At 64.3% G+C, this 54,708-nt stretch carries 62 protein-coding genes (2 of these 62 cut by a window edge); 22 read left to right on the plus strand and 40 right to left on the minus strand.

The features are described 5' to 3' along the window. Positions 1-458 carry the 5' portion of a nuclear transport factor 2 family protein gene (locus tag M2341_RS15995; protein WP_181558389.1) on the minus strand. 22 nt of this gene lie to the left of the window's left edge, so the window shows 458 of its 480 coding nt (coding positions 1-458); its start codon is at positions 456-458; the stop codon falls past the left edge of the window. Positions 459-518: 60 nt separating this feature from the next. Further along, on the minus strand, positions 519-995 hold the full coding sequence (locus M2341_RS16000) for a nuclear transport factor 2 family protein (RefSeq protein WP_264571800.1): 477 nt from the start codon (positions 993-995) through the stop codon (positions 519-521). Positions 996-1,349: 354 nt separating this feature from the next. On the opposite strand from M2341_RS16000, the gene M2341_RS16005 reads away from it, so the two are divergent. The 6 genes from M2341_RS16005 (at position 1,350) to M2341_RS16030 (ending at position 9,907) form a co-directional block, all read left to right on the plus strand. Continuing rightward, positions 1,350-3,011 (plus strand): carboxylesterase/lipase family protein, encoded by a 1,662-nt coding sequence (locus M2341_RS16005; protein ID WP_264585910.1) that lies wholly within the window; start codon positions 1,350-1,352, stop codon positions 3,009-3,011. 16 nt (positions 3,012-3,027) lie between these two features. Next, complete coding sequence (locus tag M2341_RS16010) at positions 3,028-3,516, plus strand: DUF3237 domain-containing protein (RefSeq protein WP_264571798.1); 489 nt, start codon at positions 3,028-3,030, stop codon at positions 3,514-3,516. Further along, positions 3,513-5,090, plus strand: a complete 1,578-nt coding sequence (locus tag M2341_RS16015; protein ID WP_264585911.1) for a tannase/feruloyl esterase family alpha/beta hydrolase — start codon at positions 3,513-3,515, stop codon at positions 5,088-5,090. Before M2341_RS16010 ends, M2341_RS16015 begins: the two co-directional genes overlap by 4 nt. A 244-nt stretch (positions 5,091-5,334) precedes the next feature. Then, a complete protein-coding gene (locus tag M2341_RS16020; protein ID WP_264585912.1) occupies positions 5,335-7,938 on the plus strand; it encodes a TonB-dependent receptor in 2,604 nt (867 codons plus the stop codon). An 88-nt stretch (positions 7,939-8,026) separates the two neighbouring features. Beyond that, the gene (locus tag M2341_RS16025; protein ID WP_264585913.1) at positions 8,027-8,968 is read left to right on the plus strand and encodes a hypothetical protein; all 942 of its coding nucleotides are present in this window, start codon (positions 8,027-8,029) and stop codon (positions 8,966-8,968) included. Positions 8,969-9,106: 138 nt separating this feature from the next. Next, positions 9,107-9,907: an IclR family transcriptional regulator gene (locus M2341_RS16030; RefSeq protein ID WP_181558382.1), complete on the plus strand. Its 801-nt coding sequence runs from the start codon at positions 9,107-9,109 to the stop codon at positions 9,905-9,907. A 178-nt stretch (positions 9,908-10,085) separates the two neighbouring features. Here M2341_RS16030 and rplQ read toward each other — a convergent pair whose 3' ends face one another. The 5 genes from rplQ to rpsM form a co-directional block, all read right to left on the minus strand. Then, positions 10,086-10,511: a 50S ribosomal protein L17 gene (gene rplQ / locus M2341_RS16035; RefSeq protein WP_264571794.1), complete on the minus strand. Its 426-nt coding sequence runs from the start codon at positions 10,509-10,511 to the stop codon at positions 10,086-10,088. Positions 10,512-10,682: 171 nt separating this feature from the next. Further along, entirely contained in the window at positions 10,683-11,825 is a 1,143-nt protein-coding gene (locus M2341_RS16040) for a DUF6161 domain-containing protein (RefSeq protein WP_264585914.1), read from the minus strand. 128 nt (positions 11,826-11,953) lie between these two features. Continuing rightward, entirely contained in the window at positions 11,954-13,018 is a 1,065-nt protein-coding gene (locus M2341_RS16045; protein ID WP_181558380.1) for a DNA-directed RNA polymerase subunit alpha, read from the minus strand. A 128-nt stretch (positions 13,019-13,146) separates the two neighbouring features. After that, entirely contained in the window at positions 13,147-13,536 is a 390-nt protein-coding gene (gene rpsK, locus M2341_RS16050; protein ID WP_014077853.1) for a 30S ribosomal protein S11, read from the minus strand. A 492-nt stretch (positions 13,537-14,028) separates the two neighbouring features. Continuing rightward, on the minus strand, positions 14,029-14,397 hold the full coding sequence (gene rpsM / locus M2341_RS16055; RefSeq protein ID WP_181558379.1) for a 30S ribosomal protein S13: 369 nt from the start codon (positions 14,395-14,397) through the stop codon (positions 14,029-14,031). Between the two features lie 264 nt (positions 14,398-14,661). Here rpsM and M2341_RS16060 point away from each other — a divergent pair, with 264 nt between their 5' ends. After that, positions 14,662-16,188, plus strand: a complete 1,527-nt coding sequence (locus tag M2341_RS16060) for a lipopolysaccharide biosynthesis protein (protein ID WP_264585915.1) — start codon at positions 14,662-14,664, stop codon at positions 16,186-16,188. Positions 16,189-16,197: 9 nt separating this feature from the next. Here M2341_RS16060 and M2341_RS16065 read toward each other — a convergent pair whose 3' ends face one another. The 4 genes from M2341_RS16065 to rplO all read right to left on the minus strand — a co-directional run bounded on the left by M2341_RS16065 (position 16,198) and on the right by rplO (position 20,207). Beyond that, complete coding sequence (locus M2341_RS16065; protein ID WP_264585916.1) at positions 16,198-17,391, minus strand: glycosyltransferase; 1,194 nt, start codon at positions 17,389-17,391, stop codon at positions 16,198-16,200. A 58-nt stretch (positions 17,392-17,449) separates the two neighbouring features. Continuing rightward, entirely contained in the window at positions 17,450-18,097 is a 648-nt protein-coding gene (locus tag M2341_RS16070) for an adenylate kinase (RefSeq protein WP_181558376.1), read from the minus strand. Between the two features lie 58 nt (positions 18,098-18,155). Continuing rightward, the gene (gene secY, locus M2341_RS16075) at positions 18,156-19,523 is read right to left on the minus strand and encodes a preprotein translocase subunit SecY (RefSeq protein ID WP_181558375.1); all 1,368 of its coding nucleotides are present in this window, start codon (positions 19,521-19,523) and stop codon (positions 18,156-18,158) included. Positions 19,524-19,724: 201 nt separating this feature from the next. Then, a complete protein-coding gene (gene rplO, locus M2341_RS16080) occupies positions 19,725-20,207 on the minus strand; it encodes a 50S ribosomal protein L15 (RefSeq protein ID WP_264573848.1) in 483 nt (160 codons plus the stop codon). A 227-nt stretch (positions 20,208-20,434) separates the two neighbouring features. Here rplO and M2341_RS16085 point away from each other — a divergent pair, with 227 nt between their 5' ends. Further along, positions 20,435-21,550 carry an acyltransferase family protein gene (locus M2341_RS16085; protein ID WP_264585917.1) on the plus strand — a complete coding sequence of 372 codons (1,116 nt, stop codon included), beginning with the start codon at positions 20,435-20,437 and terminating at the stop codon, positions 21,548-21,550. Positions 21,551-21,652: 102 nt separating this feature from the next. Here the strand turns inward: M2341_RS16085 and rpmD are convergent, their stop codons facing one another. The 24 genes from rpmD to rpsL form a co-directional block, all read right to left on the minus strand. After that, entirely contained in the window at positions 21,653-21,832 is a 180-nt protein-coding gene (rpmD, locus tag M2341_RS16090; RefSeq protein WP_181561266.1) for a 50S ribosomal protein L30, read from the minus strand. A 5-nt stretch (positions 21,833-21,837) separates the two neighbouring features. Next, on the minus strand, positions 21,838-22,581 hold the full coding sequence (rpsE, locus tag M2341_RS16095; protein WP_264586068.1) for a 30S ribosomal protein S5: 744 nt from the start codon (positions 22,579-22,581) through the stop codon (positions 21,838-21,840). Between the two features lie 2 nt (positions 22,582-22,583). Continuing rightward, on the minus strand, positions 22,584-22,937 hold the full coding sequence (rplR, locus tag M2341_RS16100) for a 50S ribosomal protein L18 (protein ID WP_181561265.1): 354 nt from the start codon (positions 22,935-22,937) through the stop codon (positions 22,584-22,586). 3 nt (positions 22,938-22,940) lie between these two features. Then, positions 22,941-23,474 (minus strand): 50S ribosomal protein L6, encoded by a 534-nt coding sequence (rplF, locus tag M2341_RS16105; RefSeq protein ID WP_181561264.1) that lies wholly within the window; start codon positions 23,472-23,474, stop codon positions 22,941-22,943. Then, positions 23,474-23,869 (minus strand): 30S ribosomal protein S8, encoded by a 396-nt coding sequence (gene rpsH / locus M2341_RS16110; protein ID WP_181561263.1) that lies wholly within the window; start codon positions 23,867-23,869, stop codon positions 23,474-23,476. The genes rplF and rpsH overlap by 1 nt, the downstream gene beginning before the upstream one ends. A gap of 10 nt (positions 23,870-23,879) precedes the next feature. Then, positions 23,880-24,185 (minus strand): 30S ribosomal protein S14, encoded by a 306-nt coding sequence (gene rpsN / locus M2341_RS16115; RefSeq protein WP_181561262.1) that lies wholly within the window; start codon positions 24,183-24,185, stop codon positions 23,880-23,882. Between the two features lie 41 nt (positions 24,186-24,226). Beyond that, complete coding sequence (gene rplE, locus M2341_RS16120) at positions 24,227-24,802, minus strand: 50S ribosomal protein L5 (protein ID WP_181561261.1); 576 nt, start codon at positions 24,800-24,802, stop codon at positions 24,227-24,229. Continuing rightward, entirely contained in the window at positions 24,802-25,110 is a 309-nt protein-coding gene (gene rplX, locus M2341_RS16125) for a 50S ribosomal protein L24 (protein WP_181561260.1), read from the minus strand. Before rplX ends, rplE begins: the two co-directional genes overlap by 1 nt. Continuing rightward, the gene (rplN, locus tag M2341_RS16130; RefSeq protein WP_014077869.1) at positions 25,110-25,478 is read right to left on the minus strand and encodes a 50S ribosomal protein L14; all 369 of its coding nucleotides are present in this window, start codon (positions 25,476-25,478) and stop codon (positions 25,110-25,112) included. The genes rplX and rplN overlap by 1 nt, the downstream gene beginning before the upstream one ends. A gap of 81 nt (positions 25,479-25,559) precedes the next feature. Beyond that, complete coding sequence (gene rpsQ, locus M2341_RS16135) at positions 25,560-25,838, minus strand: 30S ribosomal protein S17 (RefSeq protein WP_181561259.1); 279 nt, start codon at positions 25,836-25,838, stop codon at positions 25,560-25,562. Between the two features lie 15 nt (positions 25,839-25,853). Beyond that, positions 25,854-26,057: a 50S ribosomal protein L29 gene (gene rpmC / locus M2341_RS16140; RefSeq protein WP_181561258.1), complete on the minus strand. Its 204-nt coding sequence runs from the start codon at positions 26,055-26,057 to the stop codon at positions 25,854-25,856. A gap of 5 nt (positions 26,058-26,062) precedes the next feature. After that, on the minus strand, positions 26,063-26,494 hold the full coding sequence (gene rplP, locus M2341_RS16145; RefSeq protein ID WP_181561257.1) for a 50S ribosomal protein L16: 432 nt from the start codon (positions 26,492-26,494) through the stop codon (positions 26,063-26,065). Positions 26,495-26,518: 24 nt separating this feature from the next. After that, complete coding sequence (gene rpsC / locus M2341_RS16150) at positions 26,519-27,214, minus strand: 30S ribosomal protein S3 (protein WP_181561256.1); 696 nt, start codon at positions 27,212-27,214, stop codon at positions 26,519-26,521. 3 nt (positions 27,215-27,217) lie between these two features. Beyond that, positions 27,218-27,601 (minus strand): 50S ribosomal protein L22, encoded by a 384-nt coding sequence (rplV, locus tag M2341_RS16155; protein ID WP_181561255.1) that lies wholly within the window; start codon positions 27,599-27,601, stop codon positions 27,218-27,220. Next, positions 27,601-27,879 (minus strand): 30S ribosomal protein S19, encoded by a 279-nt coding sequence (gene rpsS, locus M2341_RS16160; RefSeq protein ID WP_181561254.1) that lies wholly within the window; start codon positions 27,877-27,879, stop codon positions 27,601-27,603. The genes rplV and rpsS overlap by 1 nt, the downstream gene beginning before the upstream one ends. Before the next feature lie 3 nt (positions 27,880-27,882). Continuing rightward, positions 27,883-28,719: a 50S ribosomal protein L2 gene (rplB, locus tag M2341_RS16165; RefSeq protein ID WP_181561253.1), complete on the minus strand. Its 837-nt coding sequence runs from the start codon at positions 28,717-28,719 to the stop codon at positions 27,883-27,885. A gap of 14 nt (positions 28,720-28,733) precedes the next feature. After that, entirely contained in the window at positions 28,734-29,048 is a 315-nt protein-coding gene (locus M2341_RS16170; protein WP_181561252.1) for a 50S ribosomal protein L23, read from the minus strand. Continuing rightward, positions 29,041-29,667 (minus strand): 50S ribosomal protein L4, encoded by a 627-nt coding sequence (gene rplD, locus M2341_RS16175; RefSeq protein WP_264571787.1) that lies wholly within the window; start codon positions 29,665-29,667, stop codon positions 29,041-29,043. Before rplD ends, M2341_RS16170 begins: the two co-directional genes overlap by 8 nt. A 3-nt stretch (positions 29,668-29,670) precedes the next feature. After that, the gene (rplC, locus tag M2341_RS16180) at positions 29,671-30,429 is read right to left on the minus strand and encodes a 50S ribosomal protein L3 (RefSeq protein ID WP_181561250.1); all 759 of its coding nucleotides are present in this window, start codon (positions 30,427-30,429) and stop codon (positions 29,671-29,673) included. Between the two features lie 236 nt (positions 30,430-30,665). After that, on the minus strand, positions 30,666-30,977 hold the full coding sequence (rpsJ, locus tag M2341_RS16185) for a 30S ribosomal protein S10 (RefSeq protein ID WP_014077880.1): 312 nt from the start codon (positions 30,975-30,977) through the stop codon (positions 30,666-30,668). A gap of 142 nt (positions 30,978-31,119) precedes the next feature. Then, positions 31,120-32,310 carry an elongation factor Tu gene (gene tuf / locus M2341_RS16190; RefSeq protein ID WP_181561249.1) on the minus strand — a complete coding sequence of 397 codons (1,191 nt, stop codon included), beginning with the start codon at positions 32,308-32,310 and terminating at the stop codon, positions 31,120-31,122. Positions 32,311-32,416: 106 nt separating this feature from the next. Then, positions 32,417-34,510 (minus strand): elongation factor G, encoded by a 2,094-nt coding sequence (gene fusA / locus M2341_RS16195; RefSeq protein ID WP_264571786.1) that lies wholly within the window; start codon positions 34,508-34,510, stop codon positions 32,417-32,419. A 183-nt stretch (positions 34,511-34,693) separates the two neighbouring features. After that, positions 34,694-35,164, minus strand: coding sequence for a 30S ribosomal protein S7 (gene rpsG / locus M2341_RS16200; protein WP_181561247.1), 471 nt, complete (start codon positions 35,162-35,164; stop codon positions 34,694-34,696). Positions 35,165-35,182: 18 nt separating this feature from the next. Then, on the minus strand, positions 35,183-35,554 hold the full coding sequence (gene rpsL, locus M2341_RS16205) for a 30S ribosomal protein S12 (protein WP_181561246.1): 372 nt from the start codon (positions 35,552-35,554) through the stop codon (positions 35,183-35,185). Between the two features lie 372 nt (positions 35,555-35,926). On the opposite strand from rpsL, the gene M2341_RS16210 reads away from it, so the two are divergent. The 10 genes from M2341_RS16210 (at position 35,927) to M2341_RS16255 (ending at position 45,210) form a co-directional block, all read left to right on the plus strand. After that, positions 35,927-36,451, plus strand: a complete 525-nt coding sequence (locus M2341_RS16210; RefSeq protein WP_264585918.1) for a DUF1993 family protein — start codon at positions 35,927-35,929, stop codon at positions 36,449-36,451. Positions 36,452-36,540: 89 nt separating this feature from the next. Then, positions 36,541-37,272: a class I SAM-dependent methyltransferase gene (locus tag M2341_RS16215; RefSeq protein ID WP_181561244.1), complete on the plus strand. Its 732-nt coding sequence runs from the start codon at positions 36,541-36,543 to the stop codon at positions 37,270-37,272. A 48-nt stretch (positions 37,273-37,320) separates the two neighbouring features. Next, on the plus strand, positions 37,321-38,859 hold the full coding sequence (gene ubiB / locus M2341_RS16220) for a 2-polyprenylphenol 6-hydroxylase (protein ID WP_264585919.1): 1,539 nt from the start codon (positions 37,321-37,323) through the stop codon (positions 38,857-38,859). A 57-nt stretch (positions 38,860-38,916) separates the two neighbouring features. Next, positions 38,917-40,170 carry a bifunctional phosphopantothenoylcysteine decarboxylase/phosphopantothenate--cysteine ligase CoaBC gene (gene coaBC / locus M2341_RS16225; protein ID WP_264585920.1) on the plus strand — a complete coding sequence of 418 codons (1,254 nt, stop codon included), beginning with the start codon at positions 38,917-38,919 and terminating at the stop codon, positions 40,168-40,170. Then, positions 40,151-40,609 (plus strand): dUTP diphosphatase, encoded by a 459-nt coding sequence (gene dut / locus M2341_RS16230; RefSeq protein WP_181561241.1) that lies wholly within the window; start codon positions 40,151-40,153, stop codon positions 40,607-40,609. The genes coaBC and dut overlap by 20 nt, the downstream gene beginning before the upstream one ends. Positions 40,610-40,624: 15 nt before the next feature. Beyond that, on the plus strand, positions 40,625-41,383 hold the full coding sequence (locus M2341_RS16235; RefSeq protein WP_264585921.1) for a HesA/MoeB/ThiF family protein: 759 nt from the start codon (positions 40,625-40,627) through the stop codon (positions 41,381-41,383). Beyond that, on the plus strand, positions 41,380-41,754 hold the full coding sequence (locus M2341_RS16240) for a DsrE family protein (RefSeq protein WP_264585922.1): 375 nt from the start codon (positions 41,380-41,382) through the stop codon (positions 41,752-41,754). Before M2341_RS16235 ends, M2341_RS16240 begins: the two co-directional genes overlap by 4 nt. A 2-nt stretch (positions 41,755-41,756) precedes the next feature. Further along, entirely contained in the window at positions 41,757-43,007 is a 1,251-nt protein-coding gene (locus tag M2341_RS16245; RefSeq protein WP_264585923.1) for an MgtC/SapB family protein, read from the plus strand. A 114-nt stretch (positions 43,008-43,121) separates the two neighbouring features. Continuing rightward, positions 43,122-44,219, plus strand: coding sequence for a branched-chain amino acid aminotransferase (locus M2341_RS16250; RefSeq protein WP_413715665.1), 1,098 nt, complete (start codon positions 43,122-43,124; stop codon positions 44,217-44,219). 94 nt (positions 44,220-44,313) lie between these two features. Further along, the gene (locus tag M2341_RS16255; protein WP_264585925.1) at positions 44,314-45,210 is read left to right on the plus strand and encodes a pirin family protein; all 897 of its coding nucleotides are present in this window, start codon (positions 44,314-44,316) and stop codon (positions 45,208-45,210) included. A gap of 31 nt (positions 45,211-45,241) precedes the next feature. Here the strand turns inward: M2341_RS16255 and M2341_RS16260 are convergent, their stop codons facing one another. Then, complete coding sequence (locus M2341_RS16260) at positions 45,242-46,792, minus strand: winged helix-turn-helix transcriptional regulator (protein ID WP_264585926.1); 1,551 nt, start codon at positions 46,790-46,792, stop codon at positions 45,242-45,244. A 216-nt stretch (positions 46,793-47,008) separates the two neighbouring features. Between M2341_RS16260 and M2341_RS16265 the strand changes: the two genes are divergently transcribed. From M2341_RS16265 to M2341_RS16280, 4 genes are all read left to right on the plus strand, one after another. Further along, on the plus strand, positions 47,009-47,572 hold the full coding sequence (locus M2341_RS16265; RefSeq protein WP_264585927.1) for a hypothetical protein: 564 nt from the start codon (positions 47,009-47,011) through the stop codon (positions 47,570-47,572). A 219-nt stretch (positions 47,573-47,791) separates the two neighbouring features. After that, entirely contained in the window at positions 47,792-48,727 is a 936-nt protein-coding gene (locus M2341_RS16270) for an SDR family NAD(P)-dependent oxidoreductase (protein ID WP_264585928.1), read from the plus strand. Between the two features lie 33 nt (positions 48,728-48,760). Further along, on the plus strand, positions 48,761-49,747 hold the full coding sequence (locus M2341_RS16275) for a zinc-dependent alcohol dehydrogenase family protein (protein WP_264585929.1): 987 nt from the start codon (positions 48,761-48,763) through the stop codon (positions 49,745-49,747). Positions 49,748-49,781: 34 nt separating this feature from the next. Further along, on the plus strand, positions 49,782-50,777 hold the full coding sequence (locus M2341_RS16280; RefSeq protein ID WP_264585930.1) for an alpha/beta hydrolase: 996 nt from the start codon (positions 49,782-49,784) through the stop codon (positions 50,775-50,777). A gap of 75 nt (positions 50,778-50,852) precedes the next feature. On the opposite strand, the gene M2341_RS16285 is transcribed toward M2341_RS16280, so the two are convergent. From M2341_RS16285 to M2341_RS16300, 4 genes are all read right to left on the minus strand, one after another. Further along, entirely contained in the window at positions 50,853-52,022 is a 1,170-nt protein-coding gene (locus M2341_RS16285; RefSeq protein WP_264571772.1) for an amidohydrolase family protein, read from the minus strand. 168 nt (positions 52,023-52,190) lie between these two features. Next, positions 52,191-53,090 (minus strand): TauD/TfdA dioxygenase family protein, encoded by a 900-nt coding sequence (locus tag M2341_RS16290; protein ID WP_264585931.1) that lies wholly within the window; start codon positions 53,088-53,090, stop codon positions 52,191-52,193. A gap of 88 nt (positions 53,091-53,178) precedes the next feature. Next, positions 53,179-54,405 (minus strand): glycerate kinase, encoded by a 1,227-nt coding sequence (locus tag M2341_RS16295; RefSeq protein WP_264585932.1) that lies wholly within the window; start codon positions 54,403-54,405, stop codon positions 53,179-53,181. After that, positions 54,406-54,708: the end of an NAD(P)-dependent oxidoreductase gene (locus tag M2341_RS16300; protein WP_181561227.1), read on the minus strand. It continues 666 nt past the right edge of the window; only the last 303 of its 969 coding nucleotides appear in the window; its start codon lies off the right edge, out of view — the gene reads right to left on this strand; the stop codon is at positions 54,406-54,408.

Here is a 54,708-nt window from a genome sequence, read left to right on the forward strand (position 1 = left end):
TTCACATATTCGGCAGCGCGGTCCTCCATGCACTCGTTCCAGATCTTGCGGAAGGTGAAGAGCCATTTGCCATCGACGCGGCGCAACTCGTCCTCATAATGGCCATAGCCGCCGACATAGGGCGTGCGCAGGCGGGTATCGTTGTCGATCTCGAACCAGAAGGAGCGGCTCCAGGCCTTGTCGCCTTCCACCTTCACGGTGATGTTGGTGATGAAGTGGCGCAGCCGCGGCGGGCGGGTCGGCTCCTCGCCCTTGCCGCGCCCCGAGAAGTAAGTGCGCATGCCCTTGCATTCCTCGCGGATCGCCTCGCGCCCGCGCACGATGCCACCGGCCCAATCCAGTACGCCTTCCTCGGCGAAGGTGCCGGCGTAGCCATCCGGGTCCTGCCAATCGAGCGCGAACAGATAGCGCGCCTGCAGATCCTCGATTTCCGCGCGGTCGTCAGCGAAACTGGCCATGAACGTTCCTCTCCTCAGGTCTCAAATCTTGTCTTGGGCGCCGGAACTGGGGGTCAGCGCCTAGCGCCGCCAGGGTGTCAGCGCCTTGCGGGTATCGTCCCAATGCTCGACCACCTTGCCATCGGCGATGCGGAACATGTCGAAGGCTTCGCCGGAGTAGGTCTCGCCGGGATTGTGCGGATCGGGCTGCGGCTGGGTCCAGATCACCACCACATAGTCGCCCTGCGCGATGGCCTTCTTCAGCGTCTTCTTGCCGGGCGGGATCATCGCGGGCGGGGGATTGCGGATCAGCGAGATCAGCTCCAGCACCCCCTCGCGGCCCTGCCGCACATTGGGATTATGCTGGATGTAACCCTCATCGATATATTTCATCACCGCATCGGGATCGGCGCGATTGATGACGCCATCCCACATCGCCAGCACCATCTCGATATTGGCCTGCTCACGCCTGCGCTCGTGATTGATCCCGAGCCACCAGCTGATCGCGGCGGTCACGCCCACCAGCAGAAGGGCACCCAGCACTAGCGATATCTTCATCCTCTCACCTCTCCCCGACCCATGATCGTCCGATCCGGTGTCGCCAGCCGTCGCACACGCGCCGGACCGAATCGCACCCTCTCCGCGCGGCCGCCTGGTTCAGACCTCTGGCCCGACTCGGCGATCCGCATTTCCCCGCTCAACCGCTTCGCAACGAAATGGGAAACGGCATTTTTTTCTCATTGAACGGAACCAGCTTGCACTGAATGAACAAATTTGCAAGTTTCATCTCACGATTGCTAGACGATTCAGCAAAGAGTCGCGGCAGGAGCTTGGTTCACAGGAGAGGACAATGCTGCATCCCGGCTGCATCCGCGTGTCTCAGCGCGCCTTCCCATCGCGGAAGGCGATGCGATGAGCGATCCGTTCTCCACCGCACGCACCGGCAGCTTGTCACGGCGGCCACACATGGCCTTCTCGCGGCGCGGCCTACTCGGCGCTGGCGTCGGATTGATCGCCGCGCCCTCGCTCGCCGCCATCGGCGCGGTCGGTGAGCGGCCCATTGTTTCGACCTCGGCCGGCAAGGTGCAGGGCATTACCGAGGGCGCCGTTTATGCGTTCAAGGGCATTCCCTATGGCGAGCCGACGGGCGGCGCCGCACGTTTCCTCCCGCCTGTCCCACGCAAGCCCTGGAGCGATGTGCGCGACGCCTCGCGCTACGGGCCGCGCTGCCCGCAGCATGGCTTTCTCGGCGGTCCCGACACGCCCACGCATTCGGAAGACTGCCTTGTCGCCAATGTCTGGACCGGCTCGCTGACCGGCAGCAAGCCGGTGATGGTCTGGGTCCATGGCGGCGGCTGGGAAGTCGGTGGCTCGGACGATCCCGTCAGCAATGGCGCCTGGCTGGCGCGCAATCATGACGTGGTGATGGTCTCGATCAACCATCGCCTCAACATCCACGGTTATCTCAATCTCTCGGAAGCGGGCGATGAGCGTTATGCGCTCTCCGGCAATGCCGGCGCACTCGACATTGCGCTGGCCCTCGCCTGGGTGCGCGAGAATATCGGCCAGTTCGGCGGCGATCCCGGCCGGGTGATGATCTTCGGCCATTCCGGCGGCGGCCGCAAAATCAATGCGATGATGACGATGCCGGCGGCTTCGGGCCTGTTCCACCGCGCCATCTCGCAGAGCGGCCCCGGCATCCGGCTCGACTCGCGCGAGGTCTCGCTCGACCGCGCCGACCGCCTCCTGCACAAGCTGGGCATCCGCAAGGGCGGGCTGCGCCGGCTGGCGGACGTGCCGACCCGCACGCTCACCGCCACTGGCATCGAGGTGCGCAACGAGACCGGCCAGTTTCGTCCCTTCGTGGACGGGTTGAGCGTGGTCCAGCACCCGTTCCTGCCGCACGCGCCGCTGCTCAGTGCCGACGTGCCGATGATGCTCGGCACGACGATCGAAGAAACCACGATCTTCCTCGGCCATGTGCCGTCCTACGACACGATGAGCGATGCGCGGGTGCTGGAGGAATCGCTGCGCTTCTTCCCACCCGGCGAAGCGCCCAAGGCCATCGAGACCTGGCGCGGCATGTTCCCCGATCATAGCAACACCCGGCTGTTCGCACGGCTGACCACCGACCGATCCTATTTGCTCGATGCGACGATCCAGGCCGAGAGCAAGGCCGCGCTGGGACGGGCGCCGGCCTATCTCTACCTGGTCGACTGGCCGACTGACATTGGCAGTCTGCACGGGGTGTCGCCCCATGGCATTGAGCTGGCCTTCACCTTCGGCAATATCGAGGCGCATTCCGGCGTCGGCACGGTGACGCCGGAAGCCGACGCCCTGCGCGCCGCCATGTCCGGCGCATGGACCGCCTTCGCCCGGACCGGCCGGCCGGACACTCCGCACATGCCGGTGTGGCTGCCCTACGAACCCTCGCTGCGGGCCACGATGCGCTTCGGCAAGACCGTTCGGCTCGAATCCGATCCGCTGGCCGCGCAGCGCAGCTACATGGCGCGCTTCGGCTCCGAGCAGCTCGGCGAACGCGAACCGCGCCCGCCCGGGCCTTGGATACGCTGATGAGGAGGGGCCGCTAATGAGTAGATCGCTAACGCCCGAGCGCCAGCCGCCCGCGCTCGATTTCGCCTTCGAGATCGAGATCGAGCTGACCAAGCGCTATCGCTACGGCCCCACCTTCTGGGGTGCCGAGCGCGGCTTTGTGGGCGTGGAAAGCGGCATCGTACGCGGCCCGCGCCTGAATGGGATCGTCGTCCCGCACAGCGGCGGTGACTGGCCGACCATCCGCACCGACCATACCGTCAAGTTCGAGGCGCGCTATCTGATCCAGGCGGATGACGGCACGATCATCGAGCTCCAGAACCGCGGCGTGCGGCATGGCAACAAGGATGTGCTGGCCCGGCTCCAGAATTACGAGGCCGTCGACCCGGCGGACTATTATGCCGGCGCCAGCCCGGTGTTCGATGCGCCGGAAGGTCCGCATGACTGGCTCTGCCGCACGATGTTCGTCGGCAAGATCGATCGCCGCGCCGACCGCGCGGTCTTCTCCTACTGGGCGGTGCTGTGATCGCGCGGCGATCCCTCACAGCTTGCAAGACCCTCGCTCTGGCGGGCCTGCTCGGCAGCGCCTCCGCTGCGCTCGCCGCCGATGAGGCGCCCGCCTTTGCCGATCGCTGCGCAGCGGCCCGCGCCCTCCTGCCTGCCAACGTGACGCTCACCACACTCGAAACGGTGGCCCCCGCGCCGCACTGGCAGAGCCCCACCTCGCCGACATCGCCAAAAGGCGAAGCGGTGCGTGCCGACTTCTGCCGGTTGGCTGGCAGGATTGATGGGGACATCGGCTTCGAGCTCTGGCTTCCCCGCGACTGGAATCGGCGCTTCCTCGGCACCGGCGTCGGCGGCGAGGCTGGCTATTATAATTATGCCGACATGGCGCGCGGCGTGGAGCAGGGCTTTGCCGCTGCCTCCAGCGATACCGGGCACCGCCAAGGCGAGCGCTGGATCGACGATGCCCGCAAGTCGGAAACCTATGCCCATCTCGCCTATCACCGGCTGACGCAGGTCTCCAAGGCGATCATCGATGGCTTTTACGGCGCGCCGGCCGCGCACGCCTATTTCCTCGGCTGCTCCGGCGGCGGACGGCAAGGTCTGCGGGAACTGCAGCTTTACCCAGGCGATTATGACGGCGCCTTGATCGGTGCGCCGGGTCTGGACGTGCCCCTGCTCGCCGCCCGGCTGCTGCATGTGCATCTGGCCCAGACGCAGGGCGATGGCGTCGCGGTCAGCGCGGCGGACTGGGATCTGGTCTCGCGGCGCGCCATCGCGCGCTGCGATAGGGATGACGGGGCGGTCGATGGCATCATCGACGATCCGCGCAGCTGCGCTTTCCGCGTCGAGGAACTCGCCTGCAAGCCAGGCCAATCCAAAGACTGCCTTGCGCCCGCCGCCGTCAAAACCATCGCGAACATCGTTGCCCCGCTCACCGACAACAGTGGCAAGACCCATGATTTCGGTCTGCTGCCCGGCATCACGGCCCGCCCCGGCGGCCTGCCACCGCTGCCTGTCCAGATGTTCGGCCATGCGCGTCACAGTGCAGGCCGGGGCGACGCCGGCTGGGACCCGGCAAGCTTCGATCTCGCCGCCGATCTCGCGGCCGCCCGCAAAAGCTTTGCAACCATGGATGCCCGCAGCGCCGACATGCGGACCTTCGCGGCGCGCGGGGGCAAGCTGATCCTCTATCATGGCTGGGCCGATGCATCCGTGCAGCCACTCTCCACGCTCGATCTCTTCGCGCGCATGGGCGCAGAGGCGGAGCAGGACCGCGACGCCTTCGCCCGGCTCTACATGGTCCCGGGCATGCAGCACTGCCGGGGCGGGGCCGGCACGGACCGCTTCGGCGGATCGGAAGACCGCAGCGCGACCGGCAAGCCGGAGAGCGATCTGCTCGCGGCGCTGGTGGCATGGGTGGAGCAAGGCACCACGCCCGGCGCGATCTTCGCCCGGCATGCGGACGCGAACGGGACCGTGACGGCGGTCCGCCCGCTCTGCGCATGGCCCGCACAAGCCTCACGGCCCAAGGCCTCCGACGCCGGTCCAGCCGCCGATCTGCGCTGCGACAGCCATGCGCGGGGAGGCACGTAACGACACTCGCGACACCCTATGGATCGTCGCCTGAGCGACTCTGCCGGAGAGTGCGCGCCAGACACTGAAGAAGGAGGGGAAGAAGGGGGAGCAAGGCCCGATCCGGTTCACGCAATCGCGCAAACACAAGCACGAAGCCAGACCGCAGCGACCGGGCCAGGCCAGTTTTCAGACGACGTAAAATGACAAAATTCTGAGTCCAGACAGCCGATTTTTTCAAAATTCGAGTTGAGGGAGAGAGCCAATGATTTCCGAGTTTCTGAAAGGACGCGCGCGTGGCCATGTCCGCCTCGGTGGCATATCACGCATCACCCTGGCCGCCGCATTGTGCGTGCCCGCCAGCCTGTTCGCCACCGCGGCCGCCGCACAGACGGATGCCGCCCCGCAAGAGGGCGGCAAGACGGAAGACATCATCGTCACCGCCCAGTTCCGCTCGCAGAACGTGCAGTCGACGCCGATCGCCATCACCGCGCTGAGCGCGCAGCAGCTTGAGGCACGCGGCCAGACCAGCATCACCGAGATCGCCACCAAAGCGCCGAACGTGAACCTGCGCGAGAGCAATCCGCAGGGCCCGTCGCTGCAGGCCCATATTCGCGGCATCGGCCAGGCCGACTTCAGCCTCGCCTTCGAGCCGGGCGTGGGCGTGTATGTGAATGACGTCTATTATTCGACGCTCACCGGATCGGTGCTCGATCTGCTCGATCTGGAGCGGGTCGAAGTGCTGCGCGGGCCGCAGGGCACACTGGCGGGCATGAACTCCATCGGTGGCGCCATCAAGCTCTACACCAAGAAGCCCGATGGCAATGACGGCGGCTTCGTGGAAGCGACCGTTGGCAGCCTCAATCGCGTGGACGTGCGCGCTGCCGCCAACTTCACCATCGTGCCGGATCGCCTGTTCGCCCGCATCTCGGGCGTGTCGCGCAATCAGGATGGTTATGTGAAGGTCTATGACTTCGCCTGTACCCATCCGCAACTGGACGCGGTCTACAACATTCCCTCGCAAGCCGATGGCCGCAAGTGCCAGCTCGGCACGGAGGGTGGCAAATCTTATGTCGCGGCGCGCGGCTCCCTGCGCTGGGTGCCGACCGAAGATCTGGAAATCAACATCAGTGGCGACATTACCCGCGACGATTCGGAGGCCGCACCGCAGACGCTGATCTTCGTCGGCACGGCCAACGCGACCACCTACACGCCGGGCACGACGGGGCTGAACCTCAGCCGCAACTATCCCATGTATTCCACGGCCCCGACCAACGGCCTCAATCTGTGGAATCCCACGACCGGCACCTCGCCGTTCGTACCCTATTCGCCTTGGGGCGTGGCGGGGGACAGCTTCACCAAGAGCCCCTATGTCAATTACTCCACCTACTGCGATGCGCAGCCCGTGGATGGCTCCGCGCCCTATTGCTTCAAGTCGCAGAGCCGCGTGAATGGCTGGGGCGTCAGCGGCAACATCGATTACAGCTTCTCTGACAATCTCAAGCTGACCTCGATCACCGCCTATCGCAGCTTCACGGCCAACTGGGTGCAGGATTTCGATGCCACACCGCTCAGCAACGCGCTGATCGATTATGAAGCGACCAACTGGCAGTTCAGCCAGGAACTACGCCTTGCCTCCAGCCTGTTCGACAATAAGGTCGATCTGGTCGTGGGCGGCTTCTACATCAACCGCTTCGGCACCTATCGCGGCACGATCAACCAGGGTCTGTTGATCTTCACCGAATATGACGAAATCCCCGCCACCAACTGGGCGGCCTTCGCCAATGCCTCCTGGCGGATCACCGACAAGCTCGAGCTGAACGGCGGCATCCGCTATTCCGAGGAAGAAAAGACGTTCCGCTTCTTCCGGGGCGGTCGTCCCGGCGTGCAGGCCGGTAACCCGGCGCCCTATTTCCCCTGCACGGTCAATGGCGTGAACTATGGCGTCGTCCACGTTGCGTTCTGCGGACTGAATGGCGCTGAGGGCGACTACAAGGGCAACAATGTCGATTGGCGCGCTGTGCTGCAATATCAGTGGACGCCGGACATCATGACCTACGCAAGCGTCGCCACCGGCTTCAAGGGTGGCGGCATCAATCCCCGTCCTTATACACCGGCGCAGGCGGTTCCGTTCGACCCCGAGAACCTCAAGGCGTATGAAATCGGCTTCAAGTCGCGGTTCTTTGATCGGCGCGCGCAGCTGAACGTCTCGGCATTCGTCAACAAATATTCGGACTTCATCGCGAGTGTCTTCTCGCGCGTGACGACCGCCCCGAATGCCGGCTGCCCGATTTCGCCCAACGACCTGACCTGCTCCTATTTCGTCAATGCAGGCAAGGCCACGCTCAAGGGTCTGGAAGCCGAACTGTCGCTCGAGCCGGTCGACAATCTGCTCATCGATGCATCGGCGGCGCTGTTGGACTTCAAGTACGATCAGCTGTCGGGCTGCTCGCCGGCCCTCACGCCGACGACCTGCACGGCACCGTCGGGCGGTCTGGGCGCCGGCCTGCGGTACGGCATGACGCTGCCCTATGCGCCCAAGCGGCAGATCAGCGTCGGCGCGCAATATAAGTTCGATCTCGGTTCCACCGGTTCGATCACGCCGCGCCTCGACTGGAGCTGGCGTTCGCGGCAGCAGACCCTGACGGTGCAGAACAACGTGCTGTCCTATCTGCCGTCCTACGGTCTGCTCAACGGCCGCATCGCCTGGAACTCGGCGGATGATGACTGGCAGCTTGCCCTGCAGGTGACCAACATCACCAACAAGCTGTACTGGACCGGCATCGGCCCCAACAACAACTCGGGCACCGTGGCGGCCAACCCCGGCATGCCGCGCGAGTGGTCGCTGTCGCTCAAGCGCACCTTCTAATGCACCGGCAGGCGGCGGCGGGATGGCCATCATCCCGCCGCCGCCTCGGCCATTTCTCAAATCCCCCGATGAAGCCGGAGAGGCAGCAATGTTGAACAGCAGCAAGGCCCTGATATCCGTCGCGCTCAGCGCGGCGCTCGCCACGGCGGCCCCGGCCACCACCTCCACCAGCAGCGGCTCCGGCCCCTATCGGGTAACGATGACCGACGAGATCGACGGCCTCGATCACCACACCGTCTACCAGCCGGCCAATCTCACCGCGCTCAGGGACAAGAAGCTGCCTATCTTCATCTGGGCGAATGGCGGCTGCGCAGACAAGGGCAATGCCTATCGCTACATGCTCGATCACATTGCCGCGCATGGCTATCTCGTCGTGGCGCTGGGCAAGATCGGTCCCAAGGGCGAGGAGAATAATTTCGGGCGCTGGCCGCGCGAATTCGGCATGCCCGAGACGCCGCCGCCGCTCGATGGCCCCACCGGCACGCTGCCGCACGAGATGAAAGCCGCAATCGACTGGGCAGTGGCGCAGAACAGCAAGGAGGGCAGCCCGCTCAAGGGCCGGCTCGATACCAGCAAGATCGGCGTTTCCGGCCATAGCTGCGGCACGCTGCAGGCGCTGGCGATGTCCTCCACCGATCCGCGCGTCACGACCACGCTGATGCTCAATGGCGGTGTTTGGAACATCGGCACCGGCGGCCTGCCCGGCGCGCCCGAGATCACCAAGAAATCGCTCGAGACGATCCACGGCACGATTGCCTATATTCATGGCGAGAAGGACAGCGCCCTGCCCAATGGCACGGACGACTTCTCGCGCATCAGCGGCATCCCCGCGATGCTCGCGGTGCGCAAGGATGTCGCTCATTCCGGCACCTTCCTGCTCAAAAATGGCGGGGCTTATGGCACGGTGGCGCTGGCCTGGCTGGACTGGCAGCTCAAGGGCGACCCGCGCGCCGCGCGCTGGTTCGTCGGCGCGGACTGCACGCTCTGCACTGATCCGCGCTGGACGGTCCAACGCAAGAACTTCCCCTAAAGCCGCGCCGCAAATTGGCATTGCGCGCGACCGGGGTCCGGTGATTGCGAATTTACCGCCCACTCCCTAAGAGCCTGCGAAGCTGGGCTGCGCGGAGCGGGCGGGAAACGGCCGGCGCGGCAAGAAGGATGCGTGGTGATGGCAAAGGCCAGTGAAGCTCCCGAAATGACCGGCGCGATCGAGCGCGCGCTGCGGGCGCTCAAGTCTGTCGCCGAGCATGGCGAATTCACCCCGCGCGACCTCGCCGAGGATGTCGGCATCCCGACCAGCACCGCCTATCGCCTGCTCCAGTCTCTCGGCGCGATGAACTTCGTCGAGAAATCGAGCCACGGCAGCTATCGCGTCGGCCGCGAGTTGGTGCGCCTCTCCTCCATGGTCGCCGCGCAATTCGATTATGGCGCCATCGCGAGGCCGTTCCTCGCCGACCTGTCGGATGCGTTTCAGGAGACCTGTGCCTTCGCGCTCTATTTGCCGAACGAGCATAGCTGTTCGATCATCGAGACGATCAACGCGCTCCACCCGCTGCAATATGTCGTGGAGACCTACAAGACGCGCGCGCTCGTCTGGGGTGCGCTCGGCCGCGCCATGCTGCCCTGGCTGGACGAGGCCGATGTGCGCATCGCTATCGAACGGCAGGGGCCACCGCTGGAGGCGGGCACGCCGCCAATGACCTACGAGCTGCTGCAGACCGAGAATGAGCGCGTGCGCAAGCAGGGCTGCTTCGTGGCGACCAGCCCCAGCGCGCTCGGTACCAATGGCACGGCGGCGCCGGTGTTCAATGCGCGCGGCCAGATCTTCGGCAGCCTTGGCGTCGCCATTCCCGCCGTGCGTTACGATGCCGAGATGCAGCCCAGCCTCAGCGCGGCCGTGATCAAGGCCGCGCGCGGCATGAGCGCGGCGCTCGGCCATGGCGGAAGCCGACAGCGCAAAAGCCTCTGACAGATAGGGACATGGCGGAGACGCCTCGCCATGGGGCGGGGCTGGGCCCCGCGCGATCAGGGCATCACAGGGCTCGCCGTCACCCCGGCTCCATGCCAGCAGACAGCAAAAAGCCCCGCCGGCCGTGCCAGCGGGGCCTTTTAAATACTTTGTCCGGTCAGGCCGGGCTGTGGAGGCCTCAGGCGGCTTCCAGCTCGTCCTCATCGGCGGTCTGCACCGGGCCGCTGTCCTGGCCCTTGGCGCTCTCGTCGCGGTCGACCAGCTCGATGATCGCCATCTGCACGGCGTCCGACGCGCGGATGTCCGCCTTAATGATGCGGGTATAGCCGCCGGCGCGATCCTTGTAGCGCTCGGCCAGCACGTCGAACAGCTTGGTGAGCTGCGTGTCGTCGAGCAGGCGGGCATGCGCCAGACGACGGTTGGAGAGGCCACCGCGCTTCGCGAGCGTGATCAGCTTCTCGACATAGGGGCGCAGTTCCTTGGCCTTGGGCAGCGTGGTCTTGATCTGCTCGTGCTTGATGAGCGCGGCCGCCATGTTGCGGAACATCGCGGTGCGGTGAGCGGAAGTACGCTGCAGCTTGCGGCCGCCATATCTGTGACGCATGAGTCCAGTCCTTCGTTCGTTATGGGGCCGTGCAAGGCACCCCGTACCAGGCGATGCATAACGGGCACCGCCAAAACCCGGCCTCCTGCAAGAAGGACTTGAAGCGCCGCCCTAAAGCGGGTTGGGGGCGCAGAGTCAAGGGGAAGCGTGGCCGGAGGGAATGAGGAGCGACTAAGAGGAGCGAGGATTGGTGATAGCTGACGCCGCAATTGCTGCCGGCGAAAGAATGGGGAGCCCGTCATCCTTCACCAATCCGTCGGAAACCGGAGCGAACAGAGCAGCAAGAATTATGGTACGGTCTTCTTGAGATGCTGCATCGTCCTTGCTTAAAGCAAGATAGGTATGAGCCATTGCTGCACGCCCAGAAGCATCTGTTGCGAGGTGGCTCTCAGACATCATAGATCGCACGAGCACCCTCAACGTCCAAATGAACATCGTAAATAATATTACCGAGCTGGCTGAATATGTTGCAATTTGCGCTGTCACGTCATCTGGAAACATCCACCGCGCAATTGTAAATCCAATGAATATCCATAAAACCCCGAAAACGAGTCCAAAAATTCCGATATAACGGATTAATTTTGATAAATTATCATGGCGCAAACGATGATCTTTAGACCTATTTTGCCACAATTCAACTGCAGTTTCTGTTTTTAATTGTTCGATAAAATTATTGTATATCTCTACCCACTGAGATTTGGATTTTTGGAACCAACTAGATATTTCTGTTTCCATTTGCTTTGACCGAGTTTCAATATCTTCAGATAATCCGTCAAATTCTTCTCGTTTTTTCATAAGATTTATCTGATCATTCTCTAGGATGTTGCTCAATCTGGCTTCATGGTCATCAACGATAGCGGCCAACGTCTTCTTCGATGATTTTGAACTCACGTATTCTGTTATTGTTGCGGCCATGATTGCTTCGATCGCACCGTTAAAGGCACCCATCGATAAGTTGCCCGTATGGTTATTATCATACGAAGCCTTTAAAGCTCTGAGAGCGCCATCTATCGCTTGCGGTCGCTTTTCCTGCGTACATCGCCGCAGCATGTCAGTCAGTGGGCTTTCGTAATCGAGGCAGGGATTATCCCGCAGACCTTCAGATATTTGGATTTCATTTCCGCCCGATTGCACTGCTAGCGCCTGCGCCCTAGCCCAATGAGTAGAACAGGTTCTGCCCCATTGGCCATAAGCTGAAGGATGGCTCGATGCCATTCCTTCAAATTTTGCTTGTTGTGTCGCCGCGTAATCAATGAACTCTTGGCTAGTGCGGAAAGCGCGCGGCTTTGCGTATCGGTGAAGTGAAACCTTCATTACCTACCCCCCAAGCTCTTCAGAAGGTTAGCCTATCCGCTCTAACAGAAAAAGCCCCCACCGCACGGCAGGGGCCTTTCCGATCATCCGAGTGAACCGGGTCAAAGGTTCACTTTGACCCGAGCTTTTTAGCCCAGCAGTTCCTGCTCGAGCTTCTTGGCGATCTCCTCGATGTTCTCCGGGGGCCAGCCCGGGATGTCCATCCCGAGGCGCAGGCCCATGCTGGAGAGCACTTCCTTGATCTCGTTGAGGCTCTTGCGGCCGAAGTTCGGCGTGCGGAGCATCTCGGCCTCGGTCTTCTGGACGAGGTCGCCGATGTAGATGATGTTATCGTTCTTGAGGCAGTTGGCCGACCGGACCGAAAGCTCCAGCTCGTCCACCTTCTTGAGCAGATAGCGGTTGATCTGGTTTGCATCGCCCTCGCCTTCGTCAGCGGCGGCACCGGCGCCTGCACCCGTGCTCGGGCCGGCGGTCGGCAGCGCATCCTCGAAGTGAACGAAGAGCTGCAGCTGATCCTGCAGGATGCGCGCGGCATAGGCCACGGCATCCTCGGGGCTGACGGTGCCGTCCGTCTCGACCGTCAGGTTGAGCCGGTCATAGTCCAGCTCCTGGCCGATACGGGCGTTCTCGACCTTGTACGCCACCTGGCGCACGGGCGAGTAGAGCGCATCCACCGGGATGAGGCCGATCGGCGCATCGGCCGGGCGGTTGTTCACGGCAGGCACATAGCCCTTTCCGGTGTCGACGGTCAGCTCCATGTTGAAGCTGGCGCCTTCGTCCAGATGGCAGATCACCAGATCGCTGTTCATCACGGCCATGTCGCCGGTCACCACGATGTCACCAGCGGTGACGGTCGTGGGCCCGGTGGCGCTGAGCTGAAGACGGCGGGGGCCTTCGCCCTCCATCTTGAGCGCGATCTGCTTCACGTTGAGCACGATGTCGGTCACGTCTTCGCGCACACCGGCGAGGCTCGAGAATTCGTGAAGCACGTTCTCGATCTTGATCGCGGTGACGGCGGCGCCCTGCAACGAGGAGAGCAACACGCGGCGAAGCGCGTTGCCCAGCGTCAGGCCAAAGCCGCGCTCAAGCGGCTCGGCGACGAAGGTCGCGCGGCGTTTCGGGTCGCCCCCGGCCTTGATCTCGAGGCCATTGGGCTTCTTCAATTCCTGCCAGTTCCGGATGTTGACAGTCATGTATTTCCCCTGGGAGTTGGGCGGAGGACGGTGGAGTGCAGCTGCGATCCGGCCCCGGCCTTAGAAGGAATGGTCGGGCAGGGATGGGGTTTCCGCAAAGAAACCCCCGCCCTGCTCGTCGGGCCGAATCAGACGCGGCGGCGCTTGCTCGGCCGCACGCCATTGTGCGGGATCGGCGTGACGTCACGGATGGACGTGATGGTAAAACCGACGGCCTGCAGCGCGCGCAGAGCCGATTCGCGGCCCGAACCGGGGCCTTTGACTTCCACCTCGAGGGTGCGCACGCCATGCTCGGCAGCCTTGCGGCCGGCGTCTTCGGCGCAGACCTGCGCGGCATAAGGCGTCGACTTGCGGCTGCCCTTGAAGCCCATCATGCCGGCGCTGGACCAGCTGATCGCATTGCCCTGCGCATCGGTGATGGTGATCATGGTGTTGTTGAAGCTGGCGTTCACATGCGCGACGCCTGCCGAGATATTCTTGCGCTCGCGCCTGCGAAGCCGCTGGGGTTCCCGTGCCATCTGACTAACTTTCCTACTCGAAACTGGTTGAACCGGTGCCTGCGCCTGTTTCGCAATTCCTGCGTCGCACACACCCTGCCATGCCTGTCCGCGCCGGGAGCATCGTCCCTTTGCCGGTCCCCATGTCGATCACCCATCCCGCCTCGGGCGCCGAGTGATCGGCAGGCCCGTTGAAAGAGGCGATCCCATGCGGGACCAGGACCTGAGCGCTAGCACGCTGCCGGGGCGGGGAGCGAGGAACCGGATGATCCGGTGGTCGCGCCTTGCCCCTGCACGTCCCTGCCCTTGCGAGCCTTGCCGGGTCTGGCGCGCCTCAACTGGGGCGGGCCTGCTACGGCGGAGGACGTCTGGTCCGGACTGTTCTGGCGGGTGCGGATGCGATGTTTCAGCACATGCGCCCGGCGGAACAGAAGAAGCCGGATCGCTCCGGCGCCGGGCGGCTCGCGATGGCATGGCCGCAGCCATGCCAGCATCGCGCCATCCGGCCTTGCGTTACTTCTTCTTGCCGGCGATCGGCTTGGCCTTGCCCTTGCGGGTGCGCGCATTGGTGTGCGTGCGCTGGCCACGGACCGGCAGGCCCTTGCGATGACGCAGGCCGCGATAGCAGGCCAGATCCATCAGGCGCTTGATGTTCATCGCGGTTTCGCGACGCAGATCGCCCTCGACCGTCAGGTCGGCGTCGATCGTTTCACGGATCTGCAGCACTTCCGCGTCGGTCAGGTCCTGAACCCGGCGGCTGTGATCGATGCCGAGCTTGTCGGCGATGCCCACGGCGGTCCGGGGACCGATGCCATGGATGTAGGTCAGCGCGATGATCACGCGCTTGTTGGTCGGGATGTTGACCCCCGCAATACGTGCCATATATCCTCCTGCTCCACAGGATGCTCTGGCGGGCATCCTATCTCGTAGCGTTGAACCCGGACGCGCAAAGCACGGCGAGCGCTCGCTCGCGCTGCCGTTGACCTCGTCGCATTGGGAACGGTGGTCGTTACTGCAACGCTCGTGCCCTGTCAACGGCAGGCCGGAACGGACCGCCTCTTTAACAGTATCAAAACCCCTGGCGGGTTCTTATGAGCCTTCCAGCCTCCGCCCTGTCGCCCGTTTCCGAATCAGAGCCCCTTTTTCATGTCCCAAAGCGCTCCCACATCCTCGGTGACCACGCGACTCGTGAAGGGGGCCGGCTGGGTGATGACCTCGCAGGTCATCATCAACGCAGTGTCGTTCGCCTCATCGATCGTGCTGGCGCGCCTGCTGATGCCGGAAGATTTCGGCCTGGTCGCCATTGCATTGGGGGTCAGCGCGGTGGTGACGGCCTTGACCTCCATGCCGCTGTCCGAGGCGCTCATCCAGATCAACGATATCGAGGACGATCACTTCCACAGCGCGTTCACGCTGGGCTTCCTCCGTGCGATGATGCTGACGCTGCTGCTGGCCGGGGCAGCCTGGCCGGTCGCGGCCATGTATGACGACAGTCGCCTCGCGCCGATCATGCTTGCGCTTTCGGGGCAGGCTTTCATCAGCGGCTTCTACAGTGCCCGCTGGCCGATGATCCAGAAGCAGCTCTCCTTTGCGCCGGACGCGATCGCCGGGGTCGTAACGCGCGTGGCGGCCGTCACCGCTTCGGTCGTGATCGCCTATCTGTACCAGACCTATTGGGCGATCGTGATCCCGATCGTGCTGATGCAGTTCCTCAGCGTGGTGGTCACGCATCTCTATGCGCCCTATCTGCCGCGCCTCAGGCTCTCGAAGGTGCGCGAGATCTGGTCCTTCTCGATCTGGATGACCTTCAGTTCCGTGCTGACGACCGTCAACGCGCGCATCGACAGTCTCGTGCTGGGCGGTGTTCTGGGGCAGCGCGAAGTCGGATTTTACAGCTATGCCGATGAGAAGGCGCGGATGCCCACGCGCGAGCTCTCAACGCCGCTCATCCGACTGCTATTTCCCGGCCTCACCGCGGTACGGCATGATCCCGCCCGGCTCGCTGCGGCCTATCAGCGCACCCTGACCGTCATTTTCGCCGTCTGCGTGCCGGCCGGCGCCGGCTTCGGCCTGGTTGCCGACATGTTCGTTCATGTGTTGCTCGGCCCGAAATGGATCGAGATTATCCCGATCATGCAGGTGCTGGCCTTTACCTTCGCGTTCGAGAATCTGGTCACCGCCACCGCGCCGCTTGCGATGGCCATGGGCGCGACCCGCGCGCTGTTCGTGCGCGATCTCATGACCTTTGCATTCCGCGTGCCGCTTATCATTACCGGGCTTCTGCTGTTCGGCATTACGGGGCTGCTCGGGGCGCGCGTGCTGTCCACCCTTGCCTCTGTCCTGCTCAACATGCTGCTCGCCAAACAGATCGTGCATGTCAGCATCCGCCGTCAGTTTCTCGGCTGCGCGCGCACCTTTGTCGCCGTGGGCGGCATGTGCGCAGGAGTGATCGCGTTCAAGATGGCCTTGCCCGCCCATGTCGCACACAGCGTGTCCGGCCTGCTGGCGACGATTGCGGTCGGCGGGGTGGCTTATATCGCCTGCCATCTGGGCGTGTGGATCCTGCGCGGACGGCCCGCAGGGCCGGAAACGGATCTGATCGCCATCTTCAGCGGCGTCCTGCGCAAGCTGGGACGGTTCAAAAGGCCCCAGCCAGGACTATCCGAGCAATAAAAGGCAGGCTTAGCCGGCCGAGGCGGCCCCTGCCGTCAATCGCTGCAGTAGCGTTTCGAGCTTGGGGCCATCAAGATGTCTCTTGATCGCAGCGAAGGCACGCTCGGCAATGGCCCGGCATTCGTCGGGCCGCTTGAGCAAGTCCGCAACGACATCCTCCAGGTCCGACAAATCCCAACGCACCGGCACATAGGTTTCCCCGGCCCGGTAGATGTCGCAGAAGGTTTCCAGATGGCTCATGTCGGGCTTCACCAGCACGGCGCCGGTCAGCACCGCCTCCAGATCGCGCCAGCAGATCTCGCCAAAACCGAACGGGCTGAAGCACAGCTGGGACTGGTCCATCTCGCTCATGAACGCAGCCCGATCGACCCGGCCCTGCCACGCCACCTGATGGCGCGCAGCGAGGGCTCGCACGGCCTGCTCGGCCTCGCGGCGCATGATTACATACCAATGGGTGCGCTCACCCGCGTCCACCCGCCCCTCGGCGTGCAACTGCGCAGGTGCGAGCGCGAAGCGCGCATGAACGTCGATGGGGCGGGGACCGCTGGGGATCGCCTGACGCTGTTCGAACGCCTTGAGCAGCACTGGCGCGGTCGCAAAAGCCGGCGCCAGCACGAGCCGGTCGACGATGTCCGGCCGACAGCGCCAGTTTGGCTCGTCCACAATCAGCCCCGCCTTGTTGCCGTAATAAGCCGCGAGATTGGTGTGCGCTGCTTGGGCGACGCGATAATGATCGCGTTCCAGCATCAGTGATTTCTTGGCATAGAGATCGACATAATCCGCGACCCGGTCGGCAAAGCGGACATCGGTCGGCGCGAACCAGTCGAGATAGGTGATGAGCGCGTGCGGATTGGCGCACTTGACCCGCTCCAATACGCGTTCGAGCTCGCCATCCGGCAACACATAAAAGGACTGGATCAGGATGGCGGACGCGTCCTTGATCAGATGCTCCGCATTCTCCGCCGGATAAGGCACGGCGCGGAACGCATAGCCCTGTCGGGCAAAGCGATCCGCGTCATGATAGAAAGGGTAGATTTGCGGCCAGGCGATCTGGTCATCGGCATAGATGAACAGAATCCGCGTCTGGGCCTGGCGAGGGAAGCGGCGCGCGAGATGGGACCGGATGACAGGCTTGACCGGATCGTAGCGGCGCCTTCCATCATCCAGAAGGCTTATCGCCCGCGCTTCGATCCCCATCACCATTATCGCTCCGTCCTATTTGCGCCCAGCGCACCAGCCTCGTTCGCGAACGAGGGGAGGATCAGCGATCGAGAATGGTCACAATCGCGTTCGACACCTCATCGATATCCGCCATGCCGTCAACCCGGCTGACGATGTTGCGTTCCTCATAGATTGGCAGAATCGGCGCTGTTTTCGCGCGATACTCGGCCATGCGGGTGCGCACCGTTTCCTCATTGTCATCGGGCCGCCGCTTGAACTCAGTGCTCCCGCACCGATCGCAAACGCCCTCGACCTTTGGTGTCTTATACCGATCATGATAGCCTTCACCGCAGCTTGCGCAAGTGAAGCGGCCGGTGATCCGGTCGACCAGTGCATCCTCGTCGACCGCCAGTTCAATGACATGATCGAGTTGGCGATTGCGCGCGCCCAGCAGTACGTCCAGGCTCTCCGCCTGCGCCGCCGTGCGCGGATAGCCATCGAAGATCACGCCGACATCCGGTGCGAGCTGGTCCAGCGCTTCGCCGATGATGCCCGAGACGATCTCGTCCGAGACGAGCTCGCCGGCATCCATCACCGCCTTCGCCTTGAGACCTACCGGGGTGCCGGCCTTCACCGCCGCCCGCAGCATGTCGCCGGTCGAGAGCTGAACCATGCCACGCGCAGCGACCAGACGCTGCGCCTGAGTGCCCTTGCCGGCGCCGGGCGGTCCCAGCAGGATGATGTTCATGTCACTCCCCCAAAATTCACAAGAAGGATAAGCCTGCGGCCGGGTTGCCCCGGCCGGCTCAGCGCATCCGGCCCTTCAGACGCGCCTTCTTGATGAGGTCGCGATACTGGTGGGCGATGAGATGGCTCTGGATCTGCGTCACGGTATCCACGGTCACGTTGACGACGATGAGCAGGCTCGTGCCGCCGAGATAGAACGGAATCCCGGCCCGGGCGATGGCGAACTCGGGGATCAGGCAGACCAGCGCCAGATAGATGGCGCCGATCACCGTGATCCGCGTCAGCACATAATCGAGATAGTTCTCGGTGTTCTTGCCGGGACGGATGCCCGGAATGAAACCGCCGTTGCGCTTGAGATTCTCCGCCGTCTCTTCCGGGTTGAAGACCACCGCGGTGTAGAAGAAGCAGAAGAAGATGATGCCTGCGCCGTAGAGCGCCATGTAGAGCGGCGTGCCGTGCGACAGATACTGGTTGATCGACAGCACGAAGTCGCCCCACGCACCGGTCGACGCATTGGCGCCCGCACCGGAGAATTGCGTGATGGTGAGCGGAAGCAGGAGCAGCGACGAGGCGAAGATCGGCGGGATCACACCGGCGGTGTTGATCTTCAGCGGCAGGTGGCTGCGGTCCGCCTGCATCACGCCCTGCTTGGTCTGGCGCTTGGGATACTGGATCAGCACGCGGCGCTGGGCGCGCTCGACGAAGCAGATGCCCGCGATGAGGCCGAGGCCGACGATGATGATGCCGAGGATGACCAGACCTGAAATCGAACCGGTGCGGCCCGATTCGAAAAGATTGGTGAGGGTCACCGGCAACTGCGCGACGATGCCAGCCATGATGATCAGCGAGATGCCGTTGCCGATGCCGCGGCTGGTGATCTGCTCACCCAGCCACAGCAGGAACATCGTGCCGCCGATCAGCGAGATGACCGCGCTGATGCGGAACAACATGCCGGGATCGACCACGGCCTGCAGCCCGGATTGCGCGCCATAGGCCTCGAGCCCGACGGCAATGAAATAGCCCTGGATCGCCGTGAGGCCGACCGTGCCATAGCGGGTATACTGGTTGAGCTTCTTGCGCCCGGCTTCGCCTTCCTTCTTGATCGCGGCCAGCTTGGGCGAGAGCGACGAGCCGAGCTGCACGACGATGGAGGCAGTAATATAGGGCATGATGCCCAGCGCGATGAGGCTCATGCGCTGCAGGCTGCCGCCGGAGAAGGTATTGAAGATGTCGAGAATGCCGCCCTGCGTCTGTTGATAGAGCTGGGCCAGCACGGTCGGATCGACACCGGGGAGCGGGACGAACGAGAAAAAGCGGAAGACGATGAGCGCACCCACCGTAAACCAGATCCGCTTCTTGAGCTCTGTAGCCTGGCCGAAGTTAGCGAGGCTCAGATTGGCTGCCATTTGGTCGGCGCGTGATGCCATGATCGCTTGCAATCCCGAAAAATGATGCTCGCCCAGGATTTGGGGGACGAACAGCCTTATCCCTTAGACGTCTGACCGGCGCCTGTCGAATAGCGGTGCCTGACTATATGACGGCATATGCAAGCGACCCCACCCGCCCATATCGGCGGGAGGGGTCGGCTATGCAAGCTCACAGTCAGGCCTGTCTCCCGATCAAGGAGATTATGCGGCCTCGGCCGGTGCAGCCTTGGCGAGAATCTCGACCTTGCCGCCAGCCTTCTCGACCGCCTCGATGGCAGCGCTGGAGGCGCCGGCCACCGCGAAGTTCGCCTTGGTGGTCAGTTCGCCCTTGGCGAGCAGACGCACGCCATGCTTGCCGCCGCGCGAAATGCCGGCCGCGCGCAGCGCGGCCTGGTCGATGGTCGCGGCCGCATCAAGCTTGCCGGCGTCGATCGCCTTCTGGACCATGCCGAGGTTCACGACCGCATAGTCCTTGCGGAAGATGTTGTTGAAGCCGCGCTTCGGCAGACGCATGTGGAGCGGCATCTGGCCGCCCTCGAAACCGTTAATGGCGACGCCCGAACGTGCCTTGGCACCCTTCTGGCCGCGACCGGCAGTCTTGCCCTTGCCCGAGCCGATACCACGGCCGACGCGCATCCGGCCCTTGCGGGAGCCGGCATTATCCTTGAGTTCATTCAGCTTCATAAGTGCACTCGCTTTCGCTGTTGTCGCGCTGGTGGAAAGTGCGGCCCATAGCCGCCGCACTTTGCTTTGTCACCCCATAGAATCTGTCTCGGCCGATCTCCGTCCTTCGCGTCCTGCACACGGCTCGGCGCTATCGGCGTGACAAGCCTCATGGTTAAGCGGCACCCCGGCATTCACAAATTTTGCAAGTGCGAAGGCTCAAAAAGTCATTCGCTTTAGGGCTTTACATGGTTAACGCTCGTGATCAGTCGCGCCCGAGCGCGCCCGGCTCCATCGACGAGTTGCGCATTATCGCGACCGTTCTCCTCGTCGCCTTTCATGTCGTGGGGCAGACCGACAGCGGCCTGCGAATCGAGGACGGTCATCCCGCGCGGTTCATCGTCGATCTGGGCGCCAGCTTCCGGATGCCGGCCTTCGCCTTCGTCGCCGGTTTCATCTACTGCCTGCGCCCGCCCACGCGAGGCCATATGCGCGACTTTCTGCGCGGCAAGGCGCGGCGGATCGCGCTCCCTGGCCTGATCGCCGCCGTCCTGTTTGGATCGGTTGCCTACATGCAGGGTTCGCGGTTCGGCATCCCGCCCGAAGCCCTGTGGGGGCTGGCCATCTTCCCCTATGCGCACTTCTGGTTTTTGCAGGCGATCCTCGCGCTGTTCATCGTCGTCGGCCTGATCGACATCGCACTCGATCATCGCGGGCAGTGGCCAATGTTCGCCGGCGCCTTGCTGCTTGCTTTGTGGCCCCCGCCCATCCCGACACTTTTCGCACTGCCGCAAGCGATCGTTCTGGCGCCCTTCTTCATCTTCGGCATGTGCGTCTATCGAAGCTGGGCGTGGATTGCGCAGCATGGGCGGCTGATCGTCCCGCTGGCCGCCGTGGCGGCCTTGCTCGCCTTCAGTGGCGCCTTCTATGATTATCTGATGCTCGGCGTCTCTCCGAGCACGAGCATCACCTCATCGCTGCTGCTGGGCATGTCGGTCAGCCTGCTCATTCTGCTGCGCTGGCCGCACCACCCCTATGCACGCAAGGTTGGGCAGTTCAGCTTTACCATCTATCTCTATCATGTGTTCGCGACCGCCGGCGCGCGGATGGCGCTCCACACAGTCGGTATCGAAGCGCTCGCGATTCATCTACCGGTCGGCATTCTCGCGGGGCTGCTCGGCCCGGTCGCACTGCATCTCATTCTGCTCAAGACGCCCGTTGTCGGCCCACTGGCCCTGGGCATCCGGACCAAGGCGCCCGCGCCCCGCAGCGCTCCGGCCCAGCATGTCAAAGCGCGTGCACCTGCATCCGCTCTCGCTCTCCCGGCAACATCATCCCGCCCGGCCGTCCCGCGCGGCCATTAAGCTGCCTTCGACGAGCACACGTTCGGCAGACCCACAAACGAAAACGGAGCGCGTAACCCTCAAGGCTACACGCTCCGCTTTCAATGTCACTCGTAAAAGGCTTCAGCCTTCGACGATTTGCACCATGTGCGGCAGCTTGCGGATCGCGCCGCGCACTTCCGGCGTGTCCTCGAGCTCGACGACACGGTTCATCTTGCCCAGGCCGAGGCCGATCAGGATCTTCTCCTGAGAGGCCGGACGGCGGATCGGGGAACCGATCTGCTTCAGCTTGATCTTCGCCATGTCAGTTACTCCGCAATCGCTTCGGCGTCAGCCGCAGCGACCTCGGCAGAGGCGCCACCGCGACGAAGCAGGTCAGCGACCTTCTTGCCGCGACGCTGAGCGACCGACTTGGGGCTGGTCTGATCGGTGAGAGCCGCGAACGTCGCCCGGATCATGTTGTACGGGTTCGAGGTGCCGACCGACTTGGTCACCACGTCGGCCACGCCGAGGCTCTCGAACACGGCGCGCATCGGACCGCCGGCGATGATGCCGGTGCCTGCCGGTGCAGTACGAACGGTCACCTTGCCGGCGCCGAAGTGCCCGCGACCATCATGGTGCAGCGTGCGGCCTTCCTTGAGCGGAACGCGAACCATTGCCTTCTTGGCAGCGGCGGTCGCCTTGCTGATCGCCTCGGGAACCTCACGAGCCTTGCCATGGCCGAAGCCGGCACGACCCTTGCCGTCACCCACGACCACGAGTGCCGCAAAGCCGAAGCGCTTGCCGCCCTTCACGGTCTTCGAGACGCGGTTGATGTGGACGAGCTTCTCGACGAATTCCTCGCCATTGTCGTCCTCACCGCCACGACCGCGACGGTCGTCACGACGGCCACGGCCGCCACGATCCCGATCGCCACCGCTGCGGCCGCCACGGCCACGGCGCTGTTGCTGCTGCGGCTCGGCGGCCACACCCGTCACGTCCTGGGGCGTGGTCTCGGGCGCGAGAACAGCCTCGGGCTGATTGCCCTCACCGGTGGTGTTTTCGTCTGCCATCATCAGAACTCCAGTCCGCCTTCACGAGCGGCATCGGCCAGCGCTTTCACGCGACCATGAAAGAGGAAGCCACCACGATCGAACACGACCTTGGTAACGCCGGCCTTGGCAGCAGCCTCGGCCACGCGCTTGCCGACATCGGCTGCAGCCGATGAGGTGGCGCCGGTCTTACCACGCACATCCTTGTCCAGGGTCGACGCTGCGGCCAGGGTCTTGCCCTGCGTGTCGTCGATGACCTGCGCATAGATATGCCGGCCGGAACGGTGCACGGACAGACGGGGCTTGCCACCCGCCCGCGCCTTGATCGCGGTACGCACGCGCCGGGCGCGACGATCGAAGAGAGAGAGTTTCGCCATGGCTTACTTCTTCTTGCCTTCTTTGCGGAAGATAAACTCGCCGCGATACTTGATACCCTTGCCCTTATAGGGCTCCGGCTTGCGCCAGCGACGGATTTCCGCCGCGACCTGGCCGACCTGCTGCTTGTCGATCCCGCTGATTTCCACCGTGGTGTTATCGGGGGTCTTGATCTCGATGCCGGCCGGAACCGGGAAATCGACATCATGGCTGTAGCCGAGCTGCAGCTTCAGGTTCTTGCCCTGGGCCGTGGCACGATAGCCGACGCCGGTGATCTCGAGCACCTTGGTGTAACCCTCGGTCACGCCCGTCACGAGGTTCTGGACCAGCGTGCGCTGCATGCCCCAGAATGCCCGAGCCGCCTTGGTAGCGTTGGCCGGCTTGATCGAAATCGCACCGTCTTCCAGCTCATAGCTGATCTCGTCGCGCATCTGGAGCGCCAGCGTGCCCTTGGGGCCCTTCACGGAAAGCTGACCGTTCTCGATGGTGGCCGTCACCCCGCTGGGGATCGTGACCGGCTTTTTGCCGATGCGGCTCATCAGAACACCTCCGCCAGCACTTCGCCGCCGACATTCTGTGCGCGCGCTTCGGCATCCGAGAGCACGCCACGGGGCGTCGAGACGATGGTGATACCGAGGCCATTGCGTACCACCGGAAGCTCCTTGGAGCCCGAATAGACGCGACGGCCAGGCTTGGAAACGCGCGCGACGTGCTTGATCGCCGGCTCGCCTTCAAAATATTTCAGCTCGATGCGCAGGCCATCATGGCCAGCCACCTGCTCTTCGGAATAGCCGCGGATGTAACCCTCGCGCTGAAGCACGTCGAGCACACGCGCACGCAGCTTGGACGCGGGCGAAACCACGCTGTCCTTGCGTGCCCGCTGGCCGTTGCGGATGCGGGTGAGCAGGTCACCCAGGGGATCGGTCAGTGCCATCTCTTAATCCTTACCAGCTCGACTTGGTGACGCCGGGGATCAGGCCCTTGTTGGCCAGATCGCGCAGCTGAACACGGCAAAGCCGGAACTTGCGATAGTAAGCGCGGGGACGACCGGTCAGCTCGCAGCGGTTGCGCACCCGGGTCGGGTTGCCGTTGCGGGGGATCTCGGCCAGCTTGAGACGCGCGATCAGACGCTCGCTGTCATCAAGCGACGTGTCATTCGCCACTGCCTTGAGACGGGCATATTTGCCGGCGTACTTCTTCACCAGCTTCTTGCGCCGTTCGTTCTTGTTGATCGAACTCAGTTTCGCCATGGACTTAAGCTCTCTTCCTTAGAAATTGGATCCGGCCACGCTCACGCAGCCTCTTTTTCCGCCTCGGCGGGGAACGGGAAACCGAAAAGACGCAGCAGTTCGCGCGCTTCTTCGTCCGTGCGGGCCGTGGTGGTCACGATGATGTCCATGCCACGCACCTTGTCGACGCGGTCATAGCTGATCTCGGGGAAGATGATCTGCTCCTTGATGCCGAAGGCATAGTTGCCACGGCCGTCGAAGCTCTTCGGGTTGAGACCACGGAAGTCGCGGATGCGGGGCATCGCGATCGTCACCAGACGATCGAGAAACTCGTACATGCGCTCGCGACGCAGGGTCACCTTCGCACCGATGGGCATGCCTTCACGCAGCTTGAACTGCGCGATCGACTTCTTCGCCTTGGTGATGACCGGCTTCTGGCCGGCGATCAGTTCCATTTCCTCGGCGGCCTGGGTGACCTTCTTCTTGTCCTGGGTCGCCTCGCCCACGCCCATGTTGAGCGTGATCTTCTCGATCCGGGGGATTTCCATGTGGTTCTTGTAACCGAACTTCTCGCTCAGCGCCTTGACGATGGTCTCGTCATACAGCTTGCGCGAGCGCGGGATGTACTTGTCAGCCATCAGATGACCTCCCCGGTCTTGACCGCGACGCGGACCTTCTTGCCGTCACGGTCCTCGAAGCGGACGCGCGTGGCTTTGCCGTCCACAGCGAGCGCGACATTGGAAATGTGCAGCGGCGCCGGCTTGCGATCGATGCCGCCCTGCGGATTTGCCTGGTCGGGCTTGCGGTGGCGGGCGTGGACGTTGATGCCGTCGACCAGCACCTTGTCATCCTTGGGCATCACCTGGAGGACGGAACCGGTACGGCCCTTGTCCTTGCCGGCGAGCACGACGACCGTGTCACCCTTCTTGATACGTGCAGCGCTCATCACAGCACCTCGGGAGCAAGCGAAATGATCTTCATGAAGTTCTTCGCGCGCAGCTCGCGGACCACGGGGCCAAAGATACGCGTGCCGATCGGCTCCGCATTCTTGTTGACCAGCACGGCCGCATTGCCGTCGAAGCGAATGACGCTGCCGTCGGGACGACGAACGTCCTTGGCGGTGCGCACGATCACGGCGCGGTGAACGTCACCCTTCTTCACGCGGCCACGGGGGGCGGCGTCCTTCACGGAGACGACGATGATGTCGCCAACGCTGGCAAAACGACGCTTCGAGCCGCCGAGCACCTTGATGCACTGGACGCGCTTGGCGCCGCTGTTGTCAGCGACATCAAGATTGGATTGCATCTGGATCATCGATCCGGTTCCTTCTCAATTGGCCTGCCGGGACACAGCCTGTGTCTGGCCCGGTGGTTCCGTTAAATCCTTGAGACCTGCTCAGGCTGCTGCGTCTGCAGCGACCTGCTCGGGAGACTTGTGGGTGTCGACCCGCGCGATGACCTTCCAGGTCTTCAGCTTCGAGATCGGCGCCGTCTCCTCGATACGGACGGTCTCACCCTCGTGATACTCGTTGGCATCATCGTGGGCGTGATACTTCTTCGAGCGACGGATGATCTTGCCGTAGAGCGGATGCTTCACCTTGCGCTCCACCTTGACGACGACCGTCTTGTCACCCTTGTCGGAAACCACCGTTCCCGTCAGCACGCGCTTGGGCATGGGCCTGTTTCCTTCTTACTTCGCGGACGAGCGCGAACGCTCGGCCTGGAGGGTTTTGATCCGCGCGATGTCGCGACGCACTTCACGCACGCGGCTCGGCTTCTCAAGCTGGTTGGTCGCAGCCTGAAAGCGCAGGTTGAACTGCTCGCGCTTCAGCTCGCCCAGATCGGTCGAAAGCTGATCGTCGCTCTTCGCCTTGAGGTCAGAAATCTTGGTCATGACCATCATGCTCCCAGATGCGAGGTGTCGCCGAGACGCGCCACCACCTTCGTCTTGATCGGCAGCTTCATCGCTGCGCGGCTGAATGCTTCCGCAGCCAGCGGACCGGGCACGCCGTCCAGCTCGAACAGGATGCGGCCGGGCTTTACGCGCGCCGCCCAATATTCGATCGAACCCTTGCCCTTACCCTGACGGACTTCGGCAGGCTTCTTGGACACCGGCACGTCCGGGAAGACGCGAATCCAGAGACGGCCCTGACGACGGATGTGACGCGTGATCGCGCGGCGAGCCGCTTCGATCTGGCGCGCAGTGACCCGCTCCGGTTCCAGAGCCTTGAGGCCGTAGGATCCGAAATTGAGGTCCGTTCCACCCTTGGCATCGCCCTTGATGCGACCCTTGAAGGTCTTGCGGAACTTGGTTTTCTTCGGCTGTAGCATGATGCTTTACCTTGCTCTCAATTCTCAGCGAGCCGGACGCACACCGGAGGTCTGAGCCTCCAGCATGAGACGGTCGGTCGCCATCGGATCGTGGCCGAGGATCTCGCCCTTGAAGATCCAGACCTTGATGCCGCAAACGCCATAGGCCGTGTGGGCCTCGGCTTCTGCATAATCGACGTTCGCACGCAGCGTGTGCAGCGGAACGCGACCTTCGCGATACCACTCGACACGGGCGATCTCCGCGCCGCCCAGACGGCCGCCGCAGGTGATCTTGATGCCCTCGGCGCCGAGACGCAGCGCGCTCTGCACGGCGCGCTTCATGGCGCGACGGAAAGCGATACGACGCTCGAGCTGATCGGCAACACCCTGGGCGACGAGCTTGGAGTCGATTTCCGGCTTGCGGATCTCGACGATGTTCAGGCTCACGTCGCTGGACGTCATCGCGCTCAGCTTCTTGCGCAGCTTCTCGATGTCCGCGCCCTTCTTGCCGATGATGACACCGGGACGGGCTGCATAGATCGACACGCGGCACAGCTTGGCCGGACGCTCGATGACCACCTTGGAGATCGCGGCCTGGGGCAGCGTCTTCATGACATACTTGCGGATCTTGAGATCCTCAAGCAGCAGGCGACCATAATCCTGGCCTTCCGCGAACCAGCGGCTGTCCCAGGTGCGGTTGATCTGCAGGCGCAGACCGATGGGATTGCTCTTGTGACCCATGGATCAGGCCTCCTCTTCCGCAGCTTCACGCACGACGATGCGCACGCGGCTGAAGGGCTTCAGGATGCGGGTGGACTTGCCGCGACCACGCGCATGGAAGCGCTTCATGGTGAACGACTTGCCGACACTCGCCTCGGCGACGACGAGCGCGTCGACGTCGAGATTGTGGTTGTTCTCCGCATTGGCGACCGCGCTGGCGAGCACCTTGCGAACATCGACCGCCATCGCGCGCTTGGAGAAGGCGAGCACGTTCATCGCGTCCTCGACCTTGCGGCCACGGATGAGCGCGGCGACCAGGTTCAGCTTCTGGGCCGAACCGCGGATCTGCGTGCCGACGGCCAGCGCCTCATTGTCCGAGACGCGGCGGGGAGCTTTTGCCTTGCCCATCAGCGCTTGCCCTTCTTGTCAGCGGCGTGGCCGGGGAAGTAGCGCGTCGGCGCGAATTCACCCAGCTTGTGACCGACCATGTCTTCGTTCACCGAAACGGGAACGTGCTTGCGACCATTGTAGACGTTGAACGTCAGGCCAACGAACTGCGGCAGGATGGTGGAGCGGCGCGACCAGGTCTTGATCGGACCGCCACGGCCGTTGTTCTCCTGCGCGGTTTCTGCCTTCTTGAGCAGATGCAGGTCCACGAAGGGACCCTTCCAGACGGAGCGAGCCATCGCTTACCTCTTCTTCTTGGCGTGACGCGACCGGATGATCATCTTGTCGGTCGACTTGTTGTGACGGGTACGAGCGCCCTTGGTCGGCTTGCCCCACGGGGTAACCGGATGACGGCCGCCAGAGGTCCGGCCTTCACCACCGCCGTGCGGGTGGTCGACCGGGTTCTTGGCGACGCCGCGGGTGAGCGGGCGACGGCCGAGCCAGCGGCTGCGGCCGGCCTTGGCGAGGTTCTGGTTCTGGTTGTCGGGGTTCGACACCGCACCGATGGTCGCCATGCAGTCCGAGCGGATGTAGCGCTGCTCACCCGAGCCGAGACGGACGATGACCATGCCGCGATCGCGGCCGACGAGCTGGGCATAGGTGCCCGCGCTGCGTGCAATCTGAGCGCCCTTGCCCGGCTTCATCTCGATGTTGTGGATGATCGTGCCGACCGGCATCTGACCCAGTTCCATCGCGTTGCCCGGCTTCACGTCGGTCTTCTTGCCTGCGATCACCTTGTCGCCGACAGCCAGACGCTGCGGGGCGATGATGTAGGCCTGCTCGCCATCGGCATAGCTGACCAGCGCAATGAACGCCGTGCGGTTCGGGTCATATTCCAGACGCTCCACCGTGCCTTCAACGTCCCACTTGCGACGCTTGAAGTCGATGATGCGATAGCGCTGCTTGTGACCGCCGGCGATACCGCGCGAGGTCACATGACCCTTGTTGTTGCGGCCACCGGTCTTGCGCTTGCCTTCGGTCAGCGCCTTGACGGGCTTGCCCTTGTGGAGGCCGGACCGGTCGACGAGGATCAGGCCGCGCTGGGCCGGGCTCGTCGGGTTATAATGCTTGAGTGCCATTGTTCAGTCCGCCCTCAAATGCCCGTGGTGATGTCGATCGACTGGCCTTCGGCCAGGGTCACGACAGCCTTCTTCACGTCCGAGCGCGTGTAGGGCTTGCCCTTCCAGCGCTTGGTCTTGCCCTTCTGGACGATCGTGTTGACCGACTTGACGCTGACATTGAACAGCGCCTCGACAGCGGCCTTGATCTCGGGCTTCGAAGCGTCCCGCGCGACCTTGAACACAACCGCGTTGTGCTCGGAGACCAGCGTCGCCTTTTCGGTGATGTGCGGGGCGACAATCACGTCGTAATGACGCGTGGCCACCGCTGCTGCCTGCTTCTTAGCCATTGAAGCGCGCCTCCAGCTGCTCGACCGCGGCACGGGTCAGCACCAGGCTGTCCGCACGCAGGATATCGTAGACATTGGCACCGATGGCGGGGAGCACATTGACACCGACGAGATTGGACGAGGCCTTGGCGAAGGAGAGGTTGGTCGCCTCGCCGTCGATGAACAGCACCTTGCCGAGGTTGAGCTTGGCGAGCTGACCCGCCAGTTCCTTGGTCTTGCCGTCCTTGACGTCCAGATTGTCCAGAACCGTGAGCGAGCCGCCCTTGGCCTTGGCCGAAAGCGCCATCTTCAGGCCCAGCGCACGCACCTTCTTGTTGAGCGAATGCCCAAAAGTGCGGGCGCGCTGACCGTGCGCCTTACCACCACCGATGAAGATCGGGGCGCGGCGATCGCCGTGACGAGCCGTACCGCCGCCCTTCTGGCGACCGAACTTCTTGCCCGTGCGGGCAACGTCAGAACGCTCGCGCGTCGCCGATGCCGGGGCACGGCGCTTTTCAAGCTGCCAGGTGACGACACGGTGCAGAATGTCCGCGCGCGGCTCGAGGCCGAACACATCGTCATTCAGCTCGACATCGCCGGAGGCCTTGCCGCCGTCCAGAGTGAGAACCTTGATCTTCATGACTTAGCCCTCCTGGCCTTCAGTGGCCTCGGGCGCCGCGACGTCCTGCGCAGGCGTATCGGCCGGAGCCTCGGCGTTATTGTTCGCAGCCGACTTGATGCTGGCCGGGTACGGCACATCAGCCGGACGATCGACCTTCACGGCGTCCTTGACGAGAAGCCAGGCGCCCTTCGAGCCGGGCACGCTGCCCTTCACGAACAGCAGGCCGCGCTCGACGTCCGTGCGGACGATCTCGAGGTTCTGCTGGGTGCGCTGACGGTCGCCCATGTGGCCGGCCATCTTCTTGTTCTTGAACACGCGGCCCGGATCCTGACGGTTACCCGTCGAACCATGGGCACGGTGGCTGATCGACACGCCGTGCGTGGCGCGCATACCGCCGAAGCCCCAGCGCTTCATGGCGCCGGCAAAGCCCTTGCCCTGCGTCTGACCCGTCACGTCGACGAGCTGACCGGCGATGAAGTGATCGGCAGCGATTTCCGCGCCGACATCGAGCAGGGCGTCCTCGGCCACGCGGAACTCGACGACCTGCGCCTTGGGTTCCACCTGAGCCTTGGCAAAGTGCTCGCGCTGCGGCTTGGCGACATTCTTCGCCTTCGCAACGCCGGCACCCAGCTGCACGGCTACATAGCCGTCCTTATCCATTTCGCGACGGGCAATGACCTGGTTGCCTTCGAGCGCCAGGACGGTGACGGGCACGTGGCGGCCATCATCCTGGAACAGGCGGGTCATACCCACTTTCTTCGCGATCACGCCGGTACGCATGATCCAATCCTCCAATAGAGGCCCCTGCATGATGCGGGGGCTTATCCAACGAAAAAACCGCCAGGACCCTAAGACCCAGGCAGCCAACCCGATTTTGCGATGCGTTCCCCCGTCCGGGCTGGATGCTTCCGGACCCTCGACAAGCGAGGCGGAAACGACGGAGGACGCTGCCCGGCCGAAGCCGGCGGTATCCAAATGTCCTGCAAGGCGACCCGAAGGCCGCCCCGCTACGGCCATCAGGCCAGTTTGATCTCGACGTTCACGCCGGCAGCCAGATCGAGCTTCATCAGCGCGTCGACGGTCTGCGGGGTCGGCTGCACGATATCAAGCATGCGCTTGTAGGTGCGGACCTCGAACTGTTCACGACTCTTCTTATCGATGTGCGGTCCACGGTTGACCGTAAACTTCTCGATGCGGGTCGGCAGCGGAATGGGACCGCGAATGAGAGCACCCGTACGACGAGCGGTATCGGCGATGTCGCCGGTCGCCTGATCCAGCACGCGATGATCGAATGCCTTGAGACGAATACGGATATTCTGCGTTTCCATGTCCACTAACCGATGTGAAAGAGCCAAAACAAACGCTTCACCCTGATGGCCCCGGTGCCGTTCTGGCACTCACGAGCCCGCGCGAAGCGGCGAAAAAAGCAGACCGCTCGAATCACCTGATCCGAGCGGCTCGCTGCCTATATTACTTCGAGATCGTCGCGACAACCCCAGAACCGACCGTGCGGCCACCTTCGCGAATAGCGAAGCGGAGACCCGGGTCCATCGCGATCGGCGCGATGAGCTTGACGGCCAGCTTCACGTTGTCGCCCGGCATGACCATTTCGGTGCCCTCGGGGAGGACGACCTCGCCGGTCACGTCCGTCGTGCGGAAGTAGAACTGCGGACGATAGTTGGCGAAGAACGGCGTGTGACGGCCACCTTCGTCCTTCGACAGCACATACACCTCGGCTTCGAACTCGGTGTGCGGCGTGACCGAACCCGGCTTGGCCAGAACCTGACCACGCTCGACTTCTTCACGGCCAACGCCACGGATCAGCGCGCCGATGTTGTCGCCGGCTTCACCCTGGTCGAGCAGCTTGCGGAACATTTCCACGCCGGTGACGGTCGTCTTCTTGGTGGGCTTGAGGCCGATGATCTCGACTTCCTCGCCAACCTTCACAACGCCGGTCTCGACGCGGCCGGTCACCACGGTGCCGCGACCCGAGATCGAGAACACGTCTTCGATCGGCATCAGGAACGGACGGTCAACCGGACGGGCCGGCTGCGGGATGTAGGCGTCGACGGCATCCATGAGCGCCTTGATCGAATCCTTGCCGATCGCGTCGTCACGGCCTTCGAGAGCGGCCAGAGCCGAACCCTTGACGATGGGGATGTCGTCGCCCGGGAAGTCGTAGCTGGAGAGCAGCTCGCGCACTTCCAGCTCGACGAGCTCGAGGAGCTCCTCGTCGTCGACCTGGTCGACCTTGTTCATGTACACGACGAGCGCCGGCACGCCGACCTGACGGGCGAGCAGGATGTGCTCGCGGGTCTGCGGCATCGGGCCGTCAGCAGCGTTCACCACGAGGATCGCGCCGTCCATCTGGGCGGCACCGGTGATCATGTTCTTCACATAGTCAGCGTGGCCCGGGCAGTCGACGTGCGCATAGTGACGGGCGCCGGTCTCGTACTCGACGTGTGCGGTCGAGATCGTGATGCCGCGCTCGCGCTCCTCGGGAGCCTTGTCGATGTTGGCGTAGTCCGTGAACGTGGCGCCACCGGTTTCGGCCAGCACCTTGGTGATGGCGGCGGTCAGCGTGGTCTTGCCATGGTCGACGTGACCGATGGTGCCGATATTGCAGTGCGGCTTGTTCCGCTCGAATTTAGCCTTAGCCATTTCCTACCTCTTTTCGCTCAATAGCTTGGGTTCAACCGCTCGGGGAAGCCTCGCGAAGGCGCCCCCATAACAGCAAATTTACATAAATCCAGATGAAAGTGCCGGCTTAGGCCAGCTTCGCCTTCACCTCGTCCGCGACGTTCTGCGGCACCTCGTCATAGTGCGAGAACTGCATGGAGTAGTTCGCGCGGCCCTGGGTGAACGAGCGGAGCGAGTTCACATAGCCGAACATGTTGGCCAGCGGGACCATCGCCTCGACAACCTGCGCATTACCGCGGCTGTCGGTGCCCTGGATCTGGCCACGACGCGAGTTCATGTCGCCGATGACGTCACCCAGATATTCCTCAGGCGTCACCACCTCGACCTTCATCACCGGCTCGAGCAGCGTGATGCCGGCCTTCTGCGCGACTTCACGCATCGCACCGCGACCGGTGATTTCGAACGCCAGCGCCGACGAGTCGACGTCGTGATAGGCGCCGTCATACAGGTTGATCTCGAAGTCGATGATCGGGAAGCCGATGAGCGAGCCCGTGGCCGCCGTCTCGCGCATACCCTTCTCGATCGCCGGAATATATTCCTTGGGAATATTACCGCCCTTGATCTCGTCCTTGAAGATGATGCCCGCACCGCGCTCGCCCGGCGTGACCTTCACCTTGATGCGGCCGAACTGGCCGGTGCCGCCCGACTGCTTCTTGTGGGTATAATCGACGTCGACGGCCTTCTTGAGATACTCGCGATAGGCCACCTGCGGCGCACCGACGTTCGCCTCGACCTTGAACTCGCGCTTCATGCGGTCGACGAGGATTTCAAGGTGAAGCTCGCCCATGCCCTTGATGATCGTCTGGCCCGATTCGTGATCGGTCGAGACGCGGAACGACGGGTCCTCGGCAGCCAGACGATTGAGCGCCACGCCCATCTTCTCCTGGTCGGCCTTGGTCTTGGGTTCCACGGACAGCTCGATGACCGGCTCGGGGAATTCCATGCGTTCCAGGATGATCGGCTGACGCTCGGCGCACAGCGTGTCACCGGTCGTCGTTTCCTTCATGCCGGCCAGCGCGACGATATCGCCGGCATAAGCCGTATCGATGTCCTCACGGCTGTTCGCATGCATCAGGAGCATACGGCCGATCTTTTCCTTCTTGTCCTTCACGGAGTTCAGATAGGTGCCCTTGCTCAGCGTGCCGGAATAGACGCGCAGGAAGGTGAGCGAGCCGACGAACGGATCGTTCATGATCTTGAACGCGAGACCCGAGAACGGCGCCTCGTCGCTGGTCGCGCGGCTGTCCGGCTCTTCGGTGTCGGGGTTGATGCCCTGCACGTCCTCAATGTCCAGCGGGCTGGGCAGATAGTCGACGACCGCGTCCAGCAGCGCCTGCACGCCCTTGTTCTTGAAGGCCGAGCCGCACAGCACCGGCACGAAGCTCTGGTTCAGCGTGCCCTTGCGGATCAACTTCTTGAGCGTCGCGACGTCGGGCTCGTTACCCTCGAGATAGGCTTCCATCGCAGCATCGTCCTGCTCGACAGCCAGCTCAACCAGCTTCTCGCGATACTCGGCAGCCTTGTCGGCGAGGTCGGCCGGAATTTCTTCATAGAAGAATTCGGCGCCCAGATTCTCATCCTTCCAGATGATCGCGCGGTTGTTCACGAGGTCGACGAGACCCTTGAAGTCCGATTCCGCACCGATGGGCAGATACAGGACGGCCGGGGTCGCGCCCAGGCGATCGATGATCGTCTGCACGCAATAATAGAAATTGGCACCCGTGCGGTCGAGCTTGTTGATGAAGCACATCCGGGGCACGCCGTACTTGTCGGCCTGACGCCACACCGTCTCCGACTGCGGCTCCACGCCGGCAACGCCGTCGAACGCGGCGACCGCGCCGTCGAGCACGCGCAGCGAGCGCTCCACCTCGATGGTGAAGTCCACGTGGCCGGGGGTGTCGATGATGTTCAGGCGATGCTCGGGGCCTTTGCCCTCATCAGCCTTCCACAGGCAGGTCGTCGCAGCCGACGTGATCGTGATGCCGCGCTCCTGCTCCTGCTCCATCCAGTCCATCGTGGCGGCGCCGTCGTGCACTTCGCCGATCTTGTAGGACTTGCCGGTGTAATAGAGGATGCGCTCGGTCGTCGTCGTCTTGCCGGCGTCGATGTGCGCCATAATGCCGAAATTGCGGTAACGCTCGAGCGGGTGGCTGCGGGCCATGATCTTTACTCCATTGCCCGCGTGCGGCGGGGCTGCGGTCTGAAAGGTTCCTCTCCGTTCGGGTTGGCTCGGCGGGGACCCGTTTCTCCCCTCACGGAAGAACAGCCCTTCGACAGGCCCGAGCGAACGGTGGTGCAGGAAGCCGGGACAGTCCTGTGACTGCCCCGGCGTCCAATATAGTGCTTACCAGCGGTAATGCGAGAAGGCGCGGTTGGCTTCGGCCATCCGGTGCGTGTCTTCACGCTTCTTCACGGCATTGCCACGGTTGTTCGCGGCATCCAGAAGCTCGCCGGAGAGGCGGGCCGCCATCGTGGTCTCGCTGCGGCTGCGCGCCGCATTGATGAGCCAGCGAATGGCCAGCGCCTGGGCGCGCTCGGGACGGACTTCCACCGGCACCTGATAGGTCGCACCGCCAACGCGGCGGCTGCGGACCTCGATGCCCGGCTTCACATTGTTGAGGGCGTCATGAAAGACCGAGATCGGATCCTTCTTGGCGCGGGTCTCGACGGTGGCCAGTGCGCCATAAACAATCTGCTCAGCGACAGCCTTCTTGCCGTCATACATGACGCTGTTCATGAACTTCGACAGAACCTGATCGCCATACTGGGGATCGGGCAGGATGACGCGCTTTTCGGGGCGACGACGACGTGACATATCTCTGTTCTCCCCTGCTTACTTCGGACGCTTCGCGCCGTACTTGGAACGGCTCTGCTTGCGGTCCTTGACGCCCTGGGTATCCAGAACGCCGCGAAGAACGTGATAGCGCACACCGGGAAGGTCGCGCACACGGCCGCCACGGATCAGCACGACGCTGTGTTCCTGGAGGTTGTGGCCTTCGCCCGGAATGTAGCTGATGACCTCACGGCTGTTGGTGAGGCGCACCTTGCAGACCTTGCGGAGAGCCGAGTTCGGCTTCTTCGGGGTCACGGTGTAGACACGGGTGCAGACGCCGCGCTTCTGCGGGTTCTGCTCCATCGCAGGGACCTTGCTCTTGGCCTTCTGCGGCTCGCGGCCCTTGCGGACCAGCTGGTTGATCGTTGGCATGAAGCCCTTCACCTTTTTTCAGTTACTCTGCCATCTGCATGTCCTGGGTCGGCCGATGGCCAGCCGGGGCTGACCTCCAAACGACAAGAGACCCGGCGGTCGGTAAAGACCCCCTGGCCCCGCAAGAGCATAGGCAATGTTCAAGCTCTGTATGACCCAGCGGACGAGCGACCGAATCCTAGTGAAAGCACAGGTTGCGGGCCGCGAGGCAGGCGGGCCTATACAGAGAGGCCGCCAACCGGTCAAGCACGGCTCACCCCAAGGGGCACGCGTGGCGGCGAGGCGTTTTGAAATGCCGCCTTGCCTCTTTCGGCCTGCGCGCGCACATCCCAATACCCTGGCCCAATACCCTGGCAGCAAAGGCGAGAGCTGATGACCCTGACCATGCACGCGATCACCGTTCCCCTCCTCGTCAACAGCTTGACCAACATGGAGAGGTGGCTCGCGCGCCCGGATGTGCGCGCTGCCGAGGCCGATCTGCTCGGCGCTCGCCTGATCGAGGATATGCGCCCGCTCACGGCGCAATATCAGATGGCGTCGGACAGCGCCAAGAACGGCATCGCCCGTCTCGCCGGCATCGAGCCGCCCGCCATGCCGGACACCGAGGCGAGCCTCGATGCCCTGCAGGAGCGGTGCGCAAAGACCATCGCCTTCGTCCAGAGCGTCACGCCCGCACAACTGGACGGCAGCGAGGACCGCGAGATCGTGCTGCGCTTCCCGAACGGTCAGGGATACCGGTTCCACGGGCGGGATTATGTCACCGGCTTCATGCTGCCCAATTTCCTGTTCCATGCGACCATGGCCTATGCGCTGCTGCGGGCACGTGGGATCGCGATCGGCAAGCCGGATTTCCTGGCCCATCTCGGCGCGCCGGTTCCGCTCGCCGACCCGGCATGAGCTGACGGCGGCCCATCCCGCGCGGCATCGGCCGCTCCGGCATGGTTCGCCCTTTGCGCGACAGGCAGAGTCGGCTAGAGCCCGGCCCCATGAGCGAGACAGTGTCCTTTGGCTATCGTGAGGTAGCCCCCGAGGAAAAGACGAAGCTGGTCGGCGACGTCTTCTCCAATGTCGCCCGCAACTACGACATCATGAACGATGCGATGTCCGGCGGGATGCATCGGCTGTGGAAGGACCAGTTCGTCCGCCGCGTGAAGCCGCGTAAGGACGAGGCGATTCTCGACATGGCGGGCGGCACCGGCGACATCGCCTTCCGCATGGCCAAGCATGGCGCGCGTGTGACGGTGAGCGACATCAACGAGGATATGCTCGCCGTGGGCATGACGCGGGCGCAGAAGCGCGGCATCGAGGGCCTGGTCTGGCAGCCGCAAAATGCCGAGCAGCTGGTCTTCGGGGATCGCAGCTTCGATGCCTACACCATCGCGTTCGGCATCCGTAATGTGACCGACATCCCGGCTGCGCTGCGTGAGGCACATCGCGTGCTCAAATATGGCGGGCGCTTCTTCTGCCTGGAATTTTCCAGCACCACCTGGCCCGGTTTCGGCGATGTGTATGACGCCTATTCGCACAAGCTGGTGCCCAAGCTGGGCAAGATGATCGCAGGGGATGCGGAGAGCTATCGCTATCTCATCGAGTCGATCCGTCGCTTCCCGGACATGCCGAAGTTCAAGGGCATGATCGAGGAGGCGGGCTTCGTGCAGGCGAAGGCCGAGCCGATCATGGGCGGCCTCGTCGCCATTCATTCTGGATGGAAGATATGATTCGCCAGCGCAGCAGCGCCATGGTGCGTTTCGCAAGGCGATAAGGTCATGACAGCCCACATCACCCATCTCTGGCGCCTGCTCTCATGGGGGCGGACCCTCGCCCGGCATGGCGCGCTGCGCGGTATCGAGCGGGATGGCAATACGCCCGCGCCGGTCCGCCGCCTCGCACGGCTGGCGCGGCTCGGTGCGCGCGTGCCCAAGGAGCCGCGCTATGCGGAGGCGTTTCAAGCCATTGGCCCGGCCGCGATCAAGCTCGGCCAGTCGCTGGCGACGCGCCCCGATCTGGTCGGTGAGGATGCTGCCCGCGATCTGCTGTCGCTGCAGGACGCGCTCCCGCCCATGCCCTTCTCCGCGATCCGCGCCGAGATCGAAGCCAGCTTCGGGCGACCGCTCGAATCGATCTACGCCAGCGTCGATGAGCAGGCCGTCGGCGCGGCGTCCATCGCGCAGGTGCATCGTGCCGTGACGACGGACGGCCGCGCGGTCGCCATCAAGGTGCTGCGCCCGGGCATTCGCGAGCGATTCAACCGCGACATCGACACTTATGAATGGGCGGCGGCGCATCTGGAGCAACTGGGCGGCGAGGCCTCGCGCCTCCGACCGCGTCTGGTTGTGGCCAATCTCAAGCGCTGGACAGCGCGCGAGCTGGATCTGCGGCGCGAGGCGGCCTCTGCCTCCGAACTGGCCGAGGCCATGTCCGCCGTGCCGCGCTATCGCATCCCGCAGATCGACTGGGATCGCACCAACGGCCGGGTGATGACTCTCGAATGGATCGACGGCATCAAGATCAGCGACCGAGCGGCGCTGGTCGCGGCCGGGCATGACCTGAGCGATCTGGCCGCGCGGCTGGTCAACACCTTCTTGCGGCAAGCGATCGCCGACGGCTTCTTCCATGCCGACATGCACCAGGGCAATCTGTTCGTGCAGGCCGATGGCACCATCGTCGCCATCGACTTCGGCATCATGGGACGGATCGACCGGCGCGCGCGGCTGTGGCTGGCGGAGATTCTCTACGGCCTTATCACCGGCAATTATCGCCGCGTGGCGGAAATCCATTTCGAGGCGCAATACGTCCCCGCCCACCATAATGTCGCTGAGTTCGCGACTGCCCTGCGCGCCGTCGGCGAGCCCATGCGCGGTAAGCCGGTCAGTGAACTCTCTGTGGGCCAGATGCTGGACGGCCTCTTCGCCATCACCCGCGATTTCGACATGCAGACGCAGCCCCATCTGCTGCTGCTGCAAAAGACGATGGTCATGGTCGAAGGCGTGGCGACCATGCTCGACCCGACGATCAACATGTGGGACGTTTCCGGCCCCTATGTGAAGAGCTGGCTGCGCGACGAACTCGGCCCCGAAGCCAAGCTCGCCGATTCGATCCACGAAACGGTGGACACGATCCGCCGCCTGCCCGGCCTCGTCCGGCGGCTGGAGGAAGCCTATCCCGAGCCGGGTGGCGCCCCGCCCCCGCCGCCCTTGCCGGCGGTGAAGCTGGTGCAGGTGAAGGTCGGCTGGTTCTGGCGCTATGCGGGCGTGGCAATTCTCGCTGCGGCGGCCGGCGCGGGTGCCATGGCGCTCCTTGGCTGACATCCCGCCCCTGCCGAGCCGCTAGCCGGACCGGCGCCCAGCCGCTATGGAACCATCATGACCCAGCGGATCCTCCTCATCGTCTCCGGCGGGATCGCCGCCTACAAGGCGCTGGAACTGGTGCGCCTGCTCAAGGGCAAGGGCCTTGCCGTGCGCGCCGTGCTGACCGACGCCGCCACCAAATTCGTGACGCCGCTCTCCTTCGGCGTGCTCACCGAGGATCATGTCTATGGTGACATGTTCGACCTCAAGGAGGAGCGCGAGATCGGCCATATCCAGCTCAGCCGCGAGGCAGACCTGATCGTCGTCGCGCCGGCAACCGCCAACATCCTCGCCAAGATGGCATCGGGCATCGCTGACGATCTCGCCGCAACCGTGCTGCTCGCCACCGACAAGCCGGTGCTCGCCGTACCCGCAATGAATGTGCGGATGTGGGACCACAAGGCCACCCAGCGAAACCTCGACACGCTGCGCGGCGATGGCATCCATGTGATGGAGCCTGACGTCGGCGCCATGGCCTGCAACGAGTGGGGCAAGGGTCGCCTGCCCGAGCCGGCCGCCATCGTGCAGGAAATCGAGCGGCTGCTGGCAGAGGCGCCGTCACCGGCCGCGCTGCTGACCGACACCAGCCGAACGATCCATGCGCCCGATCTCAGCCACGCCAATCTGCTTGGCCGCCATGTGCTGGTGACCGCCGGGCCGACACACGAACCGATCGACCCCGTGCGCTACATCGCCAACCGGTCGTCCGGGCAGCAGGGCTTTGCGATTGCCGCCGCCGCCGCCCAGGCCGGTGCGCGCGTCACGCTCGTCGCAGGGCCGGTCAGCCTGCCCACGCCGCGTGGCGTCACCCGGGTGGACGTGCAGACCGCGCGGGAGATGCAGGCCGCCGTGGAGGGAGCCTTGCCAGCCGATATTGCCATATTGGTCGCAGCAGTGGCCGATTGGCGCGCCGCCGACGAGGCCGGCCAGAAGATCAAGAAGGATGGCTCGGGCGCGCCTGCCCCGCTCGCGCTGGCCGAGAATCCGGACATTCTCGCCACACTGGCGCGGCACATCCAGCGGCCCGCCTTGCTCGTCGGCTTCGCGGCCGAGACGGAAACTGTCGTCGACCACGCTATCGCCAAGCGCCAGCGCAAGGGCGCGGACTGGATCGTCGCCAATGACGTGTCCGGCGATGTCATGGGCGGATCGCATAACAGCGTCCATCTGGTCACGGCGCAGGGCGTCGAGGACTGGCCGGACATGCCCAAAGCCCTTGTCGCCACGCGGCTGATTGAAAGGATTTCCGATGAACTGGCCGCTCGTTGACATTGCGGTGAAGCGCCTGCCCCATGGCGAAGACCTACCATTGCCCAGCTATGCCACCGCCGGCGCGGCCGGGATGGACGTGGTCTCCGCCGAGGATGTAACGCTGCCGAGCATGGCCCGCCATGCCGTCGCCACCGGTCTCGCGCTTGCCATTCCCGAGGGGTTCGAGGTGCAGGTGCGCCCCCGGTCCGGGCTGGCGCTCAAACATGGCATCACGCTGCCGAACACGCCTGGCACGATCGACAGCGATTATCGCGGCGAATTAAAGGTGATCCTGGTCAACCTGGGCGAGGATGATTTCGAGATCAAGCGCGGCGACAGGATCGCCCAGTTGATCGTGGCGCCGGTGCAGATCGCGCGCATGGTCGAGGTCGCGACGCTCGATGATACGGCGCGCGGCGCGGGCGGTTTCGGCTCCACCGGCGTCCGCACGGTCTGACGCACAGCCGCACTGATGGACTTTACCGACGATCAGCTTGAGCGATATGCCCGCCACATCGTGCTGCGCGAGATCGGCGGCGCGGGGCAGGCAAGGCTGGCCGGCGCGCATGTGGCGATCATCGGGGCGGGCGGCATCGGCTGCCCGGCGATTGCCTATCTGGCGGCAGCCGGCATCGGCACCCTGCGGATCATCGATCATGATATGGTGAGCCTCTCCAACCTGCAGCGGCAGATCCTGTTCGCCAGCGACGACATCGGTCGTCCGAAGGCGGAAGCCGCGCGGGATGCGGTGCGCCGGCTCAACCCGGATTGTCACGCCATCCCGATCAACACTGCGCTGGATGCCGACAATGCGGAGACGCTGCTGCGCGATGCCGACATCATTCTGGATGGCTGCGACAATTTCGAAACGCGCCTCGCCGTGTCTGACGCCGCGACCCGGCTACGCATTCCGCTGGTGAGCGCTGCCGTCGGCCAGTTCGAGGGGCAGATCGGTGTCTGGCGGGGATGGGAAGAAGGCCAGCCCTGCTATCGTTGCCTGGTCGGGGAAACCCGCACCGACCCCGCCCGCACCTGCGCCGAGGAAGGCATTGTCGGGGCGTTGACCGGCATCATCGGATCGATGGCGGCGCTGGAGGCCATCCGCGCCCTCGTGCCCTTCGGTGAAACAGCGACCGGCAAGCTCATTGTCTTCGATCTGCTGGCCCGTCGCCTGCGGACCATGGCCATTCCGCCGGACCCGGCCTGCAAGGCCGCGCTGGCCTGCGCATGAGCGCGCGGCCGCCTCTCGCTCTCGTCGTCGTCAGCGCCGAGCCGGCTCGGTTGCGCGCGGCCCTGTCGCTCGCGCGGGCGGAGGTCGCCCTGGGAAGTGCGGCCCGCGTCTTCCTGCAAGGCGAGGCGGCTGCCCTGTTGCGCACCCCGATCGGCGCCCTGCAGGACGCCGCCTGGGCTGCAGCCGGGGAGCCGACGCTCGCGCAGTTGCTGGATGATGCGCTGGATGAAGGCGTGGCGATCAGCCTCTGCCAGAGCGGCCTTGCCATGGCGGGCGTGGCAGCGGACAGCCTCGATTCCCGCATCGAGATCACTGGCCCCATTGCGTTTCTCGCAGCGGCTGGGCCGGACATCCGCCTGCTGACGCTCTGACCATGAGCCTTGCTCTGTCTCCATCGCTGCTCGGGCTTCTCGCTGCTCTCGCCGCCGGCCTTCTGATCGGCCTCGAACGAGGCTGGACACAGCGCGACAAGCAGGCCGGGCAACGGGTGGCGGGGTTCCGCACCTTCGGCCTGATCGGCTTTGCCGGTGGCCTGTCTGCGCTCCTGCCGGAGATGATCGCCGCGATCATGGCGCTGGGCGTGGTCGGTGCGCTGCTCATCGGTTTCGGGCAGGCGATTCGCGACGACCAGCTTTCCGCTACCACGATTGTCGCGGCGCTCCTGACCTTTGCCATTGGCTATTCCGCAGTGGCGCTCTCACCTGCCATCGCTCTGGCAGCAGCGGGCGCGGCCTTTGTGCTGCTGAGCGCCCGCCACTCGATGCACGCCCTGCTGCGCGGGCTGACGGAAGGCGAGATTGAGGGCGTCGCCCGCTTCGCGCTGGTCGCCCTCGTCGTCCTCCCACTGCTGCCCGATGCCAATTATGGCCCCTACGATGCCTGGAACCCCCGCCAGATCTGGATGGTAGTGGTGCTGGTCGCCGGGCTCTCCTTCGCTGGCTATGTCGTCGCTCGCCGGTTCGGCAGCAGCCGGGGCGTATTGATGATGGCGCTGACCGGCGCCATCGTCTCGTCCACGGCGGTGACGGCCTGGTACGCCCGCCGCCTGCGCACCGAGCCGGAATTACGCGGCGTGCTGACCGCCGGCATCGCCATCGCCACCATCGTCATGTTCGTGCGCGTGCAGGTGTTGACTGCCATCCTCGTGCCCCGCGCCCTGCCCACGCTCACGCTGGTGCTGGCGCCGGCGCTGGTCGTCTCGGCGATCATGGCCCTGATCGCCTGGCGCCGCGACGATTCGCCGGATGGGCCACCGGTCAAGCTCGGCAATCCTTTCGATTTTGGCCCGGCGCTGATGCTGGCGGGCTTCGTCGCGGTCTTCTCGCTGGTAGCGCGTTGGGCGCTGGATGTCTGGGGCGACGAAGGCATCGCGGTTGTCATCGGCCTCACCGGCTTCATGGATGTGGATGCTGCGGTGCTCACCCTTGCCGGCCTGCCCGCACAAACGCTCGACAATGCCACGGCGGGCTTCATCCTCGCCGCGCCGGTCTTCGCCAATACCGCCGTCAAAGGCGTGATGGCGCTCGTGCTGGCCGGGGGACGCAATGGCATCGTCGCATCCGCTCCGCTCTTTGCGTCCCTGCTCGCCTCGCTGGCGGGCGCTGCTCTGTTCTGGCTGAGCTGAGCGCGGCGCACCTGCAACGGCGCGGCAACCGATGCCACCAGCGGACGCGCGGGGGGCATGACAGCCTGCGTTTATCCTGATACCGCCTGCCCCACCTGAACCCATCCACCCTCAATGGACAGATTTCGCATGTTGGACTTCACGACCCAGCCGCTCGCCACCCCCACCTCGCCCGAGGACCGTGTTGCCGCCATGGCGACGCTCGGTTTCGGCACGCTCTTCACCGATCATATGGTGACGATCCGCTATACCGAGGGACAGGGTTGGCACGATGCCGTTCTGGGTCCGCGCCAGCCCATCCCGCTCGATCCGGCAGCCGCTGTGCTCCATTATGCGCAGGAGATTTTCGAGGGGCTCAAGGCCTATCGCCTACCGGACGGGTCCGTCGCAAGCTTCCGCCCGGAGGCCAACGCCGCCCGCTTCAACCAGAGCGCGACCCGCCTCGCCATGCCCCATCTGCCGGAGGATCTCTTCGTCGAGAGCATCCGCAAGCTGGTCGCGGCAGACATCGACTGGGTGCCGGATGCCGATAAGGGCAGCCTGTACCTGCGCCCCTTCATGTTCGCGAGCGAGGCCTTCCTCGGCGTCCGCCCGGCGCGCGAATATGTCTATTGCGTGATCGCGTCCCCGGTCGGCGGCTATTTCAAGAGCGGCAAGTCGGCCGTGACGCTGTGGGTCAGCCATGATTACGTTCGCGCGGTGCCCGGGGGCACAGGCGCTGCCAAGTGCGGCGGCAATTATGCCGCGAGCCTGCAGCCGCAATCCGTCGGCATCGAGCATGGCTGCGATCAGGTGCTGTTCCTCGATGCGGTCGAGCGCAAATGGATCGAGGAGCTGGGCGGCATGAACATCATGTTCGTGTTCAATGACGGCACGATCATCACCCCGCCGCTCAACGGTTCGATCCTGCCCGGCGTCACCCGCGATTCGCTGCGGCTCGTCGCCGAGGATGCCGGCTACACGGTGAAGGAGGAGCCCTACAGCTTCGAGCAGTGGATGGCCGACGCCAAGAGCGGCAAGCTGAAGGAAGCCTTCGCCTGCGGAACCGCTGCCGTCATCACGCCCATCGGCGAGGTGCGCTCGACCCAGGGCGATTTCATCATCGGCAATGGCGATGGCGGCGAGGTGGCCCGCGCGCTGCGCGAGGCGCTGGTCGGCGTGCAGCTGGGCCAGAAGCCGGACCAGCATGGCTGGATGACCCGCCTGGCCTAAGCGGGTTGGCCTGAACGGGCCGGCAAACGGCCGGGAACGGAGCGGGTCATTCTGCATAAGGATATGAACCAGTCTATCTGAAGGAGCAGACCCGATGACCTTGCGCCAGACCGGCATCGACAGTGTCGACATGATCATCCTGCCGCCCGTGCGGGATCTGGGCGACGGCTTTCAGGTCCGGCGCGCGCTGCCATCGGCCCATCGCCGGATGGTCGGCCCCTTCGTGTTCTTCGATCAGTTCGGCCCGACGACCTTCTCGGCCGGCGAGGGCCTGGACGTCCGCCCCCATCCGCACATCGGCCTCGCCACGGTGACCTATGTGCTGGAGGGCGAAATCCTCCACCGCGATTCGCTGGGCAAGGTCCAGCCGGTGCGCCCCGGCGCCGTCAACTGGATGACGGCAGGGCGCGGCATCGTCCATTCCGAGCGCAGCGCCGATGACACCCGCGCGGCGGGCGGGCCGCTGTTTGGCCTCCAGACCTGGGTCGCCCTGCCGCAGGCGAAAGAAGAGGTCGATCCGGCTTTCTTCCATCACGCCGCCGATGCCATTCCAGAGACGGAGGCAGAAGGCGTACGCATCCGCGTCGTGGCGGGCAGCAGCGACGGGCTGACTTCGCCGGTGCAGGCCTTCTCGGACATGCTCTACGCCGACGTCACGCTCCAGGACGGCGCGCGCTACCGGCTGGGCACCGACCATATCGAACGCGCGGTCTATGTGATCTCGGGCGGGCTGGCGGTGGAAGGCCAGAGCGGCGGTTTCAACGCAGGCGAACTGGTGATCTTCAAGCCGGACAGCGAGATCGTCCTGCGCGCCAATGGCCCGACCCGCATCATGCTGGTTGGCGGCGAGCCATTGGATGGGCCACGGCACATCTACTGGAACTTCGTGTCCAGCTCCCGCGATCGCATCGAACAGGCCAAGGACGACTGGCGGCAGGGCCGGTTCGACACCGTGCCCGGCGAACGTGAGTTCATTCCGCTGCCCGATTAGGCTTGATGATCTCAGGCCGGGCCGGAGGCCTTCAATCCCGATCCATTTCCTGGATCGCCCGCTCCCGATCGAGCTGGACTTCGGCATTGTGCGTCAGCGCATCGAATGTCGTCATGAAGCTGTCGAGCTGGTCGGCCGGGATGCCCTGAAACAGGAACTCGCTGCGCCGAACCGCTGTCTCCTCAATGATCTGGCTCACTGCGCGTCCCTTTTCGGTCGGACCGAAGAAGCCGTGCCGGCGCCCCGGGCGCCCGGTGCGCTCGATCAGGCCGATCTCGATGAGATGATTGACCGTGCGGCCCGCCTGGCTCTGGTCGCGCGCCAATGCCAGCACTAGCTGAGGCCAGCTGATCGGGGGATTGCGGCAGATTTCCGCCATGACCCAGGTCTCGAAATTCGACAGGCTGGTCTGGCGCTTATGGGCAAGGGCACCGCCGCGCAGCATGTAGGAGCACAGAGTGACGAAGGGCGGCAACACGCGTGAGCGGTCCGCCGCCACACCGTTTTCGTCCGGCAGGCCCTCATCGACAAGATCCTGAAATGCCACGGTTTCGGGCCGCTGATTGCTCGCCGCCTGCTTGCGCTCCTGCTCGAACAGGGCAATGGCGCGGGTCAGCAGCATGTCCAGCACTCCGGAGAGCGTCTGAAGTTCCTCATCGCTGATGCCGAAGGTGAGCTCCCGATTGCGTAGCTCGGCATGGCGCTGCAGCCGATCCGCCAGCTGCTTGCCGCTCGGGCTAAGCCGGATGGGGCTGCGGATGCCGCTGCGCAGCAGCAGGGCGACCTCGCCCATGCGCTTGATCGCACGGCTGATCTGCGCCTTGTCGACACCGCAGGCCAGGGAAATCTGCGCGAGGGTCATGCCCCCTTGGACATGAAGGAGCAGCAGGATCCGCCGGTCCAGCTCGTTGATATGCGCCGTGCGGGCAAAGGAGATATTCGCGCTCTCGCGGGCATTGCGCAGAAAGACCCAGAGCTTGGACTGGAACCGGGCCTGACGCTCGTCCCGCGGCCCGGGCGCCGGCGACGGGGCATCAACGTCGATGCCGTCGAGCAGGACATCCAGCTGGCGATCGAAGGAACTTTCAGTCCCGGAGGGCTCCGCGCGGGCCTGCTCGACTAGCGCCCACCCGATCACGAAATGCTCGAGCGCCTGCGCGATCACGCGGGCTTCATCGAGTGCGAGGCCGACCTCGCAGAGGGGTGCGACCGCGTCCGGCGTCCCCACCGCGAGAGGAAAGCGCGAGGCGACATGCGCGAACAGCCTGGCGCCATCGCGACTGGAGAGCATAGCGACCCGGCTGGTCTGCGCGCGCAAGGCAAGGCGACCGCGCCAGCCCGGGCCTGCGGTGCCGCCCTCGGCAGCACGCACCATATCCTGCGCCAACGCCGTCAGAAGTTGATCGTCGCTCGCGAAATGCTCTTCGATCTCGGCCGGATCGGCCTCAAGGTCGGCAGCGACGGCCTGCAGGGTGCAGCCGTCCAGGCCCGACCGGCCCAACAGGGCCAGCCCGGCGCTGATAATCGATGCCCTGCCGATGCGCGCCCGGACCGAACCGAGCGCCGCGCGCCCCTTATTCATGATGACCGATCCCCAAAGACCCACCTTTCGCGTGATTCGGCCAGATTCATCGCATTTTCGAGCAGCGGTCAATGTTTATGCAAAATAATCAGACATGATCGTCATCCCCGCGCGATTCGTAAAATCGTTAGACCCGCAATAGATGGCGTAGTAAGATTTTCGCCACGCGGACGACCGCGTCACGAGAAGACAAGATATGTGGGAGCGAGAGGACCGGTGATCAGCAAATCCGTGGCGGCAGTCAGCGCCTTCATCATCGTCGCAGCCGGGCTGAGCGGCGTGGCCCAAGCGCAGGGCAGCCTGAACGACCAGTTGGCGACCTGCGCGAGAATTGGGTCCACGGAAGCCCGCCTCGCCTGCTACGATTCGGTGGCGCAGCATAATCAGCCGCAAGGCGGCGCCTCTTCTCCCGCGCCTGTGCCGGGCGCGGCCGGCTCCGGCAATGCGAGCCGCACACCTACGCCCGCACCGGCTGCCCCGCCCGCTCCGGCCGCGACGAGCGGCTTTGGCGCCGAGCAGGTGGAGCGCGCCACGCGCCAGCCCCGCGCATCGCAGGACGACAAGGAAACAAGCGCCACCGTGGCAAGCGTGCGCGAGATCGGCCCGGGGCTGTGGCAGGTCACGCTCGGGGATGGCGCGGTCTGGCGGATGACCGAGCGGATGACCGCCTTCCAGCCGCCCGCCCCCCAGGACTCGGTCACCATCCGGAAGGGCGCGCTCGGCAGCTATCTGATGCAGGTCGGGCGGCAGGCGGCTGTGCGCGTGAACCGCGTGCGCTGATCGCGCGCGGCATCCGGCGGAAAGACCTAATCAACAAACCGCCGGCTTGCTGCGAGCAGGAGTAGCCCCACGCCTACCGCCGGCTTATTGCACATCCGCCCGTTGCTCGCCGCAGCCACGCGAAGCACGCGCCGCCGCTTTTTTGTGGACTTAGTCATTCTGATCTCGATAGGGCCGTGCCATCCCGCATGAGCAGGCGGATTGAGGAGAGGTGATCTGATGTTGAACGTGAGCGGCAAGACGGCCTTCATCACCGGCGGCGCGAGCGGCATGGGCTGGGGCATGGCAAAGGCTTTCGGTGAAGCGGGGATGCGGGTCATCATCGCCGACATCCGCCAGGACGCGCTCGATCAGGCGATGGAAGGCTTTGCCAAGACCAATCTGGCCGTTCACGCCATCAAGCTGGATGTCGCAGACCGCGATGGCTGGGCCCGCGCCGCCGATGAAGCCGAGGCGCAGTTCGGCAAAATTCATGTGCTGGCGCTCAATGCCGGGGTGGGCGTGACCGGCTCGATGCTGACGGCGACCTACAAGGACTGGGACTTCAACATGTCGGTCAACGTCGGCGGCGTCGTCAACGGGCTCGTCACCATGCTGCCGCGGATGCTCAAGCATGGCGAGGAAGGACAGATCGTCGTCACATCCTCGACCGGCGGCTTTTCTGCGGTCGGCAATGCCGGGCTCTATTGCGCTGCCAAGTTCTGCGTCGCCGGCATGTTCGAGAGCCTCGCCACGGATCTGCGCGGCACCGCGCTTGGCGCCTCGGTCTTCTTCCCCGGCCCGGTGCAGACCCAGCTCGGCAGCACGACCGACGCCACCCGCCCCGAGCATCTGCGCAACGATGCGCCGCCCCCGGCCCCCGAGGCCGTCGGCGCCAAGAAGGATGCGCGGCCGGCACCCGGCTTCGACCCAAGCCTCTTCATGTCCAGCGAGGAAGTAGGCGAGCGCGTGCTGCGCGGCATTCGCCGCCGCGACCTGTTCATCATGACCCACCCGGAGTTCCAGCGCGGGATCGAAGCGCGCAGCAAGGCGCTGGTCCGTGCCATTCCGGTGGAAGCGCCGAACGAGGCCCGCGCCAATCTCGTCGCCCAGTTCGGAACGCTCATGTACAACCCGATCTACGACGAGCAGCAGCCGCTCGACGAACCGCTTTGAGACGGCGGAGCTGACCGTAACAGGAGAGAACAGATGGCAAAGGTCGTCCGCGTGCATGAACTGGGGCCGCCTGACGTGCTCCGTTTCGACGAGATCGCGGTCGGCGCGCCCGGCCTTGGTGAGGTGCGAATCAGGGTCGAAGCCATTGGCCTCAACCGCTCCGAAGCGATGTTTCGGGCAGGGCGCTATCCCACCAAGCCGACATTGCCGACGCTGATCGGCTATGAGGCCTGCGGCATCATCGAAGCTCTGGGCGATGGCGTGTCCGGCTTCGCCGTCGGTGATCGGGTCTGTGCCCTGCCCATGTATCCGCTCGGCCAATATGGCGTCTGGGCCGAGCAGGCAATCGTGCCGGCCCGCTGCTTGCTGCACGCACCACCCGGGCTCAGCGCCGCGCAGGCTGCAGCAGTGTGGATGCAGTATATGACAGCCTATGCGATCATCGAGGTCGGCAAGGCCGGCATCGGCGATTATGTGATCATCCCCGCAGCCTCCAGCAGTGTCGGTCTCGCTGCGATTCAGCTCGCCAACTGGGCCGGCGCCGTCTCGATTGCGGCCACGCGCACCAGCGACAAGGCCGAGGCGCTCAAGGCGCACGGGGCCGCCCATGTCATCGCGACCGGGGAGACGGATCTGGTTGAGGCCGTGATGCAGATTACCGACGGCAAGGGTGCGCGGCTTGTGTTCGACCCGGTGCAGGGGCCGTATGTGCAGACGCTCACCAGCGCGATGGCCGAGCGCGGCATCCTGTTCATCTATGGCGGCCTGTCCGAACAGCCGACCCCCTATCCGCACTGGAACATGGCCTTCAAAGGCCTGTCAATGCGCGGCTGGGTCGCCTCGGAGATCTGGAACCACCCCGAGCGGTACAAGCGCGCGCAGGAGCACATCCTGCTGGGATTGAAGCTGGGCAAGCTCAAACCGGTGATCGCGCGCACCTTCCCGTTCAGCGAGATCGTGGAAGCCAATCGCTATCTGGAATCGAACCAGCAAGTCGGGAAGATCGTTGTGACCGTCTGAACCCGACGGCAGGCGTCACTAGGGGGCAGAGAATATGACGAACGAAGAGGGCGGCCACACCAGCGTGAAACTCCCGGCGCGGGACATCCCGCCGCCACGGACGATCAGCGCGCAAGCCCGGCAAGCACTGATCGAGGGCGCCGCCACGCCGGCGACGAACTGGCCTGCCGCGACCGATCTGGCAGGCTGGCGGGAACGGCTGGCGGCCAGCAACGCCATGTGGGAGCCAATGGCGCAAGCCATGCTCGCCACGCTACCAGTGACCATCGACACCGTGCAGATCGCCGGCGTGACCTGCCATGATTGCGTGCCGCACGCCGGAACAGCTGATGATGGTCCGGTCTATCTCTTCATTCATGGCGGCGCGTTTGTTTTCGGCGGTGGCGCATTCGCCAAGGCGACCGGTGCCCGGCAGGCAGCGGCGCTGGGCTGCCGGGTCGTCTCGGTGGATTATCGTATGCCGCCCGACCACCCTTACCCCGCTGCGCCGGAGGATTGCCTTGCGGTATATCGGGCGTTGCTGGCCGGGACCGATCCGCGCCGCATCGTGATTGGCGGCAGTTCCGCCGGCGGCAATCTCGCCGCGGCTGTGACGCTGATGATTCGCGATCAGGGCCTGCCGCTCCCCGCCGGTCTCGTGCTACTGACGCCCGAAGTCGATCTGACCGAATCGGGTGACAGCTTCCTCACCAATGAAGGGCTGGATGTGGTGCTCAAGCGCGGGCTGCCGGAGTGCAACGCGCTCTACGCCAACGGCCATGACCTCACGCAGCCTTATCTTTCCCCGCTCTTCGGCGACTTCACCCGGGGCTTTCCGCCGACACTGGTGCAGACTGGAACGCGCGATCTCTTCCTGTCCAATTCCGTGCTCTTCCACCGCAAATTGCGAGAGGCGGGCGTCGATGCCGAATTGCACGTGTGGGAAGCAATGCCGCACGCCGGGTTCGGCTGGGGCGAGGTACCGGAGAACAGGGAAATCGAGCGCGAGGTTGCGCGGTTCATCGCGCGCGTGGTGCCGCGGCAGACCTAGCGCAGCCGCAGGCTGGCCATGAAAAAAGGGAGAGCGCGCGCCCTCCCTTTTTCTATCTCACCGCGAAGTGTGCGCTTACTCAGCGGCGATCGCGTCCACGCGGGCAGGAATGTCCAGCCCATAGAGCTTGGCGGCATTCTCATAGGCAATCTTGCGCACCAGCGCCGGATCGGCGCCCTCGGTGAACTCGGCCAGCACCTTGCGGCTGTTCGGCCAGATGCTGTCCGGGTGCGGATAGTCCGTCGCCCACAGCAGCTTGTCCTCACCGTAGAACTTGTGCAGCGCGATCGCCGTCGGGCTCTGCTGGAACGTGCCGTAGACCTGCCGCTTGAACAGCTCGGACGGCTTCATCTTGTGCGGAATGCCGCCGCGCGCGTTCCAGAATTCCTCGGCTTCCCAAAGGCGCCAGTGGCGATAATCCAGCTCCTCGATCACCCATGGCAGCCAACCGATGCCGCTCTCCGCGATGACGATCTTGAGGCCGGGGTGACGCTCGAGAATGCCCCAGGCAAACAGGTCCACGAACGGATCCATGAACTGCTCGATGAACATCTTCACGTGCAGGAAGGTGGCGCCGGGGCTGCCCTTATACTTGTCGAACGCGCGGCTGACGCTCGGGAACACGGTCACGTGGAAGGAGAGAATGATATTGTTCTCCTCCAGCATGGTCCACAGCGGCTCCCAGCGCTCGTCCTCAAGGCGCGGCTGGGCCATGGCGATCTGCAGATTGGCCTGCTTGAAGCCGCCCAGATCGACGATCTTCTGCAGCATCGCGACGGCCGCCTCCGGCTCGGGCGGCAGCATCGGCACGCCGATCAGCCGGTCGGGAGCGGCGGAGCAGAACTCCTTGAGCCATTCATTATAGGCGCCGTAGCAGGCGTCGCGCAGTTCCTTGTCGTCGAAATCGAGCGAGGTGACCGGGCCGAAGATGACATGCGCATACACGCCATCCCGATCCATGTCGGCCAGTCGCAGTTCGGCGACCGCAGGGCGACGCTCGGTCTGATCGACAATGCCACCGCGATCCAGGGCGGTGAAGATCGGCTTGGGACCGGTCATCGTGCTCGGCGCACCGGACCAGCCGCCCAGGCTCTTGCCGTCGCTCATCCAGGTGGCGCGGCCATCGACCATCTCGACCTTGGGGCCGCGATCCTTCAGATGGTCGGGCAGCCGGCTCGTCCAGAGATCGGTGGGAAGTTGATTGAGATCGAGGTGATCGTCACAACTGATCAGCGGATAATCCATGGGCCTGCTCCTCTCGCCTGAAGACCGAATGAAACGAGGACGGCTTTGTGCCGACAGCCTTCGGTCCTCAGCAATGTAATTAGCTACCTAACTATCTTGCAGCTTTTCATGGAGCAATGCAAGCATTTCCGTCGCCTTTGCCCTTCGGTTCAACCCGGCCGGCGCTCCTCAATTGGAAATGGCGCGTAACGGCGCGGTGATCGCGCTGCGCTCCTCGCCATATTCATTGACGTTGGCGCGGCGCAAATCGCGCTTGTAACGCACATAATCGAACGCAGTCCCGCGGTGCAGCGCATAGCGATTGTCCCAGATCAGCAGGTCGCCCTGGCGCCATTTGTGCGCGTAGATAAACTTCTCCTGACTGGCGAAGGCGATCAATTCGTCGATCAGGGCCGTGCCCTCGGCATCGCTCAGCCCCTCGACGCGGAACGCATGGCTGCCCACGAACAGGCTCTTGCGACCCGAGGGACTGATTCGCACCATAGGCTGCATCGCGCCCGGCATGATCTCGCGGATACGGGCCGCTTCCTCGGGGCTGGCGCCGCCCTTGATGCGGCTGGCCGCAAAGCTGTGCTCGGCAACAAGAGTCTCGATGCGATCCTTCATCGCCTGCGGAAGTTCATCATAGACATGGCGCAGATCCACGAACTCGGTATCGCCGCGCTCCGGCGGGACGATCACACCGCGCAGCATCGACCATTTGCTCGGCATGTCGTTGAAGCTGCTGTCCGCGTGGAAAATCTCATTGCCCTTGGCGAACTTGGCCCGCAGCGATTCGCGGTCCACGATCTCGCCGTTCACGTCGAGATTGGAGGCATCGTAGAGGCCATAGGCCATCCGGCGCGGCTCATCCGGGCGATACATGCCGGGCAGTTCGAGCGGGCCGAAGGCACGGGCAAAGCGCAGATGCTCCTCATCCGTGATATGCCCCTGGCCGCGGATGCACAGCACGACGTGCTCGTCCATGAGGCGTTCGACGAGATCGATCAGCGCTTGGTCTGGGACTTGCGACAGGTCGGGACCGGACAATTCGGCGCCAAAAATCGGATGCAGCCTCCTGACGTCCATAGCACCTCTCCTGTCTCACATGTTTGTGCAGCTTCTATTAATTCCGATTCAAATGATTTGCAAATTCAATGCTTGCGATACCGAGCCGTCAAGGATCGACCAGGATGATCCGCAAGTCGTTGACGTTGGTGAGCGTCGGCCCAGGCGTGAACAGCGCACCCACTTGACCGAGAGCGCCGCCGGCATCGTTGGCGGCCTGCACCGCCTCAACATCGATGCCGGCCTCGTCCAGCGCAAAGCCGGTTTCGCCATCGACATAGGCTCCGGCGACATCCCGGTTGCCATCCACCCCGTCCGTATCGGCAGCCAGCGCGGCCACGCCGGGATGGTCGGCAATCTGCCCGGCCAGCTCCAGCGCATATTCCTGATTGGGGCCACCGACCCCATGGCCGGTGACCGTCACCGTCAATTCGCCGCCCGAGAGCAGCGCGCAGCGTTGGGCACGATTATGCGCCAGGATCGCGGCCTGGGCATGACGGCGCGCGACCTCGCGCGCATCGCCATGGGCCTCCCGATCGAGAATGACCGGTTCATAACCCTGCGCCTGCAAAAATGCGGCGGCGGCATCCAGCGCGTCATCAGGGCGGACGACCACCTCAAACCGGCTCTCCGCCAGGCGGGGATCATCCGGTTTGATCGATTCGCTCCAGCCACCCGGATCGCCGATGCCATAGCGAGCCAGCACGGCCTGCGCCTGTGCCACCGTGCTTTCATCGCCCACGGTCGGGCCGGAGCCGATGTCCTGCGGCACATCGCCGACCACATCCGAGACGGCAAGGGTCACGACCTGCGCCGGCCAGGCAGCCGCCGCGAGACGCCCGCCCTTGATACGCGACAGGTGGCGCCGCACCATGTTGATCTCGCCGATCGACGCGCCGGAGCGCACCAGCGCACGGGTCACCGCCTGCTTGGCCGCGAGATCGAGTGGCGGGGATGGCGCTGCGAGCAAGGCCGAGGCCCCGCCCGAAAGCAGCACCAGCAGCAGATCGCCTTCCTCGGCGCTCTCAGCCAGAGCGAGGCAGCGCTCTGCCGCCGCAAGACCTGCAGCATCCGGCACGGGATGGCTGGCTTCAACCAGCTCGATGCGGGTGAGCGGGCCGCCATAGCCAGTGCGGGTCACGGCGAGGCCGGTGGCATCCGGCCAGTGCTGCTCCACTGCCTGCGCCATCGGCACGGCGCCCTTGCCTGCGGCGATGACGAGCACGCGCCCTTTGGGCCGGGGCGGCAGGGCCGCAATGATCGTCTCGGGCCGCTTGCACGCCGCAACCGCGACGGCAAAGGTTTCCTCCAGCAGAGCGCGCCGGTTCATGGCCATTTAGCGCGCCGCCAGGAAGGTTGCGACATTCTCGCCGGTGCGCCGCGCCACTTCCGTCACCGCCTGAGCGCTCAGCCACGCCGAGTGCGGCGTGACGATCACGTTGTCGCGTTGAGCAAGGCGCAGAATGGGGCTGCCCGGTGGCGGCGGCTCGACCGGCGCCACATCGATTCCGGCGCCGCCGATATGGCCTGACGCCAGCGCGTCCTCCAGCGCATCGAGATCGATCAGGGCGCCGCGCGCGGTGTTGATGATGACGGCACCGGCCTTCATGCCGGCCAGCGTCTGCGCGTTGAGCATGTG

It is taken from the genome of Sphingobium sp. B7D2B, from assembly GCF_025961895.1.
In the GTDB taxonomy this organism is placed as follows: domain Bacteria; phylum Pseudomonadota; class Alphaproteobacteria; order Sphingomonadales; family Sphingomonadaceae; genus Sphingobium.

Bases quoted from the DNA above. Each gene is read 5' to 3' on its own strand.
- M2341_RS16000 (WP_264571800.1), bottom strand. From the start codon at position 995: ATGAAGATATCGCTAGTGCTGGGTGCCCTTCTGCTGGTGGGCGTGACC.
- M2341_RS16005 (WP_264585910.1), top strand. From the start codon at position 1,350: ATGAGCGATCCGTTCTCCACCGCACGCACCGGCAGCTTGTCACGGCGG.
- M2341_RS16010 (WP_264571798.1), top strand. From the start codon at position 3,028: ATGAGTAGATCGCTAACGCCCGAGCGCCAGCCGCCCGCGCTCGATTTC.
- M2341_RS16020 (WP_264585912.1), top strand. From the start codon at position 5,335: ATGATTTCCGAGTTTCTGAAAGGACGCGCGCGTGGCCATGTCCGCCTC.
- M2341_RS16025 (WP_264585913.1), top strand. From the start codon at position 8,027: ATGTTGAACAGCAGCAAGGCCCTGATATCCGTCGCGCTCAGCGCGGCG.
- M2341_RS16030 (WP_181558382.1), top strand. From the start codon at position 9,107: ATGGCAAAGGCCAGTGAAGCTCCCGAAATGACCGGCGCGATCGAGCGC.
- rplQ (WP_264571794.1), bottom strand. From the start codon at position 10,511: ATGCGTCACAGATATGGCGGCCGCAAGCTGCAGCGTACTTCCGCTCAC.
- M2341_RS16040 (WP_264585914.1), bottom strand. From the start codon at position 11,825: ATGAAGGTTTCACTTCACCGATACGCAAAGCCGCGCGCTTTCCGCACT.
- M2341_RS16045 (WP_181558380.1), bottom strand. From the start codon at position 13,018: ATGACTGTCAACATCCGGAACTGGCAGGAATTGAAGAAGCCCAATGGC.
- rpsK (WP_014077853.1), bottom strand. From the start codon at position 13,536: ATGGCACGGGAACCCCAGCGGCTTCGCAGGCGCGAGCGCAAGAATATC.
- rpsM (WP_181558379.1), bottom strand. From the start codon at position 14,397: ATGGCACGTATTGCGGGGGTCAACATCCCGACCAACAAGCGCGTGATC.
- M2341_RS16060 (WP_264585915.1), top strand. From the start codon at position 14,662: ATGTCCCAAAGCGCTCCCACATCCTCGGTGACCACGCGACTCGTGAAG.
- M2341_RS16065 (WP_264585916.1), bottom strand. From the start codon at position 17,391: ATGGTGATGGGGATCGAAGCGCGGGCGATAAGCCTTCTGGATGATGGA.
- M2341_RS16070 (WP_181558376.1), bottom strand. From the start codon at position 18,097: ATGAACATCATCCTGCTGGGACCGCCCGGCGCCGGCAAGGGCACTCAG.
- secY (WP_181558375.1), bottom strand. From the start codon at position 19,523: ATGGCATCACGCGCCGACCAAATGGCAGCCAATCTGAGCCTCGCTAAC.
- rplO (WP_264573848.1), bottom strand. From the start codon at position 20,207: ATGAAGCTGAATGAACTCAAGGATAATGCCGGCTCCCGCAAGGGCCGG.
- M2341_RS16085 (WP_264585917.1), top strand. From the start codon at position 20,435: ATGGTTAACGCTCGTGATCAGTCGCGCCCGAGCGCGCCCGGCTCCATC.
- rpmD (WP_181561266.1), bottom strand. From the start codon at position 21,832: ATGGCGAAGATCAAGCTGAAGCAGATCGGTTCCCCGATCCGCCGTCCG.
- rpsE (WP_264586068.1), bottom strand. From the start codon at position 22,581: ATGGCAGACGAAAACACCACCGGTGAGGGCAATCAGCCCGAGGCTGTT.
- rplR (WP_181561265.1), bottom strand. From the start codon at position 22,937: ATGGCGAAACTCTCTCTCTTCGATCGTCGCGCCCGGCGCGTGCGTACC.
- rplF (WP_181561264.1), bottom strand. From the start codon at position 23,474: ATGAGCCGCATCGGCAAAAAGCCGGTCACGATCCCCAGCGGGGTGACG.
- rpsH (WP_181561263.1), bottom strand. From the start codon at position 23,869: ATGGCACTGACCGATCCCCTGGGTGACCTGCTCACCCGCATCCGCAAC.
- rpsN (WP_181561262.1), bottom strand. From the start codon at position 24,185: ATGGCGAAACTGAGTTCGATCAACAAGAACGAACGGCGCAAGAAGCTG.
- rplE (WP_181561261.1), bottom strand. From the start codon at position 24,802: ATGGCTGACAAGTACATCCCGCGCTCGCGCAAGCTGTATGACGAGACC.
- rplX (WP_181561260.1), bottom strand. From the start codon at position 25,110: ATGAGCGCTGCACGTATCAAGAAGGGTGACACGGTCGTCGTGCTCGCC.
- rplN (WP_014077869.1), bottom strand. From the start codon at position 25,478: ATGATCCAGATGCAATCCAATCTTGATGTCGCTGACAACAGCGGCGCC.
- rpsQ (WP_181561259.1), bottom strand. From the start codon at position 25,838: ATGCCCAAGCGCGTGCTGACGGGAACGGTGGTTTCCGACAAGGGTGAC.
- rpmC (WP_181561258.1), bottom strand. From the start codon at position 26,057: ATGACCAAGATTTCTGACCTCAAGGCGAAGAGCGACGATCAGCTTTCG.
- rplP (WP_181561257.1), bottom strand. From the start codon at position 26,494: ATGCTACAGCCGAAGAAAACCAAGTTCCGCAAGACCTTCAAGGGTCGC.
- rpsC (WP_181561256.1), bottom strand. From the start codon at position 27,214: ATGGGTCACAAGAGCAATCCCATCGGTCTGCGCCTGCAGATCAACCGC.
- rplV (WP_181561255.1), bottom strand. From the start codon at position 27,601: ATGGGCAAGGCAAAAGCTCCCCGCCGCGTCTCGGACAATGAGGCGCTG.
- rpsS (WP_181561254.1), bottom strand. From the start codon at position 27,879: ATGGCTCGCTCCGTCTGGAAGGGTCCCTTCGTGGACCTGCATCTGCTC.
- rplB (WP_181561253.1), bottom strand. From the start codon at position 28,719: ATGGCACTCAAGCATTATAACCCGACGAGCCCGGCCCAGCGCGGCCTG.
- M2341_RS16170 (WP_181561252.1), bottom strand. From the start codon at position 29,048: ATGGCTAAGAAGCAGGCAGCAGCGGTGGCCACGCGTCATTACGACGTG.
- rplD (WP_264571787.1), bottom strand. From the start codon at position 29,667: ATGAAGATCAAGGTTCTCACTCTGGACGGCGGCAAGGCCTCCGGCGAT.
- rplC (WP_181561250.1), bottom strand. From the start codon at position 30,429: ATGCGTACCGGCGTGATCGCGAAGAAAGTGGGTATGACCCGCCTGTTC.
- rpsJ (WP_014077880.1), bottom strand. From the start codon at position 30,977: ATGGAAACGCAGAATATCCGTATTCGTCTCAAGGCATTCGATCATCGC.
- tuf (WP_181561249.1), bottom strand. From the start codon at position 32,310: ATGGCTAAGGCTAAATTCGAGCGGAACAAGCCGCACTGCAATATCGGC.
- fusA (WP_264571786.1), bottom strand. From the start codon at position 34,510: ATGGCCCGCAGCCACCCGCTCGAGCGTTACCGCAATTTCGGCATTATG.
- rpsG (WP_181561247.1), bottom strand. From the start codon at position 35,164: ATGTCACGTCGTCGTCGCCCCGAAAAGCGCGTCATCCTGCCCGATCCC.
- rpsL (WP_181561246.1), bottom strand. From the start codon at position 35,554: ATGCCAACGATCAACCAGCTGGTCCGCAAGGGCCGCGAGCCGCAGAAG.
- M2341_RS16210 (WP_264585918.1), top strand. From the start codon at position 35,927: ATGACCCTGACCATGCACGCGATCACCGTTCCCCTCCTCGTCAACAGC.
- M2341_RS16215 (WP_181561244.1), top strand. From the start codon at position 36,541: ATGAGCGAGACAGTGTCCTTTGGCTATCGTGAGGTAGCCCCCGAGGAA.
- ubiB (WP_264585919.1), top strand. From the start codon at position 37,321: ATGACAGCCCACATCACCCATCTCTGGCGCCTGCTCTCATGGGGGCGG.
- coaBC (WP_264585920.1), top strand. From the start codon at position 38,917: ATGACCCAGCGGATCCTCCTCATCGTCTCCGGCGGGATCGCCGCCTAC.
- dut (WP_181561241.1), top strand. From the start codon at position 40,151: ATGAACTGGCCGCTCGTTGACATTGCGGTGAAGCGCCTGCCCCATGGC.
- M2341_RS16235 (WP_264585921.1), top strand. From the start codon at position 40,625: ATGGACTTTACCGACGATCAGCTTGAGCGATATGCCCGCCACATCGTG.
- M2341_RS16240 (WP_264585922.1), top strand. From the start codon at position 41,380: ATGAGCGCGCGGCCGCCTCTCGCTCTCGTCGTCGTCAGCGCCGAGCCG.
- M2341_RS16245 (WP_264585923.1), top strand. From the start codon at position 41,757: ATGAGCCTTGCTCTGTCTCCATCGCTGCTCGGGCTTCTCGCTGCTCTC.
- M2341_RS16250 (WP_413715665.1), top strand. From the start codon at position 43,122: ATGGACAGATTTCGCATGTTGGACTTCACGACCCAGCCGCTCGCCACC.
- M2341_RS16255 (WP_264585925.1), top strand. From the start codon at position 44,314: ATGACCTTGCGCCAGACCGGCATCGACAGTGTCGACATGATCATCCTG.
- M2341_RS16260 (WP_264585926.1), bottom strand. From the start codon at position 46,792: ATGAATAAGGGGCGCGCGGCGCTCGGTTCGGTCCGGGCGCGCATCGGC.
- M2341_RS16270 (WP_264585928.1), top strand. From the start codon at position 47,792: ATGTTGAACGTGAGCGGCAAGACGGCCTTCATCACCGGCGGCGCGAGC.
- M2341_RS16275 (WP_264585929.1), top strand. From the start codon at position 48,761: ATGGCAAAGGTCGTCCGCGTGCATGAACTGGGGCCGCCTGACGTGCTC.
- M2341_RS16280 (WP_264585930.1), top strand. From the start codon at position 49,782: ATGACGAACGAAGAGGGCGGCCACACCAGCGTGAAACTCCCGGCGCGG.
- M2341_RS16285 (WP_264571772.1), bottom strand. From the start codon at position 52,022: ATGGATTATCCGCTGATCAGTTGTGACGATCACCTCGATCTCAATCAA.
- M2341_RS16290 (WP_264585931.1), bottom strand. From the start codon at position 53,090: ATGGACGTCAGGAGGCTGCATCCGATTTTTGGCGCCGAATTGTCCGGT.
- M2341_RS16295 (WP_264585932.1), bottom strand. From the start codon at position 54,405: ATGGCCATGAACCGGCGCGCTCTGCTGGAGGAAACCTTTGCCGTCGCG.